Raw genomic sequence first — 56,143 nt, forward strand, 5'->3', positions numbered from 1 at the left:
TGCCGTTGCCGTCGATCGAGTCGCTTCGCTCCTCTCAATTCCGAATCTTCGTTTTCACCAATCGAATACATCGCAACGTCTGAACCGGTACCCGACACCCGAACGAGGCTGGGGAGGAGGGGGAGGGTCACGAAAAGCGCCCCGTCTCGCGTCCACTGCCTCGTCATCATCATGCTCCCAATCATACACCCCGCCCACTAAACCGCAAAACAACCCGAAAACACAAAACACCGAAACTATCACTACCACAACAACATTCGGTGTTCACAAAAACAGCATCGTGCATAACTCACGAATCCAACTCAACACCAACCGAATATCGAAACCTACTGACATACAACAACATTCAAAAACACCTAAAACGAGCCCCACAACACCCCCACCCGCCCCGGCACCACTCCCCATTCAATAATTCCCGTCAGGCTCGCCTGACGGGACTGTCATAATCTCCGTACCAAGCCGAGATCGACGGGCTGCACCGAAGGGAAATTTCCATGGGTAGATTCAAACAAGCGACCCGCAAAAGATCTCAAGCCGACCGCCGGCGCCTTACCGAACCGGACGCGGTCGCAGCTCGCGCAATTGCATCGGCATTTATTCCTGCCCAAGCCCGTGCTTCAGAACGTGCATCCGCCGCAAAGCTTCTGATCCCGTGGCAACGCGCACCAAGCGGAGTTCAACCGGGTAGCTCCGTCGATCTTGACGACAAAGGATTTCCTGCCGCAGTCAGCGACTTCATCGGCACCGAGACTCTCGTACTGCACCATTCCCTCTTCCCCGCGATGAGCGCGGCGGAGAATTTGACGACGGTAGCTCACCTCATCGACCAATGGGAACCAACAGGGAAGATGCGGACAATCTCGATAATCACGCTTTGCCGATCTGCGCTCGAGTCTGCATCCCGCGCCGTGTGGGTGCTCTGCGAGCCAGACCGCGACGAACGCCGCAGCCGGGCGCTGAGGATTACGCGGGAAGAAGTGCAACGCCACAAGAAATATGTCACCGAACAGGTAAATCGATTGGACAAAGCCGCTGCGAACTCCGCCAGCGCGCCGATGGCGTTTGAGACACCCGCCTACTTGATCGAGCTCAAGACGCAGAAACGCAACGCAGAATCCGTGATGCAAACACTGATCGATTCCGGGGTCAAAGGCGCACTCACCATGGAACAGACCATCGACGCGGCGGCCGAATGGATCGATGCCAACAGGCTAGTGAAGTCAGGCCGGCCGATGGCCAACCTGACACGCGAAAAATATTCGATCGCATCAGGTATCGCACACGGATCAACCTGGCCGACACGATACCTACTCGGAGCCACCGATCTGACCAGCGTCGTCGCAGACCTGCTCTACGCCTCCCTCACCACTACAGAGGCCGCAATCACCCTCTGGGAAACACACGCCTCAGTAGACCCACGCGTCGGACGGAAATGCCCACAACACCTTCGACAAGCCGCACGCCAACTCCACCCACGCTACGCATCGGCGAGTTCCTAGCCCCTGCCTGAGGCGGGATAAATGGAACAACTGCTGGTGGTGCAAGCGCACACATGGTGATTACTTTCTGCGATGACGACTGAAAGGCTATTGAATTGAGCGTGGACTGGGACAAGATCGGGAAGGACGACTTCGAAAGAATCGTCGAGACGCTGCTGACGCGGAAGTGGCAGGGCATTGCGACAGTGACCTGCCCGGACGGGCGGGGCGGTGACGGCGGAATCGACGTCGAAGTTCGACAGAGTGATCGCCGGCGCATCCACCAGTTGAAGTACTTCCCAGACGGATTCTCCGGAGATAAGAAGACAACCCGCCACAAACAGATTCGCAACTCATTCGAACGAGCGACGAAGCTGTCGCCGCCCCCATCCGAGTGGATTCTCGTGATCCCCGCAAAGCTCACTCCTGGCGAACGAACATTCGTTGAGGGATTAGGAGGACCCGACCGGCCGCCCGTCACCATTCTCGACCGTGTGGGATTGGACGTCCTGATTGCCGAGTTTCCGGACGTCTATCGTTACCTCCGGCGCGATCACCTGCGACCTGAAGTCGAGTTGTATCGTCTCGAAACGGAGACGCTCACCGGCAGTTCCAAACCGCTCACCCGCCGGATACTGGACCTCGGAGCACAAGCAGACTCCACCGACCTCTTCTGGGCCACCGACTTTTCCCGGGTAGGCGACAAAGTTACCTACACGGTCCGCCCCAAAGACACTGACGCTCATAAGAAAAGCCCCATCACCGTGAGCTTCGACAGCGTCTTCGGCCCTGAACACGACGATGTGCGCAGAAAATTTGAGCAGTCGATGAATTTCGGCGCCTCCGGAGCAATCGTGCTACCGCCGCACGTCGTCAACAACATGGTGATCCGGGGGCCCCAAGCCATTGCCGGTACACCCGGCAATGTCACGGTCCGGATGGAGCCACTCAACGACAACCCTGCGGTCGGCGAGTTCGCTGAGCTTCGCTTCTTCGGCACCGACGGGACACTCAGGTCAGCGCACGAAGGTCGAATCACGTACATCAACCACGGATCAGTCGGCTACTCACTCGAAATCTCGTTCTACGAGCACCTAGAGGTTGAGCTTTTGGCTCCGATCAGCACAGGGGGATCGGGAGAATCCCGTCTCTCGTACAATTTTCACAGAATTCGCCCCAAGGATGCACTAGCTGTTCTCGACCTCCTCGATTCGTTGCGGTCGCCCGGGATCTTCAAGGTCTACATCAAAGACGACTTCCTGGCATCCCATCAAACCAACGGGGAGCCGACCGACCCGGCACTGGAACAAGAACTCGCCGAGATATACGGCATCGCACTCGATCTCAGCGTGGTACAGGAATTCTGCAACCACTCCTTCGCAATTCCGGAAGAAATAACCCCCTGGGAGCGGGTGAACCTGCGCGTCGCGCGGATCATCATCGACGGACACCTCACAGCCTCACCCCGAATCACCAACTGGACTGCGCCTCTGTCCGGTTTGGACTCACCGAAACTACGCACACAGCTCACAGAAAGCGGCCCCGCTCACTTCACGTGGAAGGATTTCACGCTCAAGCTGGGATCCAAGGAACTCGCTCTCGGCGATGCCGGGGTCATCCACGGGTCGGCGAAGGTAGTCAATTCAGAGGAAGCTCTCGCGGCCTTGGACGCCGGCACTGCAAGAGGATTCCGGATCAAATTCGAACCCCAGGAAGATCGATACTTCCTGATCTATCTCCTCGGACAAGGACCAGAACTGAAGGACCGCATGATCGCCAAGTGGACACTGCCCGGCTTCACACAACCCGGAACGGAAAAAACAAACCGCAATTGATCAAATAATGTTGCTGGTAACGCAACACGAGAGGACCAGGACGCAGATCCCGGAAATCGCGGTCGGCGAGCTGTGCTGCAGATTCCCCAATACGTGGCGCGTTCATTCCCCGGGCGTAGTGCTCGAAGCCCTTGAGTGGATCCAGGGCACTCATCACTGCAGACAACGAATCGCCTACGCATTCAAGGCCGGCCCACAACCAGACTCTCGACTGGCATCGCCCACCGAACTAGTTCATTGGGGACGGCGGCAAAATAGCGCGCTGTACCTACTCCTGGAACCAGCTACCGTTGAAATACGGTAACTGGCAAAGGATTATCTGTCTGGGTGCGCACCGGCCTTGCCCGTGCGGTTCAGCCCGTGGTGATGTTGACGACGCACTTGTCGACGGCCTGAACCCGCTCGTCGCCTGCTGAAATCTTCAAGGGTGCATCACTTGCTTTGCTCCAGCTTCCACCGTTTCGTGCGCCACCAGTCGAGGCGTACGCGACATTGCCGTTGATTACCCACACGTCGGAGCGGTTCTTGGTCTTTCCCGCGCCATCGACTGTGGTCGCCCCGTAGAAGGTGAGCGGACCATCGGTGATCACAGTTCCGTTGGTCAACCCATAGCCACTGGTCGATAGTCCGGAGCTAACGAGAGATGTCAGCTCTGCGCTGGCGGGAGCGCAACGAGGATCTGAAGCCGTCTTGGCTGCTGGGTTACCGGCCGATTCCGACGGAACTACCTTCGCGGTGGACGTCGGGGACGTTACGGCCACTGAAGTAGTCGAAATCGCGGTCGACGTCTTGTCACTACTTCCACATGCTGCGAGAAGAAGGGCACAGATGGCTGTGGCCGCGAACACGGCCGAACGAGTAATTTTCACAGGATGATCAAACCAGACTTGCCGGTCGCAAATCTCGTATGTCCTTTACGGTGCCCGGACGGCTTATCCAGTCGTCAAGGGACTGTTAGGTGGCGCGACAAAAGTTAAGCACTGCGAGCAAAGTGATGCCGTTTCGGGCTCACGCACGACCGGCCCGAACATGTCGTGCCCGTCAGGACGAGGACCAAGACCGTCCAGCTGCTGACTCGCTGGGCGGTGGTGCGGTTAGGGTTTCCGATTGGGGCCTGTGAAGCTTTGAACCTGTCAGCCCCTCTCATGCCCACGCGGGACGCCATCGGGGATCAGTTACGACCACCCGAGGTGCCCCCGACGCTGCAATCAGCGCAGCACGGTGACGGCCGTCCACCCAGGAGCCTTCGCTCCCGACAGTCAGCGGCTGAGTGAAGAACTCCTCCCACACACGACAATCCGGGCCGAACAGACCGCTCTGCTCACCGCACCGCACCCAATCGTCGAATTCCCAGTTGGCGGGTCGGACCCTGACCACCAGCACGCTCAGACGAGCAATCAACAACCAGTCAACCCACGGATACCCTTCATACAGTCGCCAGTTGTTCGACTCCACCACCGAACCGGCCACCTTCGGCAGAGTCGAGACCGCCCGAACAACGAAATCCACGAAAGGTTCTCCTCTCCATGACCTACGGCAGTGCCGGGCTCGGAGCCTTGGGCTTGGACTCAGTCAGTTTTCGGGCAACTGAGTGCGCGCAGGAGAGCATGAATTTCCGCGCGGCGGTAACGGCGGTGCCCACCGACAGTCGTAATGTATCCAATTTTTCCTTCGATGGCCCAGCGGCCGACGGTTTTCGGGGTGACGTGGAAAAGCGCAGCGACGTGTCCCGGGGTCAGAAACTCATCGCCGCCGTCGGAGTCGCTGCCTGCAGCTGTCTGGGATTCACTCCCCAACACGCCGGAAGAACCCTCCGACCAAGATAGTGCGGTAGCCTCCTCCACCGTCGGCTCATCACTCGCAGCAGCGGCCGGCGTTGCGGTGCTGACCGTGGAGTCAAAGTCTTCGGCGGCATGACGACATGTGCTCACTGTGATTTAGCTGTTTCTCTCGTGCCGATGATCATTCACCCACTCTGATGAGGGGCAGAAATTGTGCGCTTGGCTGCAGTGGTGAGAGGTCTGATCTTGGGCGCAGAACCATGTTCGAGCCGTGCCGACCAATGCTGGCAGGCCTGGCGAGGATTCGGCGGGCCGTGTCGCCTTGTTGGCCTTAGAGCCACGACATCAGCAGTCAACTGGCCTATATGCACACTAGATCTTTTCTGAAGTGCACGATCGAGCGGTGGGCGGATTATCGGTCAATATACGCGCTCAGATTGTCTGCCTATCGAGCATTGGCCACATTTCGCGCACACGTCAATGTTTCTTTGTCCAGCTCGCCCACCACCGCCAAATCGATACCAGCGTGTAGCGGAAGCAAGGATATCGGAGTGCCGAGGCACCCCCTCCCTCCCAACACGTTTCGTATCGAACAACCAACAGCAGCCCTCAAATCGGACGCCGACTGGGGAGTCCGTATGCCCTGGCCGTCAATGTCTCCATAACTGTGCGTGGGAGCATCCGCTGCGCCAGGAGGACCACGGGTGCATTGCTTCCGACTGCGTAGACTGGGCGTGTGCGTTTTGCCTCGACGGCTTTCAGGACGGTTCTCGCCACGGTGTCTGGCGAAATGCCTTGTCCTTCTTTAGCGTCGAGCTTCGCGATCACAGTTGTGAAGTCGCGTTGATATGGAGAATGCGGTCCGCAGTATTTGGTGCGCCGTGTGGAGAGTCCGGTGTCGATCGAGCCGGGCTCGACGGTAGTGATGTCGATGCCGAACGGTTTCAGTTCGTAACGGGCTGCCGTCGAGAAGGCCTTGATCGCGGCTTTGGTTCCCGCGTACGAAGAGCGGTAGGCCAGGGGGAAGCTCGCCAGCATCGATCCGACGTTGACGACTGTGCCGCGCCCACGCACCCTCATGCCGGGTAGCACGCGCTGGGTCAGTTCCACCGGACCGAAGACGTTGAGCTGAAAAAGACGCCTCACGGCGTCAATGGGCAGCTCTTCGATTGGGCCGCATTGGCTTTCGCCCGCATTGTTGACCAACACGTCGATGTCGATGTGTTGGAGGCGTTCACTCCACTTTCTGACGTAATCATCACTTATGATCAAGTCGTCAGTCAAGGGCGAATAAGAGTTTCTCGACGAGTACCGAAACTCCTTCGTCCGACATGGACCGTAGAACGCTCGCGGATATGTGCGATGTGGGAGAGTCTCCACCGCGAGGACTTGGGGTACCTGATTCACGCTCCTCCGGTCGCGCAGGCAGCCGAGGTGCCGGCGCCCTGCGCAGGCATCGGACTGTCACCATGCTGCGCCTCTAGGTGCCATCCGGTAGGACTGACGCCGGGGCGATGACGGTGTGCAACGCTCCACGGTAAGACTGTGGAAGGGCCTTGCTGCACAACTCTTCCGCCTCGCATGCAGGTACACCCAGCGCCCGGAGAACTCGTACGGTCGTTCGGTCGACGGTGCTCGCCTCGTCTCGATCCGAATCTTCAAGGAGCAAACGGCCCATCGACAACAGGGTGCCCGACACAAGAGCCAAGGCAAGTTCGGAGTCCTCGACGTCGAATCGTCCCTGTTTCGTCGCCGATTCGATGTCTCGGCGCGAGCGCGGCGCCAAACCTCGCTCGGACGCAACCACTGCCGCTTCCGCGGTGAGCAGAACCCGACTCAGCTGCGGCTCCATTCGAAACAGGCGCCCGGACAGCCTGAAGGACTGCGTGAACTTCTCGACGGGATCATCCAGGCCCACCGTGAGGGTATCGAGGTACGCGCCGACGGATTCCAGCGCCTCGTCGACGGCGGCGCTCCACAGTTCCTCTTTGCTGGCGAAATAATTGTAGAAGGATCCGTTGCCTACATCGGCAGCTTGGGTGATCTCCAGAACCGGCGCGTTGACGTTGCCATTTGCAACAAAATCCAGTGCGGCTCGGACGAGTGCCGCTCGGGTGCGAGCTTTGCGGCGTTCGACGCGGCTGTCCTCCATCACTTGATGCTTCCCTTCCGTCACGCAAGGAGCCCAGTCTAACGCCACCATAACAAAATGACGATTTCGTCAAAAAGGGTTGACGCGGCCTCCTGCAATAAGTGACGATATCGTCAACAGCTTCGGAGGATTCAATATGCCGACAGACATCAACCCCCGGTCAGGCGTCGACGGCCACCAGAACATTCACGTCGACCAAGGATCATTGCCGGGTGAACATCCCGGGCGCGCCAGGAATCCGGTCATCAAGGTCCACGACATCGCGTGGCTCGAGTTCCGGAAGCCGGATCTGGTCAAAGCACAAGCCTTTGCCGAGGCTTTCGGATTTTCGGTCACGCTACGTACGCCGGATGAACTGCATTTGCGAGGTACCGATGTCGGTTCCCCGTGTGTGATCATCCGCAAGGGGGGCCGCTCGAGCTACGTCGGCGCGGCCTTCCTGGCCGCCGATGTCGCCGACGTGGTGAAACTGGCCGAGGCGGCCGATCGCCGCGTCGATCGACTTCCCGACGCCATCGGCGGGGTCGCGGTGAGCTTGACCGATCCGAGCGGTCAGGCAGTGCGGGTGGTCGCCGAAATCGACGGCGGGGCGCAACTGCCGCGACAGCAGGTGCACGCCCTGAACTTCGGTGTCTCGCACACCGCACCCCAGATCGCTCCCCGACTGAACTCCACCCAGCGAACTCCGCGTGAACCTGCGCGAGTGGAACGACTGGGACACGTCGTTCTCCAGCGCACCCGCTACCTCGAGAATCTCGACTGGTACCTCGAACACCTCGGGCTGATCGTGAGCGACTTCCTCTTCTACGACGGCCAACGCGAACGCGGTCCAGTGATGAGCTTCATTCGCTGCGATCGCGGCGAGACCCCCACCGACCATCACACACTCGCCATGACGTTGGGCCCCTCGGACCGCTACGTGCACTCGGCGTACCAGGTGTGCGACCTCGACGCCATCGGGGCAGGCCACCGATACCTCACCGAACGCGGATACAAGCACTCGTGGGGCATCGGCCGCCACATCCAAGGCAGCCAGATATTCGACTACTGGCGGGACCCGGACGGTTTCCTCGTCGAACACTTCAGTGACGGCGACCTCTTCGATTCCTCCCTCGAACCGGGGTGGGCACCGATGACCGCAACAGGATTGGCCCAATGGGGACCACCTGTGAGCAAGGACTTCCTCGGCCTCGCTCCCGGCAAAGACGCTCTCCACGAACTCCGATCGATCATCTCGGCCCTACACCGCGACAACGAATTCGACCCCGAACGCCTCCGCGGCCTGTTGAAAGTAGCCTCCTCATGAGCATCCCGGTCCTCCGCACCCCCGACGCCTGGTGGGTACAGCTACCCGCCGGCGCAGCACGCATCGACACCTCGGCAACGACCACGGCCGAACTGCTCAGCGATCGCACAGCAGTCGATGCCGCATCCAACAGCACAGACACCGTACCGCTCGAGACACTTGACCTGATTTCACCAGTCACCGCCCCGTGCCGGGTCGTCGCACAGATGACCAATTACGTTTCACACGTCAAGGATTCGGGCATGAACCCCGACACGGTCCCGCTAACCTTCTTCCGGAAATCGTCCGGCTCGATCAGTGGACCCACGGACGCCATCGTCAAACCCGCACACGTGAATCTACTCGACTACGAGGCGGAGATCGGACTCGTCATCGGAAAGCCGTTCCCTGTCGGCACTCCCGTGGACAACTCCACCGCCGCCGACCATATCGCAGCACTGGTGATCACCAATGATGTGTCCGCCCGCGATGTTCAGTTGCCGAAAACACAGTTCTACGAGGCGAAGTCATACCCGACCTTCACTCCCGTCGGTCCGGTGCTGCTCATTCTCGAGGAAGGCGACTTCGCCCGTTTCGACAAGCTCCGACTGATGCTTCGCGTCAATGGTGAACTGCGACAGAACAGTACGGTCCGAGACATGATCTATCCGCCGTCAAAGGCGTTGGAGACCCTGAGCAAATTTCAACGCCTCGATGTCGGGGACTTGATTCTCACCGGCACACCCGGCGGAACGGCCCTCAAGGTGCCCGCCAAACCGATCGAGATCATCGGCGGGTTCTTACCGCCCGCGCTCAAATGGAAGCTGTTCTTCAACAAGCAGTCGGCCAATCCCCACTACTTGAAGGACGGGGATGTGGTCGAAGTGAGCATCGCAACGGATGACTTCATGCTCGACCTCGGAATCCAGCGCACGAAGGTGAAGTACGCGCGATGAATCTCGGGACAGGCGAAACTTTGCCTCGGCTCGGTACTTCCACTACGTGCCGAACCGCAGTGGCGTCATGACCTTAAAGCACTACCCCGTGGTAATCGTCGGGGCCGGTCCATCCGGAATGACCGCCGCGTCACTACTGGGCCGATACTCCACGAACTGTCTTGTGCTCGACAGGTGGGCGAGCGTTTTCGCGCAACCGCGAGCCGTTCACCTCGATGACGAGATCTATCGCATCCTCGGCGATCTAGGTATCGCCGAGGAGTTCGGCTCGATCTCACGAGCCGGACAGGGTCTACGGTTGATCGACTCGGACATGAGCACGATCGCAGAATTCACCCGCAACCCGACGGAACAACCACACGGATTCCCCGCGGCCAACATGTTCGACCAGCCCGCACTCGAAGCGGTACTGCGAGCAAGAATGGACCAAGGCGGCAATGTGACATTTCGTGGCCATTGCGAAGTCTCCGACGTCATCAACGAACGCGATACGGTACGCGTGATCTACACTGAAAGAGACACTGGGCGAGTACATTCGGTCACGGCGGACTACGTATTGGGCTGCGATGGGGCCAACAGCGTCGTGCGCTCCGCGATCGGATCACGGATGACGCACTTGGGATTCGAGCAACGGTGGCTGGTCGTCGACATCGCCACCACCGCCGACTTGCAGCTATGGGATGGCGTCCACCAACTGTGCGACCCGCACCGCGCGGGAACTTACATGCGGATCGGTGAGACGCGCTATCGGTGGGAATTCCGATTGCAGGATCACGAAACCGTGGACGATTATCGTGACCTCGATACCTTGCGTCCGCTGTTCGACCCGTGGCTCGGAGCTGTCGTCAACTCGGATGTGGAGCTGATCCGGGTCGCGGAATACACCTTTCACGCGCAGGTCGCCGACCGGTGGCGCGATCGCCGAGTATTTTTGCTCGGCGACGCAGCCCACCTCACGCCTCCGTTCATCGGACAAGGCCTGGGCGCCGGCCTTCGTGATGCAAAAAACCTGATGTGGAAACTGGTCGCGGTCCGGGAAGGTCTGCTCCCCGCATCCGCGCTCGACAGTTACCAGATCGAACGCAGCCCGCACGCTACCGCGATGATCAAACGGGCCGTGATGGTCGGCTGGGCGATGACCGGGGGCGGCCATCGGACTGCCGCAGTGCGAAAACGTGTCCTCCCGCCGCTGATCAAGCTTCCCGGCATCGCGGCCAAAGTGACCGACAGCGCGACCCCCAGCCTGCGTCCATCGCAGTTCGTTCGCCGTAGCGTTCCGACGATTCACGGACTCGCAGGAACACTTTGCCCAAATGCGTTGGTGGACAAATCAACCCGGTTCGACGAAATCGCGCCCGACCAGACGGTCGTCGTGACAATGACACCCCCGAGCGACGGACAGCGACGAGAAATGACCCGCCGGGGCGCCCACGTCTTGGTAGTCGAAAAATCTTCGCCTCTGGGAACATGGCTGCGGCGCGGCCGGTCCTGCGCAGCGATCGTACGTCCGGATCGAACAGTGATGGCGTCCTCCCGGTCCCTGTCTTCACTGCACACCCGAGTACCTGTGCTGCCGGCCCCCGTCGGCGCGGCCAGGCCGGCTTGACCGTCGGGCTGGCCCAGTTCTCGCAGCCCTCGACTCTGTCCTCATCCTCATTTAGGAACCTCATGGCTACAGACATCTCCACCCCGCAATACCGTGCGAACATCTACTCGACAGAGGCGATTCTCGATCCGTATCCGCACTACGCCGAGTTACGCGCGTTGGGCCCGGTGGTATGGCTTGCTCGCCATCGCGTTTTTGCCGTTTCCCGGTACGCCGAGTGCAAATCCGTGCTGCTCGACGACGAAACATTCATTTCCGGCGACGGTGTAGGGCTCAATCCGGTCGCCAACAAGTTGGGTCAGGGTACGACCCTCAACAGCGATGGAGACGAGCACACTCTGAAGCGATCCGTCCTGGCGCATCGGTTGACTCCCAAGGCTGTTCGGAAGATGACGTCTGCAATCGAGGAAAAGGCCGAAAGCATAGTCGAGAATGCCCTCCGTAAGCAGTGGGTGGACGGAGTCGACGACCTCGCGACAGCCTTACCCATGTCGATTGTGCCTGATCTCGTCGGGTGGCCCGAAGACGGTCGCGACGACTTGCTGCGTTGGGCCGGGGCCACATTCGATGCCCTCGGCCCGATCAACCGACATGCTGTCGGCGCAACGAAAGCCGCGGCCGAGATGCTGGCCTTCTCCAAAAGGGTTGTCCGAGAGCGATCCGTACTTCCCGGCAGCATGGGCGAAGACGTTCTCATCGCCGCCGACGAAAACAAGATCGACAAGTCACAGTGTCCTGCCTTGATGATCGATTACCTCGCACCCTCTCTGGACACAACGATCGGCGCAATCTCGGGCGCGCTGAATCTGTTCGCGCAACACCCCGACCAATGGCAGGCCGTTCGCGAGAACCCCGATCTGATCCCGAACGCGGTCAACGAAGTCGTTCGCTTCGAGTCGCCGATCCGCGCGTTCTCCCGCCGAGCGACACGGGACACCGACGTGGGAGGCTCGATGATCCCCGCAGGCGGTCGAGTGCTGGTGGTGTACGCCTCCGCCAACCGAGACCCGCGCGAGTGGCACGATCCGGATTCATTCGACATCACACGCGACGCTGCACGCCAGCTCGGATTCGGCTCCGGAACACACGGCTGCGCAGGCCAAGGCTTGGCCCGTCTCGAAACACAGACCATCTTGCGCATCCTCGCCCGGCGCGTCGCCCGTATCGAACCTGCAGGCAGCGCGGAACGTGCAATCAACAACGTCATTCACCGATACGAGCGGCTTCCCTTGAAGCTGGTCGCAGCAGGAAAGGCACTCTCATGAAGATCAGCGTCGACTGGGACCGCTGCGAAGGCCACGGTATCTGCACCGAACAGGCGCCGAAGGTGTTCAGCCTCGACGACGAAGGCGAACTCTCCTATGCGTACGAAAATACAGACATTCCGGACGAGCTCGCTCCCGGCGCCCGCTCGGCGATCGGCGCCTGCCCCGTTGCCGCGCTGAAAGAGCAACAGTGAGTACCTCCGATCGCCACATCGTCATCGTCGGCGATTCCATTGCAGGATGCACAGCTGCACGCGAACTCCGTGCGCGCGGCCACCTCGGACCCATCACGATGATCGGGGCAGACAGCGACGGCTCCTACGCCCGGCCACCGTTGTCCAAGCACATCCTCAAAGAGGGGGCGAAGGAAGCCGAGGTGTGGGATCTATCGGACCTCGACATCACTGCCATCCGCGGCACCGCGACCGGCCTCGACACCGACCTACAAGCAGTTCTACTCACTGATGGACGCCAAGTTCGCTTCGATGCCCTCATCGTCGCAACCGGAGCTCGAGCCCGCCGTATCGGTGCCCCCACCCAACACGGGGAGTTGGTGTTGCGAACATTCGCCGACGCCCGGGAGCTGGGCACTCGGCTCGACGCGGCCGATTCGGCGATCGTCGTCGGCGCCGGCTTTCTGGGAATGGAAGTCGCCAGTGTATGTGCAGCGCGCGGCATCGCAGTCACCGTGGTAGACGTCGATGCACCGCTCCAACGTATCCTCGGGTCGTTTCTGTCCGGGGCAATCACCGCCCGTGCGCGATCCTCGCCGGTGCAGATAGTGCGCACCGATCGGCCCGTCGAACTGATCGGCGATCCCGTCACCGGAATAGCCCTCTCGGATCGAGAACTACATGCGGATCTCGTCGTGACCTGCGCCGGCGAAATTCCCGACTCGCACTGGCTCGAAAGTTCCGGTGCCGCCGACACACAGGGCGTCGGTATCGACGCCCGGTGCGCGACCGCAATACCGAATGTCTTCGCTGCCGGAGACGTCACCCATTTTTGTAGCTCGGTGCCACAGCGCAGGCAACCGTTCTGGTCGAACGCAGTCGCCCAGGGGAAAGTCGCAGCCGCTTCGGCACTGGGTCTCGAACCCACATGCCCTCCGACCGACGACTACTTCTGGACCGAAATCCTGGGACTGTCGATCAAAGTGGTCGGCCCACTCCCCCTCCTGGGTGAGCCGACCGTTCTCGACGGCTCCGTGAACGAAGGATCAGCTTTGCTCCAATGGACGCATCCCAACGGCCGAAAAACGGTGGTGGCATACGGGATCAAAAAATCGGTGGGACTTCTCCGGCGTATCGCACGCGAACAGACAACTCTCTCGAGGTAAGGAACACACAGATGACCTTCGGTTCGACATCGTCCGCCCGCCGCTCAACTCTCGTCCGCCACCTCCCCGAAATTGTGGGTCTGGCTCGTACGGCGATCGGCGTGGCACATATGATCGCGCCCACCCGCGCCAACGACCTCATCGCCGGACCTGACGCGGCACGTGCAACCGTCCGCGCAACGGCTCGAACCTTCGGAATCCGTGAAATCTACATCGGTGGCGGCCTTTTCGCTGCGACTCTGTGCGCCCCGAAAGCAGTTCGAACGCTGCTGCGAGCCGGCGTGGCGGTCGATGTCTGGGATACCGGCGCCTTCGCCATGACAGCCAATCTGCCGCGACGCACTCGAATCGCGGGCTGCGCGATCGCAGGCGGATTCGCGATCGCCGGTACGCTTGCGGAGATTCCGCTCCAGCGTTCCTGAACGAGCGGGATTGACGGGTGCCGAATTGTAAAATGTCGTGTGCGTGCCTTGTCGAAGGATTGGATCACCCTAGACGGAAGTGCGTCTAAAATATGTTGCAGCACAACCTGTTTAAAAACAATCAGCCATATCCGAATCACAGGGCAGGATGGATGGATGGTAATCCTGACCCACAGAGACAGACGTCTGCACCATCTGCACAATACGTCGAAATAGTCATGTGCATAAGGCCGTTGGGAAACCTCGGTAAACGCAGCGGCCCGGGAGAGGCGCCGCCCCCTAGGCCGCGGCGTTGTGCGCGCTGCGATCAGGCTCACTACGAAAACGCGATGCACGGCCGTCCATCTTGCAGGCCTTCCACACCAGGCGCGACCCGCGGTTCATCAGGCCGGCGTCGGTAGCCAGCATGCGGACGTCACCGAAGTAGTTACGCAGAGTCTGACGCGACTCGGACAGATCCCAGAACAGGTCCTTCTTCACGGACTTCGGGATGTCGAACTGCTTCCAGAACGACTTCGGCGGCACGACGATGGCGTCACAGAGAATGCGCATGACGATCGGGAACAGCAGCGAGAGGACGAACCGGTTCGGGCGTGACATCAGCGGGATGCGACGGCTCAGAAGCTTGTGCGCGAACGAGATATGACGTGCTTCCTCGGCCACATGAATGGCCATGACCGACTCCATGATCGGATGGATCCGGCCACCACCACGCAACACGCTCTTCTGAATGTGATCGATCGGCTCCTCACCGGCAAGGACACCGACGAAGAACAGCTCCGGGAACGGACCCGCAACGAGAGGGACGAAAGGAGCAAGCATCTTCATCGGACGGCTCATACCCGGAGCATCGACACCGATGCGGTTGACCATCTCCTGGAACATCATCGTGTGATTGCACTCTTCGACCGACTCGTGCGTGCAATAACGCGCCTCGACCGAATCGTTGGGCAACGAGAAGACGTACTGCATCAAACCGCGAATCAGAATGTTCTCGAACTGAAGACCAACCTTCGCAATGTTCGCCTGACGCCACATACCGATCTCGATCTGCCTGGCCTCCGGCTGCGCCTGATACCACGGATGAGCCCCCAACGGATCAGACTCGACCGGCAGGATCCAACGGCGATCGTTCGCAACAACAGCGAACTCGGGAGAATCCCAATCGATGTCGAGATACGGATCGAAATGCTTGTGCACCGAACCCTCCGACAGGAGCCGAAGCGTCTCGTTGTACGAGTCCTCGGATACTTCTGCGCGCTTGTCGAGCGGCACCGCGAGCGTCATGACATCTCCCCTGCAGTTCTCACCGCAGGTACTTCTCGCGGTGGTCGGTGGAATCGAGGGCCGCTTGCACGATCACACTCGGCCGGTCAGATTTAATGTAACTCACGGTATCAGTAAAAGTGGGCGGTCGGATACCTGAACTCCATAACGCCTTGATCCAATACTTACAAATGAACGACGAGACCGGTTGGACGAGCTGCCACGACACCGAAATGCTCGAACACCATCTACTGACTCTCTACCGAGACGCAGTAATCACAGGTGCACCAGAAACTGAATCGAACCGGAGTTTCCGGAGACTGATGTACCCCGAGTTTTCCGGAGTTCGTTTGTTTTACTTCAGGCATTGATGCACCCGAGAGAGGTCCACGATGCCCCGACGTTATCCACCCGAGTTCCGCCGGAAAGTCCTCGATCTGTTGAAGTCAGGCCGCACGGTTGCCGAGGTCGCCTCAGGTCTCGATGTCACCGAGCAGACGATCTACAACTGGCGCAATCAGGAGCTCATCGATACCGGACAGAAGCCGGGGCTGAGCTCGATCGAGAGCGCGGAACTCGCCGCTGCCCGCCGCCGCATCGCTCAGTTGGAGACCGAACTGGCCATTGCCACACGGTCCACCGAGTTACTGAAGTCGGTGGTGCTCCCAAAAGGCGGTTCGAAGCGATCGAAGTGATGGCCAAGGAAGGACTACCCGTGCAGACGGCATGCCGGGTTCTGGAGGTGTCCGAGTCTGGTTTCTACGAGTGGCGAAACCGGCCACCCTCGGAACGTTCATTGCTGGTAGGACCCCATTTGGTGAGCCACTCGCTATCAGAGAATCAATGCGTTTGAATACAGCTGGCAGCGTACTCATTTGGAGTTCGATACGCCAGCGATGAATGACGGTGCCGGTTGTTGTAATCCTCCTTCCAGTCCTCGATGACCACCCGAGCTTCGAGGAGGCTGTGGAATTCGTTCATGTTCAAGCATTCGTCCCGAACACGGTTGTTGAACGACTCGATGTACCCGTTCTTCCACGGCTGACCAGGTGGAACGTAGCCGATACCGACCTGATCCTCGCAGAACGTCCTCAGTGCCTCGGAGATGAACTCGGGCCCGTTGTCGCACCGCAGGACCTGCGGTGGGCCGCCCCAGAGTGCGAACGCCTTCTTCAAGGCGGCGACGAGATCCTCTGCCGGGATGGATCTCTCGACAATGTTCAGTACGGACTGACGGGTGTGTTCGTCGACCATCGACGCGATCTTGAACTTCCGGCCGTCGGTGGTCGAGTCGAACTGAAAGTCGATCGCCCACACCACCTTCGGTGCATCTGCCTCGGTGATCGGAGTAGTCGAGGCGCCGGCCCGTTTACGTATCTTGCGGACGTTCACTCGCAATCCTTCTTCGCGCCAGAGGCGTTGAACCTTCTTCTTGTTAATCGCCCAGCCCGCGGCACGCAAATCCGCCCACGCCCGCCGGAACCCTTTTCGCTGGTTGGCTTTGGCCCAGTCTCGCAACCACTTCCGCAGATCGGCATCCGGATCGGCCGGGGTGTGTCTCGCAAGCTCTTTCCGTTGGGTCGATCGCGGTTGCCCGACGATTCTGCAGGCGAATCGCTGCGAGAGCCCCATTGTTTCCTGGAGCATGACGACAGCGTTTCGTTTGGCGGTCGGGCTCAGAATTTTCCAGTGATAATGGAATCAACCCGTTGACGGAACGGCCTGACCCAGAATTTTCCTGGCCTTACGTGTGCCTTTCTCAGGACCCGTCGACCGACCGTCAGCGGGCCACCACAACACCACAGTGGAGCACGCGACGTACGTGACCTCGTAGGAGCCTGCCAGCCTCATCCGGCCCGTCACTGGCCTGTCCGAACCTCGCGCCACATCCGAGCCGAGGAGAGGCCACCACGTGAGACAAATTGCCAACCGACAGCGTATCTACTGCGGCATCGACACCCATGCCGACACCCACCATGCCGCCGTCATCACCGACACCGGAATTCTGCTCGAACACCGTCAATTCGACACCACTGCAATCGGATACGACGACCTGACACTGTGGATTCGCGAGCTCGGAGAACCCATCGCGGTCGGCATCGAAGGCACCTCCTCCTATGGCGCCGGCATCGCCCGACACCTACGCCACCTCAAGATCACGGTCGTCGAAGTGCCCCGCCCGAACCGCAAACTCCGCCGCAGCGTCGGCAAGAGCGATCCCATCGACGCCGAAGCCGCAGCTCGGGCAGTCTTGGCACGCCATCAACTCTCCGAACCCAAACACGGCGACGGTCCCATCGAAGCGATCCGCGCACTGCGTGTCGCCAGATCCAGCGCTGTCAAAGCTGCGACCGCATCGATGAACGCCATCCGCGCCATGCTCGTCACCGCACCGGACACGTTGCGTGCACGGCTGCGCGGACGTAGCACCACGGCACTGCTCGATGCCTGCACCGCACTCGACGCAGACGTTGCCCAACTGGCCGACCCTGTCAACGCAACCATTCTGGCACTGCGCTCACTCGCCAACCGGACACGTCAATTACGCAGAGAAGCAAACGAACTGAAAAAACACCTCGCCAAACTGGTCAATGAGGTAGCACCCACCACGTCGGCCGTCTTTGGGCTCGGTCCCGACACCACCGCCGCACTTCTGGTCACCGTCGGAGACAATCCGGGCCGCTTGAAATCGGAATCATCCTTCGCTCACCTCTGCGGAGTAGCACCGATTCCCGCTTCATCAGGCAAGACCACTCGTCACCGACTGCATCGTGGCGGCGACCGACGCGCCAACCAAGCACTTCACACCGGCGTCATCGTCCGCCTCCGATACAGCGACAACGCCCGCTCCTACGCGCAACGTCGCACGTCAGAGGGAAAATCGATGCCCGAAATTATCCGCTGCCAGAAGCGCTACCTCGCCCGAGAAGTCTTCACCGCACTCCGACGTGACTACCGCGCACTGACCACTTGACGTCTATAGGAGCGTCCTTCGCGATCTCCTTGAGGGCAGCCTTTTCGAGCTCAGCTTCGGCGAGAAGCTTCTTGAGCAGGGCGTTCTCGTTCTTGAGTTCCTTGAACTCTTTGGCGTCGTCAGCCTTCATGCCGCCGTACTGTTTACGCCAGTTGTAGAGCGTCGGCACCGAGACATCGAGCTGTCGGGCGATTTCCTCGACGTCGGTGCCTTTGGCGGCGAGTTCGTCGCCGTGGCGCAGTTTTCAGATGATCTGTTCGGGCGTATGCCGTTTACGTCCAGCCATGAGATGAAGCCTTTCATGCCCTTGATCAGGGCGGAAGGATTCTCATAACTTGCGGGTCACTTCACGGGGGTCATGCCATAATCAGGACGTACAACTACGGTGACACGCTGCATTGGGGAAAGCAGCGTGAACGTCTGGCAGAAATGACGACTGACCCGGATGATGAGACATTCTACAAGTACGCCTGCATCTCGGCCATGATTCAGTTAAGCCACTTCTACTTTGGTTTCGCGGAGCTGGTTACTTCGGCACTTGGGTATGCCAGGGTCGTCGATGTATAAGATGTCAACGGCATCTGAAGTTTGACCCCTTTCCGGCATCTTGGGTTCTAGTCAACGTCGCAACACCGACGGATTCTGTGAGTCTAGTAGAGCCGTGAACAACTCTGTCGGACAACGGTCTTGGAGGACGACCCTGGGACGGCTGTTGAGTTCGTTCTCAACGGCCAGCAGATGCTCCGGCGAATGGATGGCGAGATCTGTTCCCTTCGGGAAATAGTCACGCAACAGCCCGTTGGCGTTCTCGTTCGAACCGCGCTGCCACGGGGAACGTGAATCGCAGAAGTAGACCGGTGCGCCCAGCGAGCGCGCGATCGTAGTGTGACGGGCCATTTCGGAGCCCTGATCCCAGGTGATCGACCGCAGCAACGCCGCCGGCAGATCGCGCATCCGCGCGGTCAGCGCCGCATGGAGAGAATCGCCGTCACGGAAGGGAAGATGCAGCAACCGAACCATCCGCCTCTGGCGCTCGACGAGCGTGCCGATCGCGGATTGGTTGTGGGCGCCGGTGATGTAGGGGTCGGACCGGGGCGCGGTGCCAGGATCACTCCCAGCCCGTTTCCCCGGCCCGCCCTCCGCACCGGACGTGCGACTCTCATCGCATCCGGCGCTCCACGGACTACCACTGTCAGGCAGGGACCGAAACCCCCGCGCTGGTCCACGGTGTGGGGATATTGCTCGCCCGCCACCGATACCGAGTAATCGGAACGGTGGTGGTATCGAACATGATGATCCCGTTCTCTTGCGGACGATTACCTGGCCTGCCGGTCAGGAAACGCCGATAGAGATCCGCCCACGTGATCCGTTTGTGCCGTTTGAGCAGCCATTGGGTAACCCGATGCCAGGCAAAGGAATCGAGGTATCCGAAGGTCGCTTTCGACACACCGTGACGGAAATACGCACACCATCCTCGAAGCACCGGATTAAGGCGTCCGAGGAGATCAGCAAGTCCATGATGACGTGCCTTCTTCGTCAGCGCCCGCACCTTCGCCATGATCGAAAGCAACGCCTTCTTCGACGGATAGGTGTAGACACTCATCTTGTTGGTTCCCTTTTTGCGCCGCCGCTGGATACGGAACCCCAGAAAGTCGAACCCCTCGTCCAGGTGACACACTCGGGTCTTTTCCACGGATAGCCGCAACCCCAGCGGGGCAATGACATCCGCGACTTCGTCCCACAATGCGTCCGCGTGCGCTTTGGTTCCGGCCACCATGATCGCGAAATCGTCTGCGTAACGCACGATCCGATAGGTGGCCCCGCCACGTTTGCGGTGTGCATCTCGCCGCTGGGATGTCAGATGGGCATCCCATTTCGCACAGAAATGTGCGTCCAACACCGTCAGAGCGATGTTGGCAAGCAGCGGCGAAAGTATGCCGCCCTGGGGTGTTCCGGTAACGGATTCCCTGACCGTTCCGTCGCCGGACATGATGCCCGCCTTCAGGAATGCCTTGATCAAGGTCAGAACACGTTTGTCGACGATCCGCGTACGTACCCGCTCCATGATCGCAGAGTGGGCCAGTTCGTCGAAACACGCCGCAATATCCGCCTCGAAGACCCAATGATAAGTCCGGGTCCCCAAAGCATGTATCTCGGCGATCGCGTCCTGAGCGCGACGTCTGGGGCGGAAACCGTAGCTGACCGGCTTGAAATCCGCCTCGAAGATCGGCTCCAACACCAACAACAACGACGCTTGCACTGTGCGGTCCATCGCCGTGGGGATACCGAGTCGCCTGAGTTTGCTGCTCCCCGGCTTAGGAATGAGTATCTCCCGCACCGGAAGTGGAGCAAATGTTCGAGACTTCAGATCGACTCGAACCTGACTCAGGAAAGCCACCGTCTCGGCGTCCCCCGTAATGGACGCAGGTGACAGCCGATCTACACCGGCTGACCGCGCGCCCTTGTTGCCCCGCACCCGGTCCCACGCGACGGTGAGAAAATCCGGGTGGTGAACGAGGTTGAACACATCATCAAAGAGACGGTCGGGATCATCGACCGCCCAGTGGTGCAGCTTGCGTTGCATCTGCCGTACCCGCCATGCCGCCCGATCGGGATCGGGCCATGACAGCTCACCAGTATTCACCAGTGCCTCCGTTCGTGTTTCGTTCGCTGCATCAATTCCGCTGGGGCCCTTCGCCATGTACGAGGCTTTCCCTCGCTCGGACTACTACGGCCCCTCCGCCCCACCACGAGGCCATCGACAGACGACGCGTCAACCCGATCCGCTGACCTCTGGAAAAGGTCAGCGTTCGGGAGCCTCATGGCGGTTCCCACGTTCACTGCTAACCGCTCGAGGAGTGAGGTGCCCAGCTATGCCCCTGCGATATCGCCACGGCTACGCCGCAGGCATTCACCGTGGCCTCCAGCGGCAGCGACCTAAACCGCAACCGGAGTTCCCAACACCGAAACGCGAGTGGTGTTGGTGCGCATCGCAGACCAGCCCGAATCCACCGGGTTAGAGCTGGCGGGAGACTTGAGAGGCGTTAGAACACTGGTTTCTCTCGTACACCTTCTCCTCATGCTTGCCGGACCCAGACCATCCGGTAGTGCTGGCCTGTCCCGTCGTTGTCGGGGCTGCTTGCCGTCCTCACCGGCGTCTCCCGGTTCAGACTGCCCCCAGCTTCGCTATGCTGCTGCGACAGCACAACGGCGCAGGTCTTTCACCTCAGGATCGGCCCGTCAGGGTGCTTGCCCAGTTCGGTTTCGAACTGTTCCGCGAGCTCGGCGCGTGCACGCCGCACCTCGAGCAGATGCCGTGCCAGCGTACGAATGACGAAGTCCGCCTTGTCCGTGCCAGGCACGGTCACCGACTGCTGACCGAGCGCGTCGACGATCTCATCGGTGATCTTCTTCCACAACCGAGGTGCGAAAGCTCGGGCACTCTCGTCTAAGGCTTGCCGTGTTGCCGCGGTGAAACCTTCGGGCCCGCCGAAATCGGCGAGTAGTCCAGGGCCGACCGGTCGATGCATCTGCCGACCGATTGTGCGTTCCAGAGCGGGATGAACGGAGAGAAGGACCGATCGTATTCGGTTGACCAGGCGGTTCTCTTCGCTGGCAAGGTCTGCGTCGAATCTCGCCAGCAGTCGCAGTCCTTCAACCACGGAGTTCTGTGCGTCGATCCGCAGAAGGGTGTCCGGCAATGTTCGTGCCGCGTCGGCGATCACGAACGCATCCCGCGCATCAGTCTTCGACCCGGGTACAGGTCCGCAATGCGGCGCATCCGCAATCCAGGCAGGTAGGCGATGTCTACTCCGCACTCGCGAGCTACGGAGACTGGCAAGGCACCGATGTTGCTCGGTTGATCGACAACCATCAACACTCGGCCGCGCCGTGCGAGATCTTCTAACAGGCAACGGATTCTGCTCTCGTCCTGCGGCAGGTCAGTGCCGCAGAGCCGCTGGCCGTCAGGTGCCAGCGCAACGGCATGATGGGATGTTTTGCCGACGTCGATTCCGCAGAAGACGTCATAGATCGGTTCGCTCACGTAGACACTCCATTTCGGTTGCCAGCGTTGACGGTCATGGCACCGATCCCCGTCACCCACGTTATGCAGACCCATCGGTGTTCGTTCTGGCCATGCCTCTATCAGCGGTGAACCGCCGCCATCCGATCCGGCGGCGTCACTCGACGAGACCTGCAATCGGCCAGTGGGCGTGTAAGCCATACCGGAACGGACGACCGGCCCCGGCGAAGGGACCATCAAGAAGATAACGGGTGGGCGGTCAACCCCGTAGAGCGAAGCGTGGGTTGACTGGTCGGGCCCCCGGCATGGTGAGCTGAGGCGACTCGTACGACGACCTTCTCGACCACCGCTGGCCGCGTAGCGGCAACGCACCGTAGGCGCCCGTACGAGAAGTTCAGGCCAGGTGTTGCGTACTGCTCGATAGTTTCGTGCGCTACGCAGTACTGTCCCGGACAAGAAGATCGGCCGCAGCGTCCTCGTCGGAGAAGATGCGCTCTACGAGTAGCGCGGCGGGCGCAATGACTGTCTGTTCAATCTTGCGGACGGAGGACACTGTCCAGCCCGTGAGTCCTTCTGGTCCTGCGGTGGGCGGGCCGAAGAGTTCTTCGAGGACCTCTGGTTTGTAGCCAAGACCCATGAGCTGTTCGGCGGTGTACCAGTCGTCTTGCGGGATCGGCTCGACCACGAGTGGCCCGCTACCGGCGGCGATCTCATCGGGGGTGGCTTCACGAAGGGCCATTAATTCGGTTCTCCTCTGTTGTAGTTGTGGGATTTGGGAGCCGCTATTTACCGATCTTGCGCTTTCTCGTTCCGGTAGGAGCTTTTCGGTCCTCGAACTTCAACGTGAACCCGAACACCTTCTGGCCGTTGAAAGTCTTTGCGGCCAGCGCGCCCTTGGCCGTGTACGGTTTGCCGGCCTTGCCCTTGGCCTCGAATTCGATGGTCTCCCCGGCCAGCAGCTTTACCAGTTCCTGCTCGGTGAAATCCTTGCCTGCCCAGTGCTCGTTGGCGCCCCACCCGCGGCCCTTGAACTGGACTTTCTTGCCCTTCCACACACCTTCGACCAGGTCGGTTCGCGGTGCTCGCTCCTCGAACTGAGGCTTGAAACCCACAAACGGATACTTCTTCCCACTCTTCTCCATCACCCCGGCCTCGAGCGTGCCCTTGCAGGTGTACGGCTTGCCGGTCTTCGTGCTCGTCGCCGTGATCTCGATGACGCCGCCCGCCACCAGCGCGGCTACCTCGGCGTCGGTGAACCGGTGCCCACCGAACCCCCTCTTCGCGGTGGTGACCACGGTGCCGTCGTGGGTGAAATGCAGTGCCGGCGGCAAGGTGATGTTCTCGACCGGCTCACGGATCACTCCGGCCTTGGCCATTCGCCCCTTGAGTTCGGCCGGCAACCTGCTCGCGTTCGCCTTCATCTTCTCGAGGTCGTGGCGCACCAGGTCTGCCACCAGAGCCAGGAAGTCGGGAGTCACGCCGGTACCCGCCTCGACCTGTGCCATCTGCTCGAAAACCTTCTCGGTGATCGTCAGATCGCCGATGTGCGTACCTGGGAGAATCCGGTGGTTGAGTTCGCCGACCGCACTGAGCGTGATCTTGCCGCGCTGCTCGCGCATCAACGCCTTGCCGGTGGCGTTGTTGGTGACCTCGGCGTACGTGCTCGTCCGGGTGGCACCGGTACCCACGCTGCGTTTTTCCAGCTGCTTCATCAGCCACCCCATCGTCGGGTGCGGTGGCCGCGTCGGAAACCCCTCGTGGATAAACGGTGTCGCGACGGTCCCAAGCGCAGTCGCACCCGAGGCTGCTTCGTCCTGCTCGTCCTCGTCGTCCTCGACGACGAACACGCCTTTCCATCCGAGCACCGCCGGGACGTTGAGCGAACCGACGAAGCTCGGGTACTTCTCGACATGCCCACGGTGCTGGTCGTACTCGTAGTCCGGGGCAAGCATCGTCAGGTAGTTCTTCGCCAATAGTTCGTAGATTTCCTTGCCCAGTTCGCCGAATTTCTGTTCCACCGCAGCCAAATTCGGGGGGACGTTCGGGCCGGGACGGTTGGCACCGTGGGCGCCGCCGGACTTGATGTGACTCTTGCGTGGGCCGCGGTGACTAAGCGCGGCCGGGTTCACTCCGACCACGCCTGCGATCTTGTCGACCAGCGGGAGCAGCTCGTTGAACTGCTCGATCGAGATGAACTTGTCCTCGGTACGTGGGTAGGACACCACTTGTGCCTCGTACATGCGCTGGTACGTGTCGAGGACCTGCTTGGCTTCGAAGCCCTTCTTCGACAGCAGCGACGAGAGGCCGGCGAGATCCATCAATTTCGGTGGCCCGGTCTTCTTGCGGGTGGTCCCGTCATGGACCACCGGTGAGGACTCGAGCCCGCCGGGGACGGCGCTCTTGCTCTCGAACCGGTCGATGTCGGGGTCGGTGTAGATGACCTTGTTCTCGTCACGAAAACGGTTCTCGTAGAACGCTTTCTTGACGTAACCCTTGTGCGCGTCGAGGCCGTCACCGACGATCACAACCATCGCCGACTTGAGTCGACCGTTACGCACCACGGTGTTTGAGCCGGACACTTTCGTCGCCGCCCGCGTGAACTGCATCGACAGCATGTCCCACTTCGACCGGAAGTCAGCCTTGCGGTAGTCACCTTCGGACTCGATCGACGTCACCGGGCGGCGATTCGTGAACGCCTTGCGCAACGATGCCGGGGTTTCGTCGAGAAACTCCATCCGCTCGAGCTTCTTACCTTCCAGGCCCAGGTACTCTACGATTTCCCAACCCAGCAGCGAACCCTCACCAGTCGGATCGAGATCGGCGGCGTTGCATACGGTCTCGCACGTCGACAAGGTCGCCTTGAGTGCGTCAAGCAAGCTCTTCGCGTCAGCGTCGGTGACCAGCTTCCCGCCGACGGACTTGCGTCTAACCTCGCGCTCCCAGCGGAAGTCGCCAGCATTCCACGGAAGGTGTTGCAGATCCCAGCTCTTGTACTGCTCGGAGAGGGGTGGGGGCACCATCGCCGCGGGGTCTTTCAATTCCAAGAGGTGACCGCGAGCATTCACGATCACGTATTCCGTGCCGTCGAAGGTGCCGCTCATACCACCCAAAGCAGCCGCGAAATTGCGGGCCGCCGAAGGCTTTTCCGTGAGAATCCCGACTTTGCCCATGCTATTCATCCCTCTTCTCGTAGATCTGCGCCAGGTAACGACTCGAAGCCGCTGGGAGTCGCGAACACCTTGCCGAATGAGTCTGAGAAACTCCGGGCACGTGGCGAGATACCCCCCGACTCGGCTAGGGCGCGGGTTTCAGCGCAAAGCTCCGCGAACGTCTTCCCAGCCAACGGTGCTGATTGTCGATACACACCCAACCGTGCGATCACCGGGGTCAGCGTCCAGTGAGCGAGGTACTCGTCGACTTCCGTAGTGGGATCATCGAGCCAGGCGGTGATCTTCTCGACGTCGCCGCCGTAGACCATCGTCAGCACGTCAAGGAGATTGCCGGGACGAGGCAACAGCAGCGATCTGTACTCGGCGCCGAACGTCGTCACCGCCTCGTTGAACTCCTCCTCGGACATATCCTTGGGCTGAGGTTCATCTGCGTAGCGTCGACTCATTCCTGATCGCCTCCATTTTCTCCTTCGTGCTCAATTTTCGATGGCGGCCACGCGGGTTCTGCAGGGAACGGTCCGTAGAGCGAATTCGCGTAGGTGACGGGACGATAGGGCGACGGTATCCACATCTCGTTCAGCTGACGGCGGGTGTGCTGGGCGGCGATGTCCATCCGGTTACATGCCTGCCAACCGGCCGTGTAGCTGCGGAAAGGATCGTAGGGGTAACGGGCGAGGGCATGTGTCGCATCGTTCAGTGCGTCGATCAGTACCTCATCGCGGGCAAGGACAGATTCGTCGGATTCGATTCCCGTGTCGTCGCTTCCGGTTTTCGCTGCAGCGCGCAACGCTGCTACTGCGGCGGTGACCACGTCCGCAAGATTCCATGCCGACATTTGAAATTCCGGGTTCTGTGCGAGTGCGAGCAAGTCCGTACGCGCCTGCTCGACTGCTTCGCTCACGCAATCCTCGAATGTCGTGTCCACCTCGTCGGTTGTCATGCGGCTACTCCTTTCAGGTCTTTACGGTTGCAGGCAGTAAGGTTCAGCAAATGTTCGCCAGCGTTCACGATGACGTATCCCGTGCCACCGAATGTGCCACTCATGCCACCGAGTGAGCCAGCGAAATTCCTTGCCGCCGAGAGTTTCTCGGTAAGAATTCCGACTTTCCCCATGCTGTTTCTCCTTCATTGAGAGATCACATCGAGTATATATGCAGACCTCTCTAAATGTAGATTTATCATCGTCGGTCCGACTGCTTCTTTGGCTGCCCAGATCCCGTTCAACTGTCTTCTCAAGGCAAGTTGCGATACAAGGTGCTTCGGGCGACTCCCAAGACTTCTGCGATTTCGCGCATGGAGACGCCGTCTCCTTTCATCTTCTTCGCCTGCCGTTTCTTCGCGGCCGTCAACGATGATGGCCGGCCTCCGATGCGCCCCCGTTCGCGGGCGGCGGACAGTCCGGCCATCGTGCGTTCACGGACGAGATTTCTCTCGAATTCGCTTAGCGCACCGAATATTTGGAAGATAAGCTTCCCGCTCGACGTCGTCGTGTCAATGGGGTCGTTGAGTGATCGGAATGCCACTCCACGCTTCTCTAGTGTTTCGACGGTGTCGATCAGATGACTCAACGAGCGACCAAGCCTGTCGATTCGCCATACGACGAGAGTGTCCCCCGGCCGCAGTGCATCCATGACGGCTGCCAACTCCGGTCGGTCTGTCTTAACTCCGGATGCCTTGTCGGTCCACACTCGGAAGCACCCGGCCGCGTTCAATGCGTCCAACTGAAGTTCGGGGTTCTGATCGGTTGTGGACACACGGGCGTAGCCGAGGAGGGTTGAAACCCGCGTCGGGCCTTGTGACTTTCGGAATTATTTGGCACGTTTTTTCACGGAATTATTTGGCACGGTCTGTCCAGTTGAGGTGCACCTCTGACTGACGTCAGGCCACGAACGTGACGGCGTCCGGTTAGGGTTCCGATCGGCATTGCTTGACGCCCACTGACATGGGTCTTAGATTTTATCTTGACACTTTCGGGTGGGAGGACACCATCGCCGGCCAGCGGGTGGGCTATATCCGGGTGAGCACTCTGGATCAGAGTCCCGCCAGGCAACTCGATGGAGTCATGGTGGACAAGATGTTCGCGGACAGTGCCTCGGGACGCGATATTCACCGTCCGCAGTTGGACGCGCTGCTCGGATTCGTCAGCGACGGGGACACCGTGATCGTGCATTCGATGGACCGCCTCGCCCGCAACCTCGACGATCTACGCGGCCTGGTCCGGACGCTCACCGGCCACGGGGTGCGGGTGGAGTTCGTCACCGAACAGCTGACCTTCACCGGCGAGGATTCACCGATGGCGCAACTGTTGCTGTCGGTGATGGGCGCCGTCGCCGAGTTCGAACGAGCCCTGATCGGTGAGCGCCAGCGAGAGGGAATTGCCCTGGCCCGGCGGCGGGGCGCATACAAGGGCCGAAAAAGGTCGTTGACCAGCACCCAGAGCGAGGAGCTGGGTCGTCGGGCCGCGGCCGGCGAATCCAAGGCAGGCTTGGCCCGAGAGTTCGGGGTCAGCAGGCAGACGGTGTATCAATACCTGCGCAGTTCGCGGTGACTCGAACCCTCAGACCTGCTGATCGTATGGTCACTGGACCGGCTGGCACGATCACTGACGCATCTGCTCGTAACCGTCGACAGGATCCAACTCGCCGGAGCCGGCCTGTGGTCGATCACCGAGGATATCGACACCACTGACCGCGGCACCGGTGTACCTCTTCTGGCGATCGTTGCGGTGCTGAAGGACTGCCAACACGCCATCAACTGTGAAAACGCCAGGATCGGGCTTGCCGCGGCCAGAGAACGCGGCCGATGCCCCGGGCGACCCCGTGTTCTCACCGGCACCACCGTCGCGCAGGCACGCACGATGAAAAACGACGGTGCCACCGTCACAGAGATCGCCCAGGCTCTCGGCGTCCGACGAACCACCCTCTACCGCTACCTCTGACAGCCGTCACCGTGCCAGATAATTCCGTGAAAAACGTGCCAAATAATTCCGAAAGTCACATTGACCTGGGGTTGCGTTGTTCTCGCCGTCCGAGCCGATGAGCAGACGACGATTCAAGCCCAGGTTCCGCAGGGTTTCGTGACCTTCGACGAGCTATGACGATGCCCTCTGCCGCGGTCGGCACCAGCCCGTCCACTTCAGTCCCGCGTTAGCAACGTCCATACTGACAACAAACGAACTGGTGCGATTCAGGAAGGAGCGATATGCGATCGGTTGTCTACACCGTCGGTCATTCCACGCGCCCGGTCGACCAATTCCTCGATTTACTTTTGGCACATGGGGTGGAGCAACTCGTCGATGTACGCACCATTCCGAAGTCGCGGCACAATCCACAGTTCGGTCAGGAAGCGCTCGACAGATCTCTTGGGTACCGAGAGATCGGTTATCTGCGACTCGAGGCTCTCGGTGGTCTGCGGCACGCCGTGAAGAACACTGTCAATGGAGCGTGGCGCAATGCGTCTTTTCGTGGCTACGCGGACTATATGCAAACTGACGCATTTTCGGAAGCAGTCGACGAGCTATGTGAGATCGCGAAGGATCGCGTCACCGTGATCATGTGCGCCGAGGCCGTGCCGTGGCGCTGTCATCGGTCGATGATCGGTGATGCGCTACTTGTGCGTGGTTACGAAGTTTTGGACATCATGACTCTCACCTCGGTGAAAGCGCACACGTTGACTTCTTTTGCGAAGGTGGACGGAACCCGTATCTGGTATCCGTCCACCGACTTGGGGTAGAGGCCCTTCCCATCGTCCATTCCAGGAGGGTGAAATCCGGTCCTGCAGATTCCACTGATCACCCGTCCCAGTGTGCGCGTCTCACGTCGACCCGCCCGGCATACATCGGAGTTCCCTCGTCGCGAAGTAAATCGGCAGCACTGTTCCCGTGGCACGTTGCTGGGGTGCCGTCTGCATACACAACGCGGTGCCAATGGGTTTCGTCTGCCCATTGGGTCAAGACCCGGCCGATGTGGCGGGGGTGTGCGTGAACGCGGGATGCGATCGCCCCATATGTCATCACTCGCCCTTCTGGGACACGGTCGATTTCATCGAGAACACGGCGAGCGAACGAAGAGGGAGCCTTGTTGTGTTCGGATGTTTCGTTCAGAATTTCAGACATTGAAGTACTTGGCTTCCGGGTGGTGCAGGACAAATGCGTCAGTGGACTGTTCCGGATGCAACTGCAGTTCCTCAGAGAGATGGACGCCGATCCGTTCCGGCTCGAGCAGCGCGACCAACGTGGCGCGGTCCTCGAGATCCGGGCAGGCGCCGTACCCGAAGGAGTAACACGCCCCGCGGTATTCGAGGTCGAAGTAGCCGGACACCTCGGTGGGATCCTGCTCGGCAACCGTGTGGCCGCCCGACAGAACCAGTTCCTCACGGACCCGGCGATGCCAGTACTCGGCCAGCGATTCGGTGAGCTGTACACCGATGCCGTGAACCTCGAGGCCGAGGAAATAATCTAGTGTGAGGTCCGCGGCCTGCAACATGGTGCCCATCGCTCCGTCGCCGATGACAACGCGCTGATTCAACGCATCAAGCAGGGCAGAGTTAAATGGGCCAGACATGCCGCCGACAGTGGACTCCGAGGAATCAGTGGTGTTCGGATCTTTGGTCTCGAATCGGTTCAATGCATTACCTAAAACAGGACGGTTGTCATCGACACGTAGAAGTACCGCGAACCGTGCACGTGAGTGATGCGGGGCACAGCTCCGCGACTGGAGCATGGTCGATGACGAAGCAGAGTAAGAAACTACGGTCATATCAATGGCGGTGAAGGCCTGGTCGATACTTCAGATTGCTTTAGCGACAGTCAGTAGTACGCACGAGGCCTCCAGCGCTTCGAGAGAATGTCGAGAATTCGGGACGATCAACAGATCGCCGGATGATCCTTCCCACGCGTTTTCGGCTGCGCACAGGCGTACCCGGCCGGTGAGGACGTAGACGGTCGCTTCCCCGGGGTTCTCGTGCTCGTCGAGTTTTTGCCCATCGGCCAGCGCGATGACGGTTTGGCGCAGGACGTGTTCGTGGCCGCCGTACACGGTACGAGCGCTACGGCCACTCTGCGAGTTTCCCGACTTGTCGGCAAGTTGGCGAGCTAGCGCTGTCAATGACATCTTTTCCACGATGTTCTCTTTCTTTATGCGGTGCTGGCCAGGGATTTCAATCGTTCTCGACTGGGTCCGGCCATGAGGAGGTTCCTCAGTTGGTTCATGTGTATTTCGGGGGGCGTTGAATCAGGGCTGCTGTGGTGGCGGTGGGGGGTGATCTCGTGCGGTGAGGAACGTGGCGGGGTCACTGCCGGCGCGGGCGCCGCTATCTAGCCATCGGGCGAATCCCCTTGGATCTCGACGTTCGATTTCGTCGAGGTACCGCTCGCGGGTACGCGCGAGGTGCAGCGCGTCCGTAGCCGAGGGCGATGGCGAGGGGCCGTTCTGCAGCGCGGGCCAGCTCATGCGCCAACATCGGCACAGGGCTTCGTCCGAGAGTTGGCTGCAGTCCGGCAGCGGAAGAAGCGGCACATCGACGGTGCTGGTGCGTATCAGGGGACTTTTCGGCGAGCATGGTAGTGCCTGTGTGAACTCGACTCTGCCGCCGATGTAGCGACCCACCGGAGCCGAGGTGAGGGTCATCAACAGTATCAACGGTAAGGCAGCAGCGCCGGAGAGCGCGATCAATCCGATGACAGTGACCACGACTGCCGCCCACGTAGCGCCGTCTCGTAGCGCAATCGTCAGGAGAGTTCGGGGCGGTGGAGTAGTGCGAAGCGTGATCGGTCGCAACCAGGGTGAACCCCCTCCGATCAATACTGCGGCAATTACCGCCGATACCAGAATGTCGGTAGGGACGGTGGCGGCTGCGACGATCCCTCCTGAAGCGGTAAGGATCGCTGCGGCGACCCACCAGATGATGCGATAGATGCTCATGGGATGTAATCCCTTGCCGTGAGGAAGTTTCCAGCTGTTCATGTCTCGGTGCGGTCCGCCGAAACGGCAAATACGTTCGATCGTGCGTGCACATCAGCGGTCCCACAACGGGCGGGGAGGGGAATGCGACTGCGCGACAGCAACGTCGATATACACGGTCCTGTGTGTCATTGCCGCTCCAGTTGCGCGAGGCACGTACGCGGGGTATCCCAGGGGGTGAGCGAGCTCTCGATCTGACGTGCGCCGAGTCGCGTCAGGACCCCGCGTATCAAGCCCAGGTGCAAGGAGCAGACAACGCCGGGACTTTGTCGGGCGACGCTCTCGAACGGACAGGCGTGCAATCGGATACGGGTTTCGGTATTCGAGGTTTCGAGTTCCGGATCGAACCCCATCTCCGCGAACAAGGTGGTGACGACGAGCGCTGCTTCTTCTGTCGGCCGGTCGGCTCCGGAGGTTGCGCCGAGTTCATCGAGTGCCCACTGTCTGCCTGCAGCCTCGGCGAGGTTCTCCGGGGTGCCGTCGCTCTGGCGTGCGAAGTGGGCCGCCAGAACGTGAGCCAACTTTTCGTATCCGGAGGTAGCACCGACTCCCGAGCCGAGTGCATTCTGTGCCCGGTAGAGCTGGCGTGGACGCCCACGGGTGACGTTGTGTTCGGTCTCCTTCGCGATCAGACCGACCTCGATCAACGCGTTCAGGTGGAATCGAACCGTGGTCACATGCAGATCGCACAGATCCGCCAGTTCGGCGGCGGTCATCGATTCCGCGCCGGCTCGCAGGGCGTCCAGCAGTTGGACTCGCCGCCGTGACGCCAGTACCGCGTGAGTACCGGCGCGTGCCGACCCGGTTCCTTTTCGTATCGCCATACTGTAAGACTTTAGAGGAAAGATGTCCTCGAAAATAGGCAGTGTCCTGGAGGCCGCTCATGACGTACGTGATCGCTGCACCATGTATCGACGTGATGGACCGAGGATGCGTCGAGGAATGTCCGGTGGACTGCATCTACGAAGGGGCACGGTCGCTCTACATCCACCCCGACGAATGCATCGACTGCGGTGCGTGCGAACCGGTCTGCCCGGTCGAGGCCATCTCGTACGAATCCGACGTCCCCGCCCGCTGGGAAGATTTCATCGACGACAACGCCCGCTTCTTCCATCGGCCACTGCCCGGAGCGGCCGAGATAGTGGGATCACCGGGGGGATCCATGAATCTCGGTCGCGTAGGCGTCGATACGGAGCTGGTAGGCGGTTATCCGCACTCGAATCATCCGGATATCGGACCGTCATCCCCCGCGCGGGAGGAACGGCAATGACTCCCGTTGTGACAGAACTCCTTCCTTCGCGGCCCTACCCGAAACGCCGGGGGTTCAAGGGCACGTTCCTCTATTCCGCTGCCACCACGACCGATCCCAAGAAGCTGGGCGTGATGTATCTGGTCACCTCGTTCGCCTTCTTCATGTTGGGCGGATTGATGGCCCTGCTGATCCGGACCGAACTTGCCGTCCCCGGTCTTCAGTTTCTCTCGAACGAGCAGTACAACCAGCTCTTCACTATGCACGGCACGATCATGTTGCTGCTGTATGCGACTCCGATCGTCTTCGGCTTCGCGAACTACATACTTCCTCTGCAAATCGGTGCACCGGATGTCGCGTTCCCGCGACTGAACGCGCTCAGCTACTGGCTGTACCTGTTCGGTGCGCTCATCACCGTATCCGGATTCCTCACCCCGGGCGGAGCCGCTGACTTCGGATGGACGGGATATACCCCGCTGACCAGTGCACTGCATTCACCAGGTGTCGGCGGAGATCTGTGGATCATGGGACTCGCACTGGCCGGCGTCGGGACCATCTTGGGCGGGGTCAACATGATCACCACCGTGATCTGTTTGCGAGCACCCGGGATGACGATGTTCCGGATGCCCATCTTCACGTGGAATGTCTTCATCACCATGATCCTGGTGTTGTTGGCTTTTCCTATTCTCACCGCAGCGCTGATGGGTCTGCTCGTGGACCGACACTTGGGCGGGCATCTCTTCGATCCCGCCACCGGTGGTGCGATCCTGTGGCAACATCTGTTCTGGTTCTTCGGACATCCCGAGGTGTACATCGTGGCCATACCGTTCTTCGGTATCGTCTCGGAGATATTTCCCGTCTTCTCCCGCAAGCCGATCTTCGGCTACGCCGGACTCGTCTACGCGACGATCGCCATCTCTGCGCTGTCGGCGGCAGTGTGGGCACATCACATGTTTGCCACGGGAGCCGTTCTGCTGCCGTTCTTTTCGATGATGAGTTTTCTCATTGCCATACCCACCGGGGTCAAATTCTTCAACTGGATCGGAACGATGTGGAAAGGACAATTGACCTTCGAGTCGCCGATGCTGTTCTCGATCGGATTTCTGATCACTTTCCTCTTCGGCGGTCTGTCGGGGGTGATACTGGCGAGCCCGCCCCTCGACTTCCACGTCACCGATTCGTATTTCCTCGTCGCGCACTTCCACTACGTTCTCTTCGGGACTATCGTCTTCGCCACATACGCCGGGATCTATTTCTGGTTCCCGAAGATCACCGGACGATTCATGAACGAACGACTCGGTAGGTGGCATTTCTGGACGACTTTCGTCGGTTTCCATACAACCTTTCTGGTTCAACATTGGCTCGGCGCCGAAGGCATGCCGCGGCGGTATGCCGACTACTTACCCTCGGACGGATTCACCACGCTGAACTCGATCTCGACGATCGGTTCGTTTGTTCTCGGAGCGTCACTGTTGCCGTTCGTGTGGAATGTTTTCACGTCCTACCGCTACGGAGAGGTCGTGACGGTCGACGATCCGTGGGGTTACGGAAATTCGCTCGAATGGGCCACAAGTTGTCCGCCGCCGCGGCACAACTTCACCGAGCTGCCGCGGATCCGCTCCGAGCGTCCCGCATTCGAACTGCATTACCCGCACATGGTCGAACGAATGAGGACCGAAGAACATGCAGGTAGAAGGAAGACTGTCACCTCCACAGTGAACGAACCGAACTCGATCCCGTCCGGTGAGGCCGATGACATATGACCGAAGCGGCACGCTACGCGCAATTGATTTTGCCGGTCTTCTGGCTCGGGATGGTCGCTGCGATTTCCTTCCTGGAAGCACCGATCAAGTTTCGCGCTCCAGGAGTGAGCCTGGCCATCGGGCTCGGAATCGGCCGGAAGGTCTTCACCGCACTGAACGCCGTGGAGTTGGTTCTGGCACTGATATTGGCGGCATCGTGTGTGGTCGCGAAACCTGACACCCCAGCGTTGACGTTCTTCGTGCTGGCTGCGTTGGTGCTCGTTGTTCAGGTTGTGGTGATCCGACCGCGGCTGGGTAAACGTTCCGACCGGGTCCTTGCCGGAGAAGTCCTACCACGGTCGAAGATGCATCTGGTGTACATCGCTTTCGAGTTGCTGAAGGTCGTGTTGTTGATCAGTGCGATCATCTCACTGTTCCAGGTGTTGACCGCATGTCTTCACTGACACCCGGACCACTTCCACGAAAGGTTCCCGATGAACGAATGCATTTTTCACATAGCCCTTGCTGATGACTGGGAAGGCGCTCAACGATTCGGAGAATATGAAGGATCAACCCGCGCAAAGACTCTCGATCAGGTTGGCTTCGTCCACGCTGCCACTGCAGGGGATCTCGAGAATGTTCTCGCGACAGTGTACGGAGACCTCCGACTTCCACTGGTAGTGGTAGTTGTCGATCAGGATGCTCTCCTTGCAGCGGGGGTCTCGATCAGATGGGACGAGCGCAACCCATCACCTCCTGGTGCAGACACACGGGTTCCCCGGATCCTGGGAGCAATACCGTTGGATCCGGACATCGTCCTCGATGTTCTCCCGATCGACGAAGTCGGCGAGGAATGGATCGTTCCCGACATGTCCGCATATACGCTCCGAGATACGACGCGGTAGCCGACAAAACTCAGGTAAGCCGACTTTCCGACCAATAGTGATGAGCAGGGTCAGGTCCTCGAACAATTTTTGCACGCCAGTTACCTAGCCGGTGTCACCTACAGCGTTTGGATGTAACCGATGGTTGACTCCACCGATCCGTCTACAGCGCCGAGAGCGGACCCCGATGCCGTGCGGACTCCTACTGTGGCGCAAAGCTTCCGCACGCAATTGATCCCAGGCGCGGACGTCGTCGACCCTGTCACATGGGCGGGTTCGGTGCCATATGCCACCGGCATCACACCTCGTATGCGCATCGGCCACAGCAAGTGGTTCAACCTGCTCTGGCTGCTCACTATCGGATTCGTCGTCCTGATCGCGGCGATGGCTGCGGCACAGCACTTGCGTGGGTTGTCGTCGGTGCAGGTGTTCATCGAACAGCACCCCGGAGTCGGCGAGGTCCGCCCAGGGGAAACGTCTGCCCTTCCTGCATGGTTGGGTGCGCAACACTTTCTCAATCTGTTTCTGATGGTCTTCATCATCCGGTCGGGCATACAGGTTCTCACCGACCACCCTCGGCTGTACTGGACCCGGCACAGCACTGCTGGTCGGGAGTGGTTTCATATCTAAAAGCCTGTTCCTGCCGACCCTTGTGGACAGCGCGCGACGGACCGAACCGTGCACCATGGGGCCGATGCCTACACGTGCGATCTCGAGCTCGACTGTTGATAAGTCGCTCGACGCAAAAGTGTACGACGGTCTTCGGCGGCAGACCGATTCCAGATCGAGTCCCATAGCCGTTACACCGTCGACAGTTGCCGTTTGGGTGCGATGTACGGTGAGCGAACCGTCGATAGCTTGGGGTTAGCGATAATCCGGATTGTACTGTTACGGTGAGTTACTTGAAAGTTGTTCGTTCTTCATGAGGTCGGGGCCGAATGGAGCTCCACCTGCAATGAAACTATGTAGCACAGTGCTTTTCCGGAACGAAAGTCCCTGTACATTATTTGTTCGTCGTTGCGTTCGACGCATCGAGCTGTCTCACCGAGATCCGATCGATGCTTGCGGGATCATTGCAGCACCGTTCCGTACGGCCGCAATCAGCGTTAAGGCGGTGGCGCCATGACGAGCAGATGTCGGCGCGAAGCCGCATTGCTCGCCGTGTTTCTGGCACAATTCGAACCCGTAGCCGGGGGACAGAAACCGACCGTCACTCGCCTCACCGCCCGTGAGATCGACCAGTGGCGAGAGGACTACGAGCAAGCGTTGCAATGGTCAGCTGCAACGAGTTTCAGCACGAACGACGTCGCCAACCTCAAAGAAATGCGTCGACGGTACGGATTTACCTCCGCCCTCTGAGAGTGCACTACGGGACGATGTGCTCGACTCGACCTTTCGGCAACAAACCCATGTTGCACGGTCGGTGCCGCTTCACAGCGTTCTCGACCATGTCGATGTGGTGCGTTGGGCCTTCGTTTGAGATCCGCCTCACATAAATAGTCATCTCAGATGTGAATTATGTAGGTTCAGGTCATGCAGCTGACGCAGTTCACCGATCTGGGATTGCGCGTCGTAATGCGGTTGGCCGTACTCGACGCCGATGCCTCCCCCAGTACCCGGGTAATTGCGGAGCAGCTCAACGTGTCGTATTCCCATGCCACCAAGGTGGTTACGCGGCTCGGCGAGTTGGGCATCGTGATCACCAAGCGCGGGCGCGGTGGTGGGCTTTCCATCACCGAACTCGGCCGCACCGCCACCATCGGCTGGCTGGCCAGACGCCTCGAAGGCCCGGGTGAAGTCGTCGACTGCGAAGGCGACAAGCCGTGCCCACTGCGCGGCGGGTGCCTCCTTCGGAGCGCTTTGCGAGAAGCGCAGGAAGCGTTTTTCGTCTCGCTCGACGCGGTCACGATCGAAGACGTCATCCGGCAGCCGTCCAAAACTGTTCTGCTTCGCCTCACCACTCGGAGCGACGAAGCAAGCTGATCAACGTCAATTTCGACCGAACGGAGCAGCTCATGCTTTCCCCACAGTCAACCGAGGTCATTCGCGCCACCCTTCCCGTGGTCGGCGCCGCCATCGGCGATATCACAACCCTGTTCTACCGCAAGATGTTCGACGCACATCCTGAACTCGAACGTGATTTGTTCAATCGCGGCAATCAGAAGCAGGGCGAACAGCAGAAAGCACTTGCGGGCGCCATCGCGGCATTCGCGACGCTTCAGCTCGAGCCGGACAGCGCCAAGGTCGATCTCATCCTTTCGCGTATCGCTCACAAGCATGCGTCGTTGGGAATCACTCCTGACCAGTACGCAATCGTGCACGAACACCTCTTTGCCGCGATCGTCGAAATACTAGGCGATGCAGTCACTCCCGACGTCGCAGCAGCCTGGGACGAAGTCTACTGGCTGATGGCGGAAACCCTCATCACGATGGAGCGAGGCCTCTACCAGCTCGCCGGCGTCGATGCCGGTGACGTCTGGCGCACGGTCAGGATCAGCGAACGAGTTCTTCAGTCCGCCGATACCGTGTCACTGACACTCGCCTCACTCGACGGCAGGGTTCTCCCCACCTTCGCTCCCGGACAGTACCTTTCGGTCGGCGTGGTGCTTCCAGACGGCGCTCGCCAGATTCGTCAATACAGCCTCTGCTCCGTGCCGAGCAGCGCGGACTGGCGGATCAGTGTGAAGCGAATCTCGGGAACTCCCGGCGGCGAGGTGTCGAACTTCCTCTACAACAACGCGTTCGAAGGTTCCGAGCTGTCGGTAACCACACCGTTCGGCGATCTGATGATGCCCGACGACGACTCACCATTGCTCCTCGCGTCGGCCGGAATCGGTTGCACACCGATGATCGGGATGCTCAATCATCTCGTGGACACCGGCGCCGAGCGTTCGGTCTCAGTCATTCATGCTGACCGATCGATTGCGGACCATGCTCACCGCGCAGAACTCAGCACACTCGTCGAGAAGATTCCCGCCGCAACCCTGCATCGTTGGTACGAGGATCTCGGCACGCACGTGGCGTTCGGATCTGTTCACGAAGGACGGGCGGATTTGCAAGACATTGCAGTGGAGCCCGATACCCAAGCCTTCCTCTGCGGGCCGATGCCGTTCATGTTGGCGATGCGCGCATCGTTGCTCGAACGGGACGTCCCGCCGCAGAATATCCACTACGAGGTATTCGGACCGGACAGCTGGGCCAATACCTGAGCGGAGCCGCCATGACGGAAGACCCACCAGTGGAAACTCTTTCGCGGTGGTCGGATTCGGGAGCGACGTGGCGGGTTCTACGGCGCACCTCCACATCGATCACGGTCTCACTACGGCGCTGCGACGGGGGCGAGGAAGTTGAGCGTCTGACGTCATCCGATCCCGACCTCCTGGAGTGGATCGGTGACCGTGTGAGCAGCGAGGACTGACTTACCCAACGCACCGCTACCTGCGGTGCGTTGGGCAAGTTATCCGTGGAATCGTTGTGCGATCAGCTCTCGGGGTAGTTGCTCTGGGCCCGGATAGGCGACGATGACACGTATACCGTCGGGATCGCAGCCGTCGACGAAGGTCACTCCACCGACTACCTGGGTGAAGGTGGAGGCATCATATGCGCGTAGACGCTCACTGATCCGCGTAAGTTCCTCTTCTGTATCGGCGGACCACATCACGTAGTGGACGCCGATGTTGCTCATGTTTCGCCGGGATGCGCCCTTTTGCACATACATGTAGATCTGAAAATCATCCGGCGTCAGAAGGAGCGCCGCCTCGCGTTCACTCAAGGCGACACGGCAGGAAAACACGTCGCAGTAGTAACTCACCGACCGATCCAAGTTGGCTACTTGCATCACCGACGAGGCAACTTTGGCGGCAGCACACATTTTTCTCTCCTACTCCCGAACAAGCCAGAGGTCTTCACAGTACCGTCGCACTCGGTGCATTGGCTTTTTCTGTGACTCAAAGTCCGCATGCACCAGAATTCGCCGCTGACGTCGATGATCGTTCGCCAACTCCCGCTCCGAGGTGCAGCGTTTCCTCACCGGGCTCCAATAGGGCGTCTAATCCAACCTGCCGGATCAAACTCCGATAAGTAGACGGTTACCTTCGATTCGGTCCATTGGTTCGGGCATCGAGGTAGTGCGCCCAGTCGCGGCGAGCGTAGTCGGCCCACCGACTGACGGCGTGGATATGCAACCCGAGCAGGTCGGCGACCACCGGCGCAGGTAGATCTTCGGCGAGAATACGAAGGGCGGAGTTGCGGCTGATCCTGACCGGGATATCGAGGGCGGTCATCGCGACCCCCACCGGGCGGGCGTGGCGAGCCGTCCCGGGAACGGTGCGGCTGGGAAACAAGAACGGTGAACCTGACTTTGTAGCCAGAGGATGGGTGATGGCAGTTGCTACCAGTTCGACTGGCGGATGTGCATTATGCGAAACATGCGGTATTCCCGAGTATGAGGCTCTTACGATCGGATCGCGCCGCCTCAACCGGAGTCGCGGTGCATGCAGACGGGAGGGCCCCGGTGGCTGAAACATTCATCCGATACCTGGTCGACGACCTCGACGGCGGTCTGATTGCCGACGACGCCCAAAGGGTGGAGTTCTCCTTCCGCGGAATCGACTACCGGATCGACTTGCGACAATCGAATGCCGACACATTCGAATCCGTCATCGCCCCGTTCATCGACGCTGCCAACGCAGCGACGAACGGCCAGAAGGGCCCGCAACCTGCCCGCCGCCCCCAATGCACCCAATGCACCCATCCACCCGAGGATTTTTCCCGTTGTGACATCGGCTTGTGGCGCACCCGATTCGAGGCGATGGCAGACCCGACCAGACTGCGAATCCTGCACTGTCTGAGTACCGGCCCCATGCGTGTCACCGACCTCGCTCACGCCACCGGGATGACCGTCACCGCGATCTCCCACGCGGTCCGCAAACTCCGCGACCGCAAGATCGTGTCGCGAACAAAGAGCGGGCGGAACATGCACTACCAACTCGACGACAACTCGGTGCGCACCCTCCTACATAGGCAACGAGCCTGCGCCATGGACGATTCTGCGTTCTGACCTATCCGGGTAGAACTATCGGCGATCGACCCATTGATGTGCCGATCCGCTGTTCACGAGGCGGGATTACCGGGCACCCATCCACTGAACTGGGCATCAGGCGGGATCATCAGCAGTGGCCGGTGGCTGTGATGAATCAGATGCGCCGACACCGATTCACCGGATATCCGTTCGAACATCGACGTGAACCCGCGGTGTGGTGTGCCGATGATGATCATCAGTGCATTGTGGTGTTCGGCCATCGAGGACAACAGGTGCATCGGATCGTCCTGGCTGCAGTCGTAAGACCAGTTCCCCGTAAACGGTGCAAGTATGCCGCACACGTCGAGACGTTCGGATTCGAGACCTGCAGCGAAATCGTTCTCGTAGTCCGGAGAATCGGGAGCGACAGGAAAATCGTTCGGGTCGACACTGTGCCCGACGTGCAGGGCAGCATTGACGTGCTGTGCGAACTCCACGGCGAACTTCAGCGCCGAGTGCGATTCCGCATTGCGGTCGAATCCGACCACCAGATGGCAGTTCGGCGGGTCTGCTCGAGGTCCGTCGACATGCAGTGGTGGCAGCGATCGAAGGTTGCCGGCGAAGGCACTTCGGTGGTCTTTGCTCATCGTGTTCTCCTCACAGGCCCGCCAACGCCCTCACAGGCCCGCCAACGCGAGGCCGGCGGCACCGGCCGTCGCCGCCAACTCGGAGCTGCAAGACGACATCTGCCGACTCACCAACGAACATCAAACTGCAGAACACAGAACACACTACGCATCACCGAAGCGATCTCACCGCTACTCGCACCGGCCCGAGGCGGATGATCCGCAAACACAGCGCTTTGCGCTTTGCGCTTTGCGAAGGACGGAACGCCCTTGTCGAGGGCGACGATCTCGGGGAATAAATCGCTGACCTGATTGCCGTTGCGCGACCACAATGCCCAGCGCTCACCGGTCGGGGGATGTCCCAGTGTAGCGAGGATCGGCGGCACTGGCTTTCCAGCCGCAGGGCTCATATGTCGAGTCTGCGCAGGGTTGAGCTAGTTCCGCGTGGTTTTTCGCGGTCGGACGACCGGCCCCGGCGAAGGGACCATCAAGAAGATAACGGGCGGGCTGTCAACCCCGTAGAGCGAAGCGTGGGTTGACTGGTCGGGCCCCCGGCATGGTGAGCTGAGGCGACTCGTACGACGACCTTCCCGACACCGGTGGCCGCGTAGCGGCAACGCGCCGTAGGCGCCCGTACGAGAAGTTCAGGCCAGGTGTTGCGTACTGCTCGATAGTTTCGTGCGCTACGCAGTACTGTGCCGGACGAGAAGATCGGCCGCAGCGTCCTCGTCGGAGAAGATGCGCTCCACGAGTCGCGCGGCGGGCGCAATGACTGCCTGTTCAATCTTGCGGACGGAAGACACTGTCCAGCCCGTGAGTCCTTCTGGTCCTGCCGTGGGCGGGCCGAAGAGTTCTTCGAGGACCTCTGGTTTGTAGCCAAGGCCCATGAGCTGTTCGGCGGTGAACCAGTCGTCTTGCGGGATCGGCTCGACCACGAGCGGCCCGCTACCAGCGGCGATCTCATCGGGGGTGGCTTCACGAAGGGCCATTAATTCGGTTCTCCTCTGTTGTAGTTGCGGTCTTGCGGCTGGCTGCCACTACTTGCCGACCTTGCGCTTCGCCCCGGTGGGAGCCTTTCGGCCGTCGAACTTCAACGTGAAACCGAACACCTTCTGGCCGTTGAAAGTCTTTGCGGCCAGCGCACCTTTTGCCGTGTAGGGTCTGCCGGTCTTGCCCTTGGCCTCGAATTCGATGGTCTCCCCGGCCAGTAGCTTTGCCAGTTCCTGCTCGGTGAAGTCCTTGCCCGACCAGTGCTCGTTGGCACCCCAGCCGCGGCCCTTGAACGCGACTTTCTTTCCCTTCCACAGACCTTCGACCAAATCCGTTCTCGGTGCTCGTTCCTCGAACTGGGGCTTGAAGCCCACGAACGGGTACGTCTTCCCGTTCTTCTCCATCACCCCGGCTTCGAGCTTGCCTGTGGCTGTATACGGCTTGCCGGTCTTGGTGCTGGTCGCCGTGATCTCGATGACGCCGCCAGACACCAACGCGGCTACCTCGGCGTCGGTGAACCGGTGCCCGCCGAACCCCCGCTTCGCGGTGGTGACCACGGTGTCGCCGTGGGTGAAATGCAGCGCCGGCGGCAAGGTGATGTTCTCGACCGGCTCACGGATCACGCCTGCCTTGGCCATTCGACCCTTGAGTTCGGCCGGCAACCTGCTCGCGTTGACCTTCATCTTCTCGAGGTCGTGGCGCACCAGGGGTGCCACCAGCGCCAGGAAGTCAGGAGCCGCTGCTGTGCCCGCCTCGACCTGTGCCATCTGCTCGAAAACCTTCTCGGTGATCGTCAGATCGCCGATGTGCGTGCCCGGCAGAATCCGGTGGTTGAGTTCGCCGACCGCACTGAGCGTGATCCTGCCGCGCTGCTCGCGCATCAACGCCTTGCCGGTGGCGTTGTTGGTGACCTCGGCATACGTGCTCGTCCGGGTGGCACCGGTACCCACGCTGCGTTCTTCCAGCTGCTTCATCAGCCACCCCATCGTCGGGTGCGGTGGCCGCGTCGGAAACCCCTCGTGGACGAACGGCTTGGCGACGGTCCCGAGCGCAGTCGCACCCGATGCTGCCTCGTCCGGCTCGTCCTCGTCGTCCTCGACGACGAGGACGCCTTTCCAGCCGAGCACCGCCGGGACGTTGAGCGAACCGACGAAGCTCGGGTACTTCTCGACATGCCCGCGATGCTGATCGTACTCGTAGTCCGGGGCGAGCATCGTCAGGTAGTTCTTCGCCAACAGTTCGTAGATTTCCTTACCCAGTTCGCCGAATTTCTGTTCCACCGCAGCCAAACTCGGCGGCACGTTCGGGCCGGGACGGTTGGCACCGTGGGCGCCGCCGGACTTGATGTGACTCTTGCGTGGGCCGCGGTGGGTGAGCGCGGCCGGATCCACTCCGACGACGCCGGCGATCTTGTCGACCAGCGAGAGCAGCTCATTGAACTGCTCGACCGAGATGAACTTGTCCTCGGTACGTGGGTAGGACACCACCTGCGTCTCGTACATCCTCTGATACGTCTCGAGGACCTTCTTGGCTTCGAAGCCCTTCTTCGACAGCAGCGACGAGAGAGCTGCCAGGTCCATCAACTTCGGTGGCCCGGTCTTCTTGCGGGTGGTCCCGTCATGGACCACCGGTGAGGACTCAAGTCCGCCGGGGACGGCAATCTTGCTCTCGAACCGGTCGATGTCGGGGTCGGTGTAAGTGACCTTGTTCTCGTCACGAAAACGATTCTCGTAGAACGCTTTCTTGACATAGTTTTTGTGGGCGTCGAGGCCGTCACCGACGATCACGACCATCGCCGACTTGAGTCGCCCGTTACGCACTACGGTGTTTGAGCCGGACACTTTCGTCGCCGCCCGTGTGAACTGCATCGAGAGCATGTCCCACTTCGATCGGAAGTCGGCCTTGCGGTAGTCACCTTCGGACTCGATCGAGGTCACCGCGCGGCGATTCGTGAACGCCTTGCGCAGCGACGCCGGGGTTTCGTCGAGAAACTCCATCCGCTCGAGCTTCTTGCCCTCCAGACCCAGGTATTCCACGATTTCCCACCCCAGCAGCGAACCTTCGCCGGTCGGATCGAGATCGGCGGCGTTGCATACGGTCTCGCACGTCGACAAGGTCTCTTTGAGTGCGTCGAGCAGACTCTTCGCATCGGGGTCGGTGACCAGCTTCCCGCCAGAGACCTTGCGTCTGACCTCGCGCTCCCAGCGGAAGTCGCCGGCCGCCCACGGCAGGTGTTGCAGATCCCAGCTCTTGTACTGCTCGGACAGGGACGCGGGCACCATCACTGCGGGGTCCTTCAATTCCAACAGATGGCCACGAGCATTCACGATGACGTAGTCCGTGCCGTCGAACGTGCCGCTCATACCACCCAACGCAGCCGCGAAATTGCGGGCGGCCGAGGGCTTCTCGGTGAGGATTCCGACTCTACCCATACTGATTCTCCTTCATCGAGGATTGACCATTGCCCTACCGGGTCCCTCCTATATCGAGGCCTGGAATGTCGACTCGATCCGAATCTACTCGAGCCATCGAGAGCCGATATACCGCTTCGGATTTCAGCTGTTGGTGCCGACGCTGCCGTCCCCTAGGCCGTCGAGCGTCTTCGCCAAGGCGTGGACGGTCGCGGCGTCGCTCATGTCGGCGCCTCGGGCGCATCCGAGGGTGGCACCGGTCCGCTTCTCTGCCATCACGGAGTGCGCGGTAGGCGTCAAGCAACTCCACTTGCGCGTCGTAGGTCAGCATCCTGGCCAGCGGCCGGTTTCGCTGCGTCGACGCGGGTGCTCGGCGGCCGAGGCGAAACGTTCGAGTCCACTGCCAGAGTCGGGCGATGCGCGTGTGTAGGAAGGGCATGGGTCACATCCATTTCACTGATCCTGGGCGGGTACGAGTGCGTTCGGTATTTCCTGACATTCGGAAAATCCTCTCTTCCGGTCCAGCTCGAAGTCCTGGCATGGGTCTAGGTGCGGTAGGCGTCGACGCGGTGAGAGATGGCGGTGACCTGCACTCGGCGCGTGTCCTCGTCGATGAGGTACAGCACCCGGTATGTACCGCGCCGCGCGGAGTAGGCCGGCGCAAGCGGCGCAGAGAGCTTCTTGCCGACACGATGTGGGTTCTCGAGCAGCACTCCGGTGATGAACTCGTAGACCGCGGCCGCAACCTTCTCGGGCAGATTCTGTTTCAGTGCGCGGGCCGCCGACCTGGCGATGGTGAGGGTGTACGGCTGATCAGGCGCGCTCACTCGTCGTCGGTCTTCGCGACAGCGAAGAACTCGGCGAGCGAACCGGCATCGAAGACGTCGTCGGCCCGGACCTCGGCCATGCCGGTGATGTGGTCAGCGAGCAACGACTCGTCAGCGAGGACAGCAATGGTCTCACGCAGGGCGTCGTAGTCGTCGGCGCCGAGGAGCACGGCGGCACGGTGCCCGTTGCGAGTGATCTCGAAGCGCTCATGGGTGCGCTCGGCCTCGTCGACGAGACGAGAGAGCTGCGCCCGTGCATCTGCCACCGGAAGAGTCGTCATGTACACAATTCTAGCTAAAATTTGGGATGGATCCCAGTCCGGCACTCTGGCTCGGCAGCCGGGCTGGTCAATCGATCGCGGCGGTATGGGTTCCCCTCGGCGCGTCGAGCTCTCGGAGCGCCCTGTCCCTGTCCGGAGATGTTCCTGCGCAGGCCCGGAGTTTCGAGGCGGGGTGGGAGGAAGCGCTCAAAAAAATTACTGATGCGGAGTGCGACATCAGAGACGAGATCGACAAATCGACCGTCCGGTTACCTGGCTGCCGACTACGTAATGCCTGTCCGTAGTCTGGCCAATAATTGGATGAGTATCAGCGGGTACTGATTGTCTGTGAGAGATGGAAACGGTGGCTTGTGAACGCCTTTAGTACCGATCGTCGAACTCGGTCGGTGACACCGGGCAAGTCCACGGCGCCGCTATGGCGAGACAAGAAGCGATATCTGTGGCCGCTAAGCCTGCTGGTGCCGTTGAGTCCGTTCGCAGCCTGGTTCCTGGTGGAGAAGTTGAGTCTGGGTTTGTTCTGGGCAGCCGGGGCATGGCTGATCGTCATCGTCATCCCGCTCCTCGACGTGCTGGCCGGGGAGGACGGAAACAGTCCACCGGACGAGAAGATCCCGGAGTTGCAAGAGGATCGCTTCTACCGTTGGTGCACGTACCTGTTCCTGCCACTGCAGTACATGGGTCTGGTGTTCGCCTGCTGGTGCTGGGTGAACTCGCCGATGGCGTCGGGGGAGAAATTCGCCCTCGCCATGACCGTCGGCGTTGTTGCCGGCGTCGGCATCAACGCGGCACACGAGCTGGGCCACAAGAGCGAGACACTTGAGAAGTGGTTAGCGAAAATCGCACTGGCACAGTCTTTCTACGGTCATTTTTACGTCGAGCACAATCACGGGCACCACGTGCGGGTGGCGACCCCCGAAGATCCCGCGAGTTCACGATATCGGGAGAATTTCTGGTTCTTCCTGCCTCGGAGTGTTTTCGGTGGTCTGCGCTCGGGTTGGCGCATCGAAAAGGCTCGCCTCGAACGTCAGAGCTCACGCACGTGGACGTACAAGAACAACATCCTCAATGCCTGGGCGATGACTGTGGTGTTGTTCGGCAGTCTCATCGCTGTCTTCGGCTGGGAGATCGCACCGTGGCTGGTCGTGCAGGCAGTCGCCGGATTCACTTTCCTCGAAACAGTGAACTACCTTGAGCACTACGGTCTGCTGCGCGGCAAACGCACCGATGGTTCCTATGTTCGATGCTCGCCGGAAGACAGCTGGAACAGCGATCACGTCGTGAGCAACCTGTTTCTCTATCAGTTGCAGCGGCACAGTGATCATCACGCGAATCCGCGCCTGCGTTACCAAAGCTTGCGTAGTGCCCCGGCAGCGCCGCAATTGCCCGCCGGTTATGCCGTGATGATCGTCTGCGCCTGGGTTCCGCCGCTGTGGCGCAAGATCATGGACAAACGACTGCTTGCGTACTACGACGGCGACATGAGTCGCGTCAACACGCTTCCGAGCCGCTGACGCGCGGAGCCCTCATAGCTTTGGCATTCTGATGGTGCAGAAGATGGTGACGAGCACTCTCGCCGGGCCCGATGAGGATGAGCTTGCCTTCCGACTCTCTCTCCCCCGTTACCGTTTAGGTGTAGGTGGTCCTGAACGACGGGGCCACGGTCGCCATGTTCGGTATGACTTCTTGCCCCTGTCTCTCGAATGATCCGGGGGGTGGTGTCGCCGAACCTGGTGGCATCGATGGACCGCTAATAGGGACACGGCCACCGAATCTGATGGTAGGTCTCCTTCGCAGGCGTGGGTGTCGGGTATCGATGCTGGATCGGCGACCGGACAGGTCGGACGAAGGACTGCGAATGAACACGAGTTACGCCGTGTTTTGCGGCATCGAAGTGGGCAAAGGCGAGCATCACGCCGTCGGGTTGGACGCCTCAGGTGACCGGCTGTACGACAAACCGCTGCCCAATGACGAAATGAAACTGCGGGCCGTATTCGACAACCTCGCCCAATGCGGACCAGTACTGGTGATCGTCGATCAACGTGGGCACCATCGGAGCCCTGCCGGTCACCGTTGCCAGGGCCTGCGGCCACGACGTCGCATACTTGCCCGGACTGTCGATGCGCAGGATCGCAGACCTTTACCCCGGTCAGGCGAAAACCGACGCGAGAGATGCATTCATCATTGCCGATACAGCAAGGGCCATGCCGCATACTCTGCGCCGGTCGATACCGGCGACGAAGTATTGGCCGAGCTCGGCGTGCTCGTCGGGTTCGACGACGATCTTGCCGGCGAAGCCACCCGGATCAGCAACCGCATCCGCGGACTACTCACCGGCATCCATCCGGCACTGGAACGGGTCGTCGGGCCCCGCATCAGCCATCCCGCTGTTCTGGAAATCCTGACCCGCTGCGGCGGGCCGAACGGAATCCGCGTCGCAGGCAAACGCAAACTCACCAACCTAGCGGTCAAACACGCACCGCGCATGGGCGCTCGACTGGCCGACCAGATCATCGCCGCACTCAGTACGCAAACGGTGATAGTGCCCGGCAGCAATGCTGCGGAGATCGTCCTGCCGAAACTTGCCGAATCCTTGAAAGAGACTCTGCTGCAGCGGAAGAGCATTGGTGACGATGTCGAGAGGATGCTCGATGACCACCCTCTTTCCCCAGTCCTGATCTCGATGCCTGGCATCGGGGTCAGGACTGGAGCCCGGATCCTGCTCGAGGTCGGTGACGGGTCCGCATTCAAGTCCGCGGGCCACCTTGCCGCCTACGCCGGGATCGCGCCGGTGACCCACAGGTCGGGCTCTTCGATCCGCGGTGAGCACCCTGCATGATCAGGAAACCGCAAACTCAAACGTGCGCTGTTCCTGTCCGCGTTCGCGGCCCTGCACGACTCGACCAGTCGCTCCTATTACGACCGCAAACGGGCTGAAGGCAAGAAACACAATGCCGCTCTGATCTGTCTCGCCCGACGCCGCTGCGACGGGCTGTTCGCAATGCTCAAGAACAAGACTCTCTACCAAACATCTTCCGCTGCAGCAGCTTGACGGAAACCATAGGGACACGTTACGGCAGAGTGGATCTACTTTTGCTGGACGAACTCGGTTACATGGAACTCGACAAGCGAGGTGCGGAGCTACTCTCCAGGTGCTCACCGAACGGGAGGAAAAGAATTCCGTCGCTATCGCCTCGAACGAATCCTTCTCCGGCTGGACCAAAACATTCACCGATCCGAGGCTTTGCGCTGCCATCGTGGATCGGCTCACGTTCGGCGGCAACATCATCGAAACCGGCACCGACTCCTACCGACTTGCACATACACATACCCGAGCCCAACAATCAGCCTGAGGTGGGTCCGGACCAAGCCGCCCTACTGGAACTGAATGAGATTGACATATTCAACCACGGAACTCGGCACGATCACGAGGATGCGTCCAACTAAACTGTGCATCGAGAAAGCCACTCGACCACGTCGCCGGGGCGTTATCGACCGGATTCAATCCAGCAGATGGTCGAAGCGGCTGGTGCGGGTTCGCCGATCACCTCAAGGTAGTCGAGAACCATCATGCGGGCGCAAGGTGTCCAAATCAGCTTCGCTGTACCACCGCGTACCCCCGCCAGCGGAGTAGGGTCACTCGCCCGCGGCGCTCGTACAGTCGTAACGTTGTGGGCCGACTCCGGAAAGCTCGGACGTCACCGAAATCCCGTAGCCCCCTTGCTTTGGACGCTTGTTCGTCATTGACACACCAGGGCGAATTCGACCGACATCATCACGCTTTCCGGTTGCATACGTACAGAAATAATAAATCTAATCTTCACGATACAAATTTTCTACAGTGGAATAAGTAAGTTCGTCGGGGAATTAAGTCCGACAGAGACGCGAAGAATGCAGGAAACTCACGTTGGCGGTACACAGCCCCACACACGATCGAAACGTGCGCCGATCAACCGGGCCAGATCTCCATCGCTGACTGCCGAGTCTCCGAAGGCGATAGAATCCACGGGTGTACCAGCGATAACGGCGTTTCCCACAACGCCGACCACCGAACCATCACCACGGAACGCTAACGCGCGACCCGCCGCAACCACCTGCTCGATCACCCACACACGATCGGACCCGTGACCGCCGCGATAGCGACGAAAACCTGATCGCTCATCCCACATCGATACGAACCATTCCACCAATTACTCCTCCACATCGGCGCGCGTCGACGTTCAACCTCCGGGGCGCCAAGGCACGCTCTGCCAGCTCCTGAACAGCACGTACTTTCTTTTCGCCCCCAAGGGCCCCTTCTGACAGAGGACGGAATCTCCGCAGGCGCCCCGCACTACACAATCAACGGCGCAGCTCGTTTCCGATCAGTAGACACCGCGGTAGCCTTTCATAATCTGCATCCCATGGTATAGATTTTAGGGTGTTGTTGAAGCAGATACGAATAATGACACTCACACAGTCGGGAGCCCGATAATGACGATCGCCGTCCCGCCGACTCGGCACAGCGAGATCAACTCGACCGCGCGAGCTGGGACACAGAGGGAGTCGAGCGAGGTGTCGTCTCGATTCTGCGAGTCGCCAACCTCGGGTCTTTCATCGATGTCGCCTTAGTGGTCGCGGCAGCTGTTGTCCTAGGCCTCACGGTGGGGTATCTCCTTGCTGACGTCGCCACAGGCTTGGCAATCACACTCGGTACTACGGTAGTTTTTCGCTTCGTACTAGGAGCGCTCACTATGTGAGAAACAGCAGCTGGAGGCCCCGACTCACCTCGCGACATCGACCGACTTTCGAAGTCGTCGACCTTCCCCGACGCCGTGAAACCGCAACAGACCTGACAATTCGTGCGGTTTCCTCGATCATCGGGGCCACACCATTTTCGCTATCGAGACTCGAGGACATCATGGACAAGGCAGGATTCGCCTTCACCCCCGAACTCAACTGCGTCAATCATGAACTCGCCGCTGAACTACTAGGTGATTCGCAGGCTGCCAAAAGTAAGCTCCGTTCCATGTTCGGCGTACTCGAACATGCGCTGGCCGACATCGGCGACGCACGTGAATTACTGCGCTCGCTATACGCGGGGCCCACCTGCCCTGATTACATCGAAACTTTCCTCGCCGATGAAGCCGACACCCAAGACATCACCACGCACCTTGCAGATGCCAGCCGCAGTCTCCGCGCGGCCCTTGCGATCCTGCGCACACATAGCACGGCACTTACACCTGAGATATCAGACCGCGGCAAGGCCCTGACGTAACGCCTTCACCCGTAGTCTCCGATCCGTTGAATATGATCGGACTTGACCAGTCCAACGACCCCAGCAGCGAGCTCGAGGTCGCAAGCTACTCTGCTGGACATCTGCGTCGAGACCGTCAGGAACTGGGTACGAACACAAGTCGGAGAACCACCTCGGAAAGTCGGCTTTAACGATACGGATGCGGCATCAAACCCGGCACGGTCAACTTACTCCGATGTATCGGTTGTCAAGCGAGCAAAATACGACAGCGTCAACCGAGCCGTAAGAGGAAAGCGGTTCCGTATCACCGTCTGCCTAGGTGTGATCCGGGCACCGCAACTCCGGGACCACCGTCCATCCGCTCGCTATCAGCCACTGCCGCACCGGATCCGGAAGGATCCCGCCTTGTGCAGTCTGTGCGAAGGCGCTGGCGAGGATCGGACCGTCACCGCACACCGCGCACGCGACATCGAACGCCGGCGGCGCGGGTTCACACTGGTGGCAATGCGATCGATCGATCACCGCATTCGGATCGTCGAGGTTCGGGTGCAGCCAGATCACGGCCAGGTCCGCGCGTTGGTGGGCGGCTTCGGCTCTGGTGCTCGGCTCGTAGCCGCAACTCGGGCAGATCCGCGGCGACCGCACCGCCGCAACAGAATCCACGGCCGGCACGACCTTGGGAGCAGCCGCCGACGCACTCGACGCCGGCGCGCGTTTGTTCAGGTGCCCGTAGACGGTAGTGCGAGGAACACCTAATATCGCCGCGATCTGCGCGACCGTCTTCTCCCCGCCGTCGTAGAGCTGTTGGGCGAGTCCGATCTGATCACCTGAGAGTTTCGACGGGCGACCACCGGTGCGGCCCCGCGCCCGCGCCGCCGCCAAACCGTCCCGGGTGTTCGCCACGATCAACTCACGCTGGAGTTCCGCGAGAACGGATAACATCCCAAACATCGCCCGCCCCTCCGCGGTGGCGGTGTCGATACCCTGCTCGAGGACCTTCAATCCGATCCCCCGCTCCCGCAGCTGTGCGCCGAGGGTGATCAGATGCAACACCGAACGCCCCAACCGATCCAGGCGGGTGACGACCAGGGTGTCGCCGCTACGCAGTCGGGTCAGGACCGCATCGAGTTGTGGACGTGAGGCTTTGGCGCCGCCGGCCTGGTCGGTGTGAATGTTGTCGGCGTCGATACCGGCTCGCGTCAGGGCGTCGATCTGATGGGCAGGGTTCTGATCTGCGCTCGAGACGCGTGCGTAACCGAATAACATCTGTCGAAAATACTCTCATCCGAGGGTTTTCGACAGAGCAAGTACCGCAGCAGCGGGTGCCACGGCAGTGTGTCAGCCGGCGCAACGAAGGTGTCGCTCATTTCCGTCCACGCCCGCGCCAGAGTGTTCGGAAACCCGGCCTCGACGCCGAGAAAAGGAACACGCCAGCGCGACGCTCGGAGCAGCGCCTGACGCCTCTGCCGCACCGCAACAGAGTGTGGACCTGCGACTCAACGTCGACCGAGCGCGACAGGCGTACAGTAAAATGAAATACATTCTAGTTTTCGGGAGGTGTCCATGACCATCGTCGACATCAACGACACCATGACCACTGCTCAACTGAGCAGCGCTCAGGCCAAAAAGGACTTGCCACCGTCGATGATCGAGCGAATGACGCTGATTCTCGACGCCTTCGACGGACGCGCAGCACGGCTCACTCTGGAAGAGGTGGCGTGCCGCACGCAGCTGCCGCGCTCCACCGTCCACCGCATTCTCGAACAGCTCGTCAAGCTCGACTGGGTAGATCACGCATCGTTCGGCTACCACCTCGGACGGCGGGCACGCGGCATCGGCGGCGACGGTGGACACAGCCAGATCCGTGAAGCCGCTGCACCCGTCCTGCACGAACTGCACCTGCAGACCGGCATGGTTGTGCACCTCTCGGTGCTCGACGGCCGCGAAACCCTCTACCTCGACAAGGTCGGCGGCCGATTTGCCGCAACGCTCCCGTCCCGTGTCGGTGGCCGGGTTCTTGCGCACTCCACCGCGGGCGGCAAGGCGATGCTCGCATGGATCGACCCCGAACGCGTCGACGCCTTGTTCGGCGCGACGCTTCCGCGCTGTACCGAGAACACCATCGCGGAGATCGGCGTTCTGCATCAGGAACTCAACCGCATCCGTCAGCGTCGGGGCTTGGCCTTCGAGCGCGGTGAATCCGCACGCGGTGTCGCATGCGTGGCAGCCGCGATTCGTGGGCACGACGGCCCCGTCGGCAGCATTGCATTGTGCGGCGACATACGGACCGCTCAGCTCGAGCGAGTCGCCCCGTTGGTAGTCGACGCTGCCCGTGAGGTCTCGCGGTCGCTGTACCCCGAACTGGGTGCACCGCGCCGTGGCCGCAACGCTCCCCCGATCCCGACCAACACCTTCTCGGCAGAGACGATGGACCGACTTCTCGCGGCATCCACCGAACAGTGGATCTGAAACTTCCTGGGATCTGAGTCTTCCTGCTCTCTTTCTGTCTCCCTGATCGGGTCGAGCCAATTGAGAGCCGAGATACCGCTTTTGGACTTCAGAGAATTTTCGTCAAGGCCCGGACGGTCGCGGCGTCACTCATGTCGGCGCCTCGGGCGCATCCGAGAGTGGCGCCGGTCCGCTTCCCGGCGTCGTCGGCAACCCCCTCGACGCCGCGTGCCGCATCGAGGACCTTCAATCCGATCCCACGCTCGCGCAGCTGCGCGCCGAGGGTGATCAGATGCAACACCGAACGCCCCAACCGGTCCAGCCGGGTGATGACCAGGGTGTCACCGCTACGCAGTCGCTGCATAACTACATCGAGCTGTGGGCGTGATGCCTTCGCACCACTCGCGCGGTCGGTATGAATGTTTTCGGCGTCGAGCCCGGCCCGCACCAACGCGTCGATCTGGTGGGCGGGATTCTGCTCCGCACTGGATACGCGTGCATAACCGAACAACATGTGTCGAAAACTACCGCTATTGAAAGTTTTCCGACAGGTGTCGCCGAGTTCAAAAACGTTCACCTTCTCATCCCCGCACCAGGAAACCTCAATGCCGGATAACAGCTTCCGAGAACACGCCCAGAGGAGAATCCGAAGGCACACGCTCGGAAGAATTCTGTGCTGCCCGTGCACAGTTAAGGTGGCACGGCACGTGCAGGAAGAGGAAACACAACCCTTTCTGCTGTAACACTCGAGCAGACACCGTAGATAACTAGATTATTGCTGCAATCTCTTCCCAGGCGACGAGCCGCTGCGGCTCGCCGACCACTGGTGCGGCGAGAGGCGTACGCGCGTCGCGTTACCGACGTATGTCTCGACCGAAAAGGTGAAACCCTCATGCCGGCAGATCGTCGTCGCCACGCCGCTGCACTCGCCGCGTACTTGGCCCAGTTCGTCCCGTCTCCCGATCCCGAGGAAAACCCGGCCGAGAGCCGGTACGCGGGACTGCCGCCCGAGGACCTGGACCAATGCCGCCGCGATTATCGTCAGGCATTGGCCTGGGCACACGCATCGAGCTTCACCGACGAGGACACCCACGCCCTCGAAGCGATGCGCCGACGCTATACCTTCCACGCGCAATGACCGTCCCTGACGGCTGGGCGAGTGACGGGCGAGTCACCACGGCTTCACCCCGGATCACGACGTCGGTCGCGAACGTCTCAGGGATGCGGGGCCGCCGCTGTTCGCGAGATCGCGGGGAATGAACGGTGGCGGCACGCTGTGCCCCGGAGAACATGCACGACGCCGGTCTTGACCCGAGCGTGGCTCAGCGCCGACGCTAGATACAACCGATCGTCGCACTCGTCACATGTCCTCCGGCAGAAGCATAAAATGTGTAGCCTGAAAGGAAGGTTATTCCGGCCACCGAGCATGAAAAACCGAATGCTGCCACCCGGTACGGTCGAAGACCTTGCGCGAGGCGACCCGGGGGGGGGCGACGAACTTCGGGAGGCGACATTGACAGTACAGACAGCAATGACAGCAATGCCTGCGCCGCGTGCACTACTCGGGGTGTACGGGATTTCGGTGATGTCGGAACTGTCCGGCGTGGGACCGCAGACACTACGACTCTACGAGCGGCGCGGGCTGCTGACCCCCACCCGCACCAGCGGAGGCACCCGTCGATACAGCGAAGCAGACCTCGATACCTTGCTCCGGATCACCACGCTGATCGACGAAGGCATCAATCTAGTGGGAGTTCGCCGCATTCTTTCACTGGAAACCGAGAACACCATTCTGAAGGAGCGCCTAGCTCAAGGTACCGGAGCGTAATCGAGCGAGGCAGTCAATACAAGGGTGTGATCGCCGGTTCCACTGAACGCCACCGAACCTAGCTCGTCGAGAGAGTGCGAGAGGTCGAACCTTCGGAACGGCTGATGTCCCCGAAGTCGGCATCGGCCTCGATTTTGTTTCCGCCTGACTCGAGTCGCGCCAACGCGGAATCGAAGGCATCGATCAACCATGCAGCGGTGGACTCGGTGAGCAACTCGTCCGAGAGGCCGGCGAGGTCGGATCGAAAGATGCGTACCAGCCACGAACCGTTCGTGTCAGGCTCGTCCGACAACCCTCGCGCCGTGTTGGTGGCAACGACATAGCGGTTGTACTCGAGATCGACGCGGATGGCGTAGCTTCCGTCGAGGTTGACGACATTGGTGGGACGCTGGGTGGCCGCGGCCAATGCGATCAACGCGTCGTTGTATTTTTCCGAGTATTTCGCTGTCAACGGCATGGTCAACCTATCTATTCGATCTGGCCGACGCAGCACTGCCCGGCGTGTCCTCACATCCTGTAGCCGTGCCTTGACCAGGGACTGGGCCGATCCTATCCCGAGAGTCAGACACAAGCCGCTCGCCGCACACTCGCGTCAAGAACAGCCCCCAATCCAGTCGTCACCGGCCGGAAGGGAAACGCGTCACCGGCCGAAAGGGAAACGGTCAGACAATACTGCGGCCAGGGGATGGCAGATCGGCAGGAGCTACCTCCGACTCGAAAAGAACGACGCCCTATACGCGAGAGCGGCAGCGACGATGAATGCGCGCATTCCCGCTCACCCAACGAAACACGTAAGGACGAGCCCCGACCAATCGACCGGTAGGACGTCCACAGGAGTTCTCGAAACAGCTGGAAAATATCTACAGCGACGAGAGTAGACATTCGCGTACGAGTGTTGTATCTTTTCTGTTGTACCGAGAGAATGAATCACAAGGTGCGGGAGAGATGAACTACCCGCAAGCAGTACCGCAGGGCAGGGCAGGTTCGAGGCCGAAGTTGCGTGAGATGTGTGTGGCCTCGGCAGCCCCTTGAGAGCGGCTACCGGACAATGCAATTGAGTTCGGCAGCTCGAAAGAGTGCAGTGTGTAAGG

At 60.4% G+C, this 56,143-nt stretch carries 62 protein-coding genes and 4 pseudogenes; 31 read left to right on the plus strand and 35 right to left on the minus strand.

Annotated elements, in window-relative coordinates:
* Nucleotides 1–494 precede the first annotated feature (494 nt).
* Nucleotides 495–1,499, plus strand: coding sequence for a hypothetical protein (locus tag RG2_RS28075; RefSeq protein ID WP_072782776.1), 1,005 nt, complete (start codon nt 495–497; stop codon nt 1,497–1,499).
* 101 nt (nt 1,500–1,600) lie between these two features.
* Nucleotides 1,601–3,313 carry a hypothetical protein gene (locus tag RG2_RS28080; protein WP_033237204.1) on the plus strand — a complete coding sequence of 571 codons (1,713 nt, stop codon included), beginning with the start codon at nt 1,601–1,603 and terminating at the stop codon, nt 3,311–3,313.
* A 353-nt stretch (nt 3,314–3,666) separates the two neighbouring features.
* Here RG2_RS28080 and RG2_RS28085 read toward each other — a convergent pair whose 3' ends face one another.
* The 5 genes from RG2_RS28085 to RG2_RS28105 form a co-directional block, all read right to left on the minus strand.
* Nucleotides 3,667–4,074, minus strand: a complete 408-nt coding sequence (locus RG2_RS28085) for a hypothetical protein (RefSeq protein ID WP_051730819.1) — start codon at nt 4,072–4,074, stop codon at nt 3,667–3,669.
* A 382-nt stretch (nt 4,075–4,456) separates the two neighbouring features.
* Complete coding sequence (locus RG2_RS28090) at nt 4,457–4,822, minus strand: hypothetical protein (protein ID WP_033237205.1); 366 nt, start codon at nt 4,820–4,822, stop codon at nt 4,457–4,459.
* A 59-nt stretch (nt 4,823–4,881) separates the two neighbouring features.
* Nucleotides 4,882–5,109, minus strand: coding sequence for a BldC family transcriptional regulator (locus tag RG2_RS28095; RefSeq protein WP_051730820.1), 228 nt, complete (start codon nt 5,107–5,109; stop codon nt 4,882–4,884).
* Nucleotides 5,110–5,703: 594 nt separating this feature from the next.
* Nucleotides 5,704–6,366 carry an SDR family NAD(P)-dependent oxidoreductase gene (locus RG2_RS28100; protein ID WP_371851350.1) on the minus strand — a complete coding sequence of 221 codons (663 nt, stop codon included), beginning with the start codon at nt 6,364–6,366 and terminating at the stop codon, nt 5,704–5,706.
* A gap of 208 nt (nt 6,367–6,574) precedes the next feature.
* On the minus strand, nt 6,575–7,246 hold the full coding sequence (locus RG2_RS28105; protein WP_007732122.1) for a TetR/AcrR family transcriptional regulator: 672 nt from the start codon (nt 7,244–7,246) through the stop codon (nt 6,575–6,577).
* A gap of 136 nt (nt 7,247–7,382) precedes the next feature.
* On the opposite strand from RG2_RS28105, the gene RG2_RS28110 reads away from it, so the two are divergent.
* From RG2_RS28110 to RG2_RS28140, 7 genes are all read left to right on the plus strand, one after another.
* Nucleotides 7,383–8,552, plus strand: a complete 1,170-nt coding sequence (locus RG2_RS28110) for a VOC family protein (protein ID WP_007732108.1) — start codon at nt 7,383–7,385, stop codon at nt 8,550–8,552.
* Nucleotides 8,549–9,487: a fumarylacetoacetate hydrolase family protein gene (locus RG2_RS28115; RefSeq protein ID WP_033237207.1), complete on the plus strand. Its 939-nt coding sequence runs from the start codon at nt 8,549–8,551 to the stop codon at nt 9,485–9,487. The genes RG2_RS28110 and RG2_RS28115 overlap by 4 nt, the downstream gene beginning before the upstream one ends.
* 67 nt (nt 9,488–9,554) lie before the next feature.
* A complete protein-coding gene (gene mhpA, locus RG2_RS28120; RefSeq protein ID WP_033237208.1) occupies nt 9,555–11,093 on the plus strand; it encodes a bifunctional 3-(3-hydroxy-phenyl)propionate/3-hydroxycinnamic acid hydroxylase MhpA in 1,539 nt (512 codons plus the stop codon).
* Between the two features lie 62 nt (nt 11,094–11,155).
* Nucleotides 11,156–12,358 (plus strand): cytochrome P450, encoded by a 1,203-nt coding sequence (locus tag RG2_RS28125; RefSeq protein WP_019749830.1) that lies wholly within the window; start codon nt 11,156–11,158, stop codon nt 12,356–12,358.
* Nucleotides 12,355–12,552 carry a ferredoxin gene (locus tag RG2_RS28130; RefSeq protein WP_007728158.1) on the plus strand — a complete coding sequence of 66 codons (198 nt, stop codon included), beginning with the start codon at nt 12,355–12,357 and terminating at the stop codon, nt 12,550–12,552. The genes RG2_RS28125 and RG2_RS28130 overlap by 4 nt, the downstream gene beginning before the upstream one ends.
* The gene (locus tag RG2_RS28135) at nt 12,549–13,697 is read left to right on the plus strand and encodes an NAD(P)/FAD-dependent oxidoreductase (RefSeq protein WP_033237209.1); all 1,149 of its coding nucleotides are present in this window, start codon (nt 12,549–12,551) and stop codon (nt 13,695–13,697) included. The genes RG2_RS28130 and RG2_RS28135 overlap by 4 nt, the downstream gene beginning before the upstream one ends.
* Before the next feature lie 11 nt (nt 13,698–13,708).
* On the plus strand, nt 13,709–14,119 hold the full coding sequence (locus RG2_RS28140) for a hypothetical protein (RefSeq protein WP_019749828.1): 411 nt from the start codon (nt 13,709–13,711) through the stop codon (nt 14,117–14,119).
* A gap of 279 nt (nt 14,120–14,398) precedes the next feature.
* On the opposite strand, the gene RG2_RS28145 is transcribed toward RG2_RS28140, so the two are convergent.
* Nucleotides 14,399–15,406 (minus strand): AurF N-oxygenase family protein, encoded by a 1,008-nt coding sequence (locus RG2_RS28145; protein ID WP_033237210.1) that lies wholly within the window; start codon nt 15,404–15,406, stop codon nt 14,399–14,401.
* 371 nt (nt 15,407–15,777) lie between these two features.
* Here RG2_RS28145 and RG2_RS28150 point away from each other — a divergent pair, with 371 nt between their 5' ends.
* Nucleotides 15,778–16,080, plus strand: coding sequence for a transposase (locus RG2_RS28150; RefSeq protein ID WP_033237211.1), 303 nt, complete (start codon nt 15,778–15,780; stop codon nt 16,078–16,080).
* A 145-nt stretch (nt 16,081–16,225) separates the two neighbouring features.
* Here the strand turns inward: RG2_RS28150 and RG2_RS28155 are convergent, their stop codons facing one another.
* Nucleotides 16,226–17,068: an IS3 family transposase gene (locus tag RG2_RS28155; protein WP_307718115.1), complete on the minus strand. Its 843-nt coding sequence runs from the start codon at nt 17,066–17,068 to the stop codon at nt 16,226–16,228.
* Nucleotides 17,069–17,297: 229 nt separating this feature from the next.
* On the opposite strand from RG2_RS28155, the gene RG2_RS28160 reads away from it, so the two are divergent.
* On the plus strand, nt 17,298–18,359 hold the full coding sequence (locus RG2_RS28160) for an IS110 family RNA-guided transposase (RefSeq protein WP_230590468.1): 1,062 nt from the start codon (nt 17,298–17,300) through the stop codon (nt 18,357–18,359).
* A 16-nt stretch (nt 18,360–18,375) separates the two neighbouring features.
* Here the strand turns inward: RG2_RS28160 and RG2_RS28165 are convergent.
* From RG2_RS28165 to RG2_RS28210, 10 genes and pseudogenes are all read right to left on the minus strand, one after another.
* A pseudogene (locus tag RG2_RS28165) lies at nt 18,376–18,600 on the minus strand (transposase); the annotation flags it as partial.
* Between the two features lie 377 nt (nt 18,601–18,977).
* Complete coding sequence (locus RG2_RS28170) at nt 18,978–19,643, minus strand: IS30 family transposase (RefSeq protein ID WP_371851351.1); 666 nt, start codon at nt 19,641–19,643, stop codon at nt 18,978–18,980.
* Nucleotides 19,552–21,003: a group II intron reverse transcriptase/maturase gene (gene ltrA, locus RG2_RS28175; protein WP_033237240.1), complete on the minus strand. Its 1,452-nt coding sequence runs from the start codon at nt 21,001–21,003 to the stop codon at nt 19,552–19,554. The genes RG2_RS28170 and ltrA overlap by 92 nt, the downstream gene beginning before the upstream one ends.
* A 577-nt stretch (nt 21,004–21,580) precedes the next feature.
* Nucleotides 21,581–22,620, minus strand: a pseudogene (locus RG2_RS32480) (IS110 family transposase).
* 196 nt (nt 22,621–22,816) lie between these two features.
* A complete protein-coding gene (locus RG2_RS28190; protein WP_033237213.1) occupies nt 22,817–23,122 on the minus strand; it encodes a hypothetical protein in 306 nt (101 codons plus the stop codon).
* 43 nt (nt 23,123–23,165) lie between these two features.
* Nucleotides 23,166–25,553 (minus strand): DNA topoisomerase III, encoded by a 2,388-nt coding sequence (locus RG2_RS28195; RefSeq protein ID WP_033237214.1) that lies wholly within the window; start codon nt 25,551–25,553, stop codon nt 23,166–23,168.
* A gap of 5 nt (nt 25,554–25,558) precedes the next feature.
* On the minus strand, nt 25,559–25,999 hold the full coding sequence (locus tag RG2_RS28200; protein ID WP_033237215.1) for a hypothetical protein: 441 nt from the start codon (nt 25,997–25,999) through the stop codon (nt 25,559–25,561).
* On the minus strand, nt 25,996–26,493 hold the full coding sequence (locus RG2_RS28205; protein WP_033237216.1) for a hypothetical protein: 498 nt from the start codon (nt 26,491–26,493) through the stop codon (nt 25,996–25,998). The genes RG2_RS28200 and RG2_RS28205 overlap by 4 nt, the downstream gene beginning before the upstream one ends.
* The gene (locus RG2_RS31930; RefSeq protein ID WP_155276706.1) at nt 26,490–26,666 is read right to left on the minus strand and encodes a hypothetical protein; all 177 of its coding nucleotides are present in this window, start codon (nt 26,664–26,666) and stop codon (nt 26,490–26,492) included. Before RG2_RS31930 ends, RG2_RS28205 begins: the two co-directional genes overlap by 4 nt.
* A 119-nt stretch (nt 26,667–26,785) precedes the next feature.
* A complete protein-coding gene (locus RG2_RS28210) occupies nt 26,786–27,307 on the minus strand; it encodes a recombinase family protein (RefSeq protein WP_033237217.1) in 522 nt (173 codons plus the stop codon).
* 188 nt (nt 27,308–27,495) lie between these two features.
* On the opposite strand from RG2_RS28210, the gene RG2_RS28215 reads away from it, so the two are divergent.
* The 3 genes from RG2_RS28215 to RG2_RS28225 all read left to right on the plus strand — a co-directional run bounded on the left by RG2_RS28215 (nt 27,496) and on the right by RG2_RS28225 (nt 29,285).
* Nucleotides 27,496–28,101: a recombinase family protein gene (locus RG2_RS28215; RefSeq protein WP_443096520.1), complete on the plus strand. Its 606-nt coding sequence runs from the start codon at nt 27,496–27,498 to the stop codon at nt 28,099–28,101.
* 63 nt (nt 28,102–28,164) lie between these two features.
* Nucleotides 28,165–28,491, plus strand: coding sequence for a helix-turn-helix domain-containing protein (locus RG2_RS32760; RefSeq protein ID WP_371851352.1), 327 nt, complete (start codon nt 28,165–28,167; stop codon nt 28,489–28,491).
* 263 nt (nt 28,492–28,754) lie between these two features.
* Nucleotides 28,755–29,285, plus strand: a complete 531-nt coding sequence (locus tag RG2_RS28225; RefSeq protein ID WP_033237218.1) for a DUF488 domain-containing protein — start codon at nt 28,755–28,757, stop codon at nt 29,283–29,285.
* 58 nt (nt 29,286–29,343) lie between these two features.
* Here the strand turns inward: RG2_RS28225 and RG2_RS28230 are convergent, their stop codons facing one another.
* The 5 genes and pseudogenes from RG2_RS28230 to RG2_RS28250 all read right to left on the minus strand — a co-directional run bounded on the left by RG2_RS28230 (nt 29,344) and on the right by RG2_RS28250 (nt 32,337).
* Complete coding sequence (locus RG2_RS28230) at nt 29,344–29,667, minus strand: MGMT family protein (protein WP_033237219.1); 324 nt, start codon at nt 29,665–29,667, stop codon at nt 29,344–29,346.
* A pseudogene (locus RG2_RS28235) lies at nt 29,660–29,995 on the minus strand (vitamin B12 dependent-methionine synthase activation domain-containing protein); the annotation flags it as partial. The gene RG2_RS28230 and the pseudogene RG2_RS28235, both read right to left, overlap by 8 nt.
* 345 nt (nt 29,996–30,340) lie before the next feature.
* Nucleotides 30,341–30,673 (minus strand): cupin domain-containing protein, encoded by a 333-nt coding sequence (locus RG2_RS28240; RefSeq protein WP_033237221.1) that lies wholly within the window; start codon nt 30,671–30,673, stop codon nt 30,341–30,343.
* A 111-nt stretch (nt 30,674–30,784) separates the two neighbouring features.
* A complete protein-coding gene (locus RG2_RS28245; RefSeq protein ID WP_033237222.1) occupies nt 30,785–31,474 on the minus strand; it encodes a hypothetical protein in 690 nt (229 codons plus the stop codon).
* A 167-nt stretch (nt 31,475–31,641) separates the two neighbouring features.
* Nucleotides 31,642–32,337 (minus strand): helix-turn-helix transcriptional regulator, encoded by a 696-nt coding sequence (locus RG2_RS28250; protein ID WP_024488067.1) that lies wholly within the window; start codon nt 32,335–32,337, stop codon nt 31,642–31,644.
* A 59-nt stretch (nt 32,338–32,396) separates the two neighbouring features.
* Here RG2_RS28250 and fdxA point away from each other — a divergent pair, with 59 nt between their 5' ends.
* The 9 genes from fdxA to RG2_RS28295 all read left to right on the plus strand — a co-directional run bounded on the left by fdxA (nt 32,397) and on the right by RG2_RS28295 (nt 38,806).
* Nucleotides 32,397–32,783, plus strand: a complete 387-nt coding sequence (fdxA, locus tag RG2_RS28255) for a ferredoxin (protein WP_033237223.1) — start codon at nt 32,397–32,399, stop codon at nt 32,781–32,783.
* The gene (ctaD, locus tag RG2_RS28260; protein ID WP_033237224.1) at nt 32,780–34,525 is read left to right on the plus strand and encodes an aa3-type cytochrome oxidase subunit I; all 1,746 of its coding nucleotides are present in this window, start codon (nt 32,780–32,782) and stop codon (nt 34,523–34,525) included. Before fdxA ends, ctaD begins: the two co-directional genes overlap by 4 nt.
* Entirely contained in the window at nt 34,522–34,968 is a 447-nt protein-coding gene (locus tag RG2_RS28265; RefSeq protein ID WP_033237225.1) for a hypothetical protein, read from the plus strand. The genes ctaD and RG2_RS28265 overlap by 4 nt, the downstream gene beginning before the upstream one ends.
* Nucleotides 34,969–34,998: 30 nt before the next feature.
* Entirely contained in the window at nt 34,999–35,409 is a 411-nt protein-coding gene (locus tag RG2_RS28270; protein ID WP_033237226.1) for a DUF952 domain-containing protein, read from the plus strand.
* A 120-nt stretch (nt 35,410–35,529) separates the two neighbouring features.
* Nucleotides 35,530–36,018 carry a molybdopterin-binding oxidoreductase gene (locus RG2_RS28275; RefSeq protein WP_230590472.1) on the plus strand — a complete coding sequence of 163 codons (489 nt, stop codon included), beginning with the start codon at nt 35,530–35,532 and terminating at the stop codon, nt 36,016–36,018.
* A 492-nt stretch (nt 36,019–36,510) separates the two neighbouring features.
* Nucleotides 36,511–36,747, plus strand: a complete 237-nt coding sequence (locus RG2_RS28280) for a hypothetical protein (protein ID WP_033237228.1) — start codon at nt 36,511–36,513, stop codon at nt 36,745–36,747.
* A gap of 174 nt (nt 36,748–36,921) precedes the next feature.
* On the plus strand, nt 36,922–37,371 hold the full coding sequence (locus tag RG2_RS28285) for an RrF2 family transcriptional regulator (protein WP_033237229.1): 450 nt from the start codon (nt 36,922–36,924) through the stop codon (nt 37,369–37,371).
* A gap of 32 nt (nt 37,372–37,403) precedes the next feature.
* A complete protein-coding gene (locus tag RG2_RS28290; RefSeq protein ID WP_033237230.1) occupies nt 37,404–38,597 on the plus strand; it encodes a globin domain-containing protein in 1,194 nt (397 codons plus the stop codon).
* Between the two features lie 11 nt (nt 38,598–38,608).
* Nucleotides 38,609–38,806 (plus strand): hypothetical protein, encoded by a 198-nt coding sequence (locus RG2_RS28295; protein WP_024488094.1) that lies wholly within the window; start codon nt 38,609–38,611, stop codon nt 38,804–38,806.
* A gap of 39 nt (nt 38,807–38,845) precedes the next feature.
* On the opposite strand, the gene RG2_RS28300 is transcribed toward RG2_RS28295, so the two are convergent.
* Nucleotides 38,846–39,259, minus strand: coding sequence for a VOC family protein (locus RG2_RS28300; protein WP_033237231.1), 414 nt, complete (start codon nt 39,257–39,259; stop codon nt 38,846–38,848).
* Nucleotides 39,260–39,476: 217 nt separating this feature from the next.
* On the minus strand, nt 39,477–39,671 hold the full coding sequence (locus tag RG2_RS28305; protein WP_033237232.1) for a hypothetical protein: 195 nt from the start codon (nt 39,669–39,671) through the stop codon (nt 39,477–39,479).
* A gap of 230 nt (nt 39,672–39,901) precedes the next feature.
* Here RG2_RS28305 and RG2_RS31360 point away from each other — a divergent pair, with 230 nt between their 5' ends.
* Complete coding sequence (locus tag RG2_RS31360) at nt 39,902–40,447, plus strand: metalloregulator ArsR/SmtB family transcription factor (RefSeq protein WP_165826432.1); 546 nt, start codon at nt 39,902–39,904, stop codon at nt 40,445–40,447.
* Nucleotides 40,448–40,500: 53 nt separating this feature from the next.
* On the opposite strand, the gene RG2_RS28320 is transcribed toward RG2_RS31360, so the two are convergent.
* The 7 genes from RG2_RS28320 to RG2_RS28345 all read right to left on the minus strand — a co-directional run bounded on the left by RG2_RS28320 (nt 40,501) and on the right by RG2_RS28345 (nt 45,543).
* A complete protein-coding gene (locus tag RG2_RS28320) occupies nt 40,501–41,055 on the minus strand; it encodes a universal stress protein (protein WP_051730818.1) in 555 nt (184 codons plus the stop codon).
* 107 nt (nt 41,056–41,162) lie between these two features.
* Nucleotides 41,163–41,444, minus strand: a complete 282-nt coding sequence (locus RG2_RS28325) for a DNA ligase-like domain-containing protein (RefSeq protein WP_133637990.1) — start codon at nt 41,442–41,444, stop codon at nt 41,163–41,165.
* Between the two features lie 273 nt (nt 41,445–41,717).
* Nucleotides 41,718–42,023: a hypothetical protein gene (locus RG2_RS28330; RefSeq protein ID WP_033237234.1), complete on the minus strand. Its 306-nt coding sequence runs from the start codon at nt 42,021–42,023 to the stop codon at nt 41,718–41,720.
* 48 nt (nt 42,024–42,071) lie between these two features.
* Nucleotides 42,072–44,456 carry a DNA topoisomerase gene (locus tag RG2_RS28335; RefSeq protein WP_033237235.1) on the minus strand — a complete coding sequence of 795 codons (2,385 nt, stop codon included), beginning with the start codon at nt 44,454–44,456 and terminating at the stop codon, nt 42,072–42,074.
* A gap of 123 nt (nt 44,457–44,579) precedes the next feature.
* A complete protein-coding gene (locus RG2_RS32485; protein WP_255285242.1) occupies nt 44,580–44,714 on the minus strand; it encodes a hypothetical protein in 135 nt (44 codons plus the stop codon).
* Between the two features lie 266 nt (nt 44,715–44,980).
* A complete protein-coding gene (locus RG2_RS28340) occupies nt 44,981–45,262 on the minus strand; it encodes a type II toxin-antitoxin system RelE family toxin (protein WP_033236816.1) in 282 nt (93 codons plus the stop codon).
* Nucleotides 45,259–45,543, minus strand: a complete 285-nt coding sequence (locus RG2_RS28345; protein ID WP_230590403.1) for a type II toxin-antitoxin system Phd/YefM family antitoxin — start codon at nt 45,541–45,543, stop codon at nt 45,259–45,261. The genes RG2_RS28340 and RG2_RS28345 overlap by 4 nt, the downstream gene beginning before the upstream one ends.
* 386 nt (nt 45,544–45,929) lie before the next feature.
* Between RG2_RS28345 and RG2_RS28350 the strand changes: the two genes are divergently transcribed.
* From RG2_RS28350 to RG2_RS28360, 3 genes and pseudogenes are all read left to right on the plus strand, one after another.
* Entirely contained in the window at nt 45,930–47,054 is a 1,125-nt protein-coding gene (locus tag RG2_RS28350) for an alkane 1-monooxygenase (protein WP_033236897.1), read from the plus strand.
* A 344-nt stretch (nt 47,055–47,398) separates the two neighbouring features.
* A complete protein-coding gene (locus RG2_RS28355) occupies nt 47,399–48,379 on the plus strand; it encodes an IS110 family transposase (RefSeq protein ID WP_423815903.1) in 981 nt (326 codons plus the stop codon).
* Between the two features lie 209 nt (nt 48,380–48,588).
* Nucleotides 48,589–48,893: pseudogene (locus RG2_RS28360) on the plus strand (ATP-binding protein); the annotation flags it as partial.
* 549 nt (nt 48,894–49,442) lie between these two features.
* On the opposite strand, the gene RG2_RS28365 reads toward RG2_RS28360, so the two are convergent.
* Nucleotides 49,443–49,727: a hypothetical protein gene (locus tag RG2_RS28365; protein ID WP_033236818.1), complete on the minus strand. Its 285-nt coding sequence runs from the start codon at nt 49,725–49,727 to the stop codon at nt 49,443–49,445.
* Between the two features lie 713 nt (nt 49,728–50,440).
* Here RG2_RS28365 and RG2_RS28370 point away from each other — a divergent pair.
* Nucleotides 50,441–50,797: a hypothetical protein gene (locus RG2_RS28370; protein WP_051730748.1), complete on the plus strand. Its 357-nt coding sequence runs from the start codon at nt 50,441–50,443 to the stop codon at nt 50,795–50,797.
* A gap of 294 nt (nt 50,798–51,091) precedes the next feature.
* On the opposite strand, the gene RG2_RS28375 is transcribed toward RG2_RS28370, so the two are convergent.
* Nucleotides 51,092–52,042 (minus strand): recombinase family protein, encoded by a 951-nt coding sequence (locus tag RG2_RS28375; RefSeq protein WP_033236819.1) that lies wholly within the window; start codon nt 52,040–52,042, stop codon nt 51,092–51,094.
* A 297-nt stretch (nt 52,043–52,339) separates the two neighbouring features.
* Here RG2_RS28375 and RG2_RS28380 point away from each other — a divergent pair, with 297 nt between their 5' ends.
* Nucleotides 52,340–53,245, plus strand: coding sequence for an IclR family transcriptional regulator (locus RG2_RS28380; protein WP_033236820.1), 906 nt, complete (start codon nt 52,340–52,342; stop codon nt 53,243–53,245).
* An 88-nt stretch (nt 53,246–53,333) separates the two neighbouring features.
* Here the strand turns inward: RG2_RS28380 and RG2_RS28385 are convergent, their stop codons facing one another.
* Nucleotides 53,334–53,738, minus strand: a complete 405-nt coding sequence (locus RG2_RS28385) for a recombinase family protein (protein WP_051730749.1) — start codon at nt 53,736–53,738, stop codon at nt 53,334–53,336.
* 378 nt (nt 53,739–54,116) lie between these two features.
* Between RG2_RS28385 and RG2_RS28390 the strand changes: the two genes are divergently transcribed.
* Entirely contained in the window at nt 54,117–54,362 is a 246-nt protein-coding gene (locus RG2_RS28390) for a hypothetical protein (protein ID WP_033236821.1), read from the plus strand.
* 393 nt (nt 54,363–54,755) lie between these two features.
* The gene (locus RG2_RS28395; RefSeq protein WP_033236900.1) at nt 54,756–55,052 is read left to right on the plus strand and encodes a MerR family transcriptional regulator; all 297 of its coding nucleotides are present in this window, start codon (nt 54,756–54,758) and stop codon (nt 55,050–55,052) included.
* A gap of 58 nt (nt 55,053–55,110) precedes the next feature.
* Here the strand turns inward: RG2_RS28395 and RG2_RS28400 are convergent, their stop codons facing one another.
* On the minus strand, nt 55,111–55,509 hold the full coding sequence (locus RG2_RS28400) for a hypothetical protein (protein ID WP_033236822.1): 399 nt from the start codon (nt 55,507–55,509) through the stop codon (nt 55,111–55,113).
* Nucleotides 55,510–56,143: the final 634 nt, after the last annotated feature.

The sequence above is a fragment of the Rhodococcus globerulus NBRC 14531 genome (genome assembly GCF_001894805.1).
Taxonomy (GTDB): domain Bacteria; phylum Actinomycetota; class Actinomycetes; order Mycobacteriales; family Mycobacteriaceae; genus Rhodococcus_F; species Rhodococcus_F globerula.

Bases quoted from the DNA above. Each gene is read 5' to 3' on its own strand.
- mhpA (WP_033237208.1), top strand. From the start codon at position 9,555: ATGACCTTAAAGCACTACCCCGTGGTAATCGTCGGGGCCGGTCCATCC.
- RG2_RS28205 (WP_033237216.1), bottom strand. From the start codon at position 26,493: ATGACAACCGACGAGGTGGACACGACATTCGAGGATTGCGTGAGCGAA.
- RG2_RS28115 (WP_033237207.1), top strand. From the start codon at position 8,549: ATGAGCATCCCGGTCCTCCGCACCCCCGACGCCTGGTGGGTACAGCTA.
- RG2_RS28325 (WP_133637990.1), bottom strand. From the start codon at position 41,444: ATGAGCCCTGCGGCTGGAAAGCCAGTGCCGCCGATCCTCGCTACACTG.
- RG2_RS28300 (WP_033237231.1), bottom strand. From the start codon at position 39,259: ATGTGTGCTGCCGCCAAAGTTGCCTCGTCGGTGATGCAAGTAGCCAAC.
- RG2_RS28320 (WP_051730818.1), bottom strand. From the start codon at position 41,055: ATGAGCAAAGACCACCGAAGTGCCTTCGCCGGCAACCTTCGATCGCTG.
- RG2_RS28400 (WP_033236822.1), bottom strand. From the start codon at position 55,509: ATGCCGTTGACAGCGAAATACTCGGAAAAATACAACGACGCGTTGATC.
- RG2_RS28375 (WP_033236819.1), bottom strand. From the start codon at position 52,042: ATGTTATTCGGTTACGCACGCGTCTCGAGCGCAGATCAGAACCCTGCC.
- RG2_RS28105 (WP_007732122.1), bottom strand. From the start codon at position 7,246: ATGGAGGACAGCCGCGTCGAACGCCGCAAAGCTCGCACCCGAGCGGCA.
- RG2_RS28335 (WP_033237235.1), bottom strand. From the start codon at position 44,456: ATGGGTAGAGTCGGAATCCTCACCGAGAAGCCCTCGGCCGCCCGCAAT.
- RG2_RS28140 (WP_019749828.1), top strand. From the start codon at position 13,709: ATGACCTTCGGTTCGACATCGTCCGCCCGCCGCTCAACTCTCGTCCGC.
- RG2_RS28355 (WP_423815903.1), top strand. From the start codon at position 47,399: ATGAACACGAGTTACGCCGTGTTTTGCGGCATCGAAGTGGGCAAAGGC.
- RG2_RS28380 (WP_033236820.1), top strand. From the start codon at position 52,340: ATGACCATCGTCGACATCAACGACACCATGACCACTGCTCAACTGAGC.
- RG2_RS28195 (WP_033237214.1), bottom strand. From the start codon at position 25,553: ATGGGCAAAGTCGGGATTCTCACGGAAAAGCCTTCGGCGGCCCGCAAT.
- RG2_RS28290 (WP_033237230.1), top strand. From the start codon at position 37,404: ATGCTTTCCCCACAGTCAACCGAGGTCATTCGCGCCACCCTTCCCGTG.
- RG2_RS28270 (WP_033237226.1), top strand. From the start codon at position 34,999: ATGAACGAATGCATTTTTCACATAGCCCTTGCTGATGACTGGGAAGGC.
- RG2_RS28225 (WP_033237218.1), top strand. From the start codon at position 28,755: ATGCGATCGGTTGTCTACACCGTCGGTCATTCCACGCGCCCGGTCGAC.
- RG2_RS28230 (WP_033237219.1), bottom strand. From the start codon at position 29,667: ATGTCTGAAATTCTGAACGAAACATCCGAACACAACAAGGCTCCCTCT.
- RG2_RS28200 (WP_033237215.1), bottom strand. From the start codon at position 25,999: ATGAGTCGACGCTACGCAGATGAACCTCAGCCCAAGGATATGTCCGAG.
- RG2_RS28305 (WP_033237232.1), bottom strand. From the start codon at position 39,671: ATGACCGCCCTCGATATCCCGGTCAGGATCAGCCGCAACTCCGCCCTT.
- RG2_RS28370 (WP_051730748.1), top strand. From the start codon at position 50,441: ATGGACAAGGCAGGATTCGCCTTCACCCCCGAACTCAACTGCGTCAAT.
- fdxA (WP_033237223.1), top strand. From the start codon at position 32,397: ATGACGTACGTGATCGCTGCACCATGTATCGACGTGATGGACCGAGGA.
- RG2_RS28215 (WP_443096520.1), top strand. From the start codon at position 27,496: ATGGGTCTTAGATTTTATCTTGACACTTTCGGGTGGGAGGACACCATC.
- RG2_RS28110 (WP_007732108.1), top strand. From the start codon at position 7,383: ATGCCGACAGACATCAACCCCCGGTCAGGCGTCGACGGCCACCAGAAC.
- RG2_RS28130 (WP_007728158.1), top strand. From the start codon at position 12,355: ATGAAGATCAGCGTCGACTGGGACCGCTGCGAAGGCCACGGTATCTGC.
- RG2_RS28330 (WP_033237234.1), bottom strand. From the start codon at position 42,023: ATGGCCCTTCGTGAAGCCACCCCCGATGAGATCGCCGCTGGTAGCGGG.
- RG2_RS28245 (WP_033237222.1), bottom strand. From the start codon at position 31,474: ATGAGCATCTATCGCATCATCTGGTGGGTCGCCGCAGCGATCCTTACC.
- RG2_RS28385 (WP_051730749.1), bottom strand. From the start codon at position 53,738: ATGTTGTTCGGTTATGCACGCGTATCCAGTGCGGAGCAGAATCCCGCC.
- RG2_RS28395 (WP_033236900.1), top strand. From the start codon at position 54,756: ATGACAGCAATGCCTGCGCCGCGTGCACTACTCGGGGTGTACGGGATT.
- RG2_RS28390 (WP_033236821.1), top strand. From the start codon at position 54,117: ATGCCGGCAGATCGTCGTCGCCACGCCGCTGCACTCGCCGCGTACTTG.
- RG2_RS28285 (WP_033237229.1), top strand. From the start codon at position 36,922: ATGCAGCTGACGCAGTTCACCGATCTGGGATTGCGCGTCGTAATGCGG.
- RG2_RS28280 (WP_033237228.1), top strand. From the start codon at position 36,511: ATGACGAGCAGATGTCGGCGCGAAGCCGCATTGCTCGCCGTGTTTCTG.
- RG2_RS28265 (WP_033237225.1), top strand. From the start codon at position 34,522: ATGACCGAAGCGGCACGCTACGCGCAATTGATTTTGCCGGTCTTCTGG.
- RG2_RS28250 (WP_024488067.1), bottom strand. From the start codon at position 32,337: ATGGCGATACGAAAAGGAACCGGGTCGGCACGCGCCGGTACTCACGCG.
- ctaD (WP_033237224.1), top strand. From the start codon at position 32,780: ATGACTCCCGTTGTGACAGAACTCCTTCCTTCGCGGCCCTACCCGAAA.
- RG2_RS28190 (WP_033237213.1), bottom strand. From the start codon at position 23,122: ATGGCCCTTCGTGAAGCCACCCCCGATGAGATCGCCGCCGGTAGCGGG.
- RG2_RS28275 (WP_230590472.1), top strand. From the start codon at position 35,530: ATGGTTGACTCCACCGATCCGTCTACAGCGCCGAGAGCGGACCCCGAT.
- RG2_RS28345 (WP_230590403.1), bottom strand. From the start codon at position 45,543: ATGACGACTCTTCCGGTGGCAGATGCACGGGCGCAGCTCTCTCGTCTC.
- RG2_RS28075 (WP_072782776.1), top strand. From the start codon at position 495: ATGGGTAGATTCAAACAAGCGACCCGCAAAAGATCTCAAGCCGACCGC.
- RG2_RS31930 (WP_155276706.1), bottom strand. From the start codon at position 26,666: ATGGGGAAAGTCGGAATTCTTACCGAGAAACTCTCGGCGGCAAGGAAT.
- RG2_RS28125 (WP_019749830.1), top strand. From the start codon at position 11,156: ATGGCTACAGACATCTCCACCCCGCAATACCGTGCGAACATCTACTCG.
- RG2_RS28295 (WP_024488094.1), top strand. From the start codon at position 38,609: ATGACGGAAGACCCACCAGTGGAAACTCTTTCGCGGTGGTCGGATTCG.
- RG2_RS28150 (WP_033237211.1), top strand. From the start codon at position 15,778: ATGCCCCGACGTTATCCACCCGAGTTCCGCCGGAAAGTCCTCGATCTG.
- RG2_RS28145 (WP_033237210.1), bottom strand. From the start codon at position 15,406: ATGACGCTCGCGGTGCCGCTCGACAAGCGCGCAGAAGTATCCGAGGAC.